The following is a 56944-nucleotide window of genomic DNA, read 5'->3' as shown; positions in this document are numbered from 1 at the left end:
CACGAACTCGACGCAGGAGGCTCGCGCGCGGAGGCCCCCTCACCCGTCTCGCCGCTATCGCCGCGAGCCACCCACAAGGGGAGAGGGTGCAGCATCAAGCGCTGCTCTAGAATCCTTCTCAACGCCGCGGCGCGTGGGCTCGGCACTCGACAGTTCGGCGAGGCGCGCGCGTGCGATCTGGCGGGCGCGATCGTCCTTGCCGGCCGGCAGCGTCAGCGCGGCCTTGAAATCGGCACGGGCATCGTCGACCTGTCCGCGCGCGAGATAGGCGAGACCACGGTCGAGCCGGACCTCCGGGTCGGATGGCGCAAGACGCATGGCGGTGGTGTAGCTCAGGATGGCGCGGTCGAGATCGCCATCGGCAGCGAGCGCGAGGCCGCGTTCGCGATAGGCTGCGGCATGTTTCGGGTCGAGCGCGATCGCTTCGTCGAAGTCGGCAATCGCGAGCCCCAGCGCACCGTCGTGCCGATGGGCAAGGCCGCGGTCGCGATAGAGCGAGGCGCGGTTGGGGTTGAGGCGGATGGCCTCGTCGAAATCGGCGATCGCCCGTCGCCAGTCAGCATGACGCAGCGAAATCCGCCCCCGCCCCTCATAGGCGAAGGCGATGAGCGACCCGCGGAACGGGCTGAAGCCGATCACGGCCGAGCAGATGTCCGGATCATCCTCGTCACCGCAATTGACGACCATGTGCGTGGACAGGCCGACAAGGATGCCCAGGACAATCAACACTGGCACCGCTGCTCTGGTCATCGTTGACCGCCACCGGCAACACGCCGGCCGCGCATCCCCTTTTGAAGAAACTCTCACGACGGGGGTGTTAGCACCCGCCGGAGAGATCCTATGTGCGCCAGCTCACAAAGCCGGATGCGATTTCCGGACGTACCGGCCGCGGATTTGCCTCAATCCCAAGCTCCTGCCCAAGCTCCTGCCGAAGTTCAGCCCCAAGGCCCGCGCGAGGACGAGCGGCCCCAGGGGCCGCGCGGCGGATAGTTTTCGTTGGCGCCGACGGACGGCGCCCCATGCGCGCCGAGCTCGGCGGCAAGCTGCTGGAGCGCCGCGATGCGGTTCTGCGTCGAAGGATGGGTGGTGAAGAGATTGTCCATACCGTGGCCCGACAGCGGGTTGATGATGAACATGTGCGCGGTCGCCGGGTTGCGCTCGGCCTCGACGTTCGGGACCTGATGCGCGGCGTTCTCGATCTTGACCAGTGCGGATGCGAGCCACATCGGCTGGCCGACGATACGCCCGCCGAGATTGTCGGCGGCGTATTCGCGGGTACGGCTGATCGCCATCTGCACCAACATGGCGCCGAGCGGCGCCAGGATCATCATCACGATCGAGCCGACGATGCCGGGACCGCTGTTGTTGTCGCGATGGCCGCCGAAGAACATGCCGAACTGCGCCAGCATCGAGATGGCGCCGGCGATGGTCGCGGTAATCGTCATCAACAGCGTGTCGTGATGCTTGATGTGCGCGAGCTCGTGCGCGATCACGCCGGCGAGCTCCTCGCGGCTGAGCTGGTGCATCAGACCGGTGGTGACGGCAACCGCGGCGTTCTCGGGATTGCGCCCCGTCGCAAACGCGTTGGGCTGCGGCTCGTCCATCACGAACACGCGCGGCATCGGCAGGCCGGCACGGCCCGCGAGCTCGGCAACCAGGCCGACGAGGTCGGGGGCGCTGGCGCGGTCGACCTCATGGGCACCATACATGCTGAGCACCATGCGGTCGGAGTTCCAGTAGGTGAAGAGATTGGTTGCCGCCGCGATGACGAGCGCGATCATGGCGCCGGAGGCGCCACCGATGAGATAGCCGACGCCCATGAACAGGGCGGTGAGGCCTGCGAGAAGAATTGCGGTGCGAAGATAGTTCATGGCCGTCTCCCGAGCCGGCCGCGGGGCGAGCCTTCCGGGAACACGCCGGGCCGGCCCTAGTCAGGTAGGGACGCGGTTGGGCCAACTGCAAGGTTTGGAGGTGCGTCCCGGAGCCGCGGCCGCATTTTTGCACAGTCATTCCAGGCCGATGCGCAGCTCGCCACCGCAATCCCGGAGATTGGGGCTCACCCTTCGGGGCGCCCGGAATGACGAAGGGATGGTTTGAGCACGATCATTCCATTACACTTCTTCAAGAATCCCCGCGTTTTCAAGAATCCCCGCGTTCCCTCCCCGCCGGAAACCTCATGCTCCAGACCCGATTTCTGATCGCGGCCGTCGCGCTCCTCGCATGCTCGACCGCGTCCGCCCAACTGCTTCCGCCGCCCGGCAGGACTGCGGCCCCAAGGGTAGCCGCACCCTCGCCGCGCGCGGCGTCGTGCCACAATGGGGCGAGCTTCGATCGCTTCCTCGCTGAGGTGAAGAGCCAAGCAGTGGCCGCCGGCGTGTCGCAGCGGACGATCGCCGAGGCCTCGCCCTACCTCGTCTACGACCAGGGCATCGTCAACCGGGACCGCGGCCAGCGCGTGTTCGGCCAGCTCTTCACCGAATTTGCCGGCCGCATGGCCGCGACCTATCGCATGCAGAACGGCCAGCAGCACATCAAGCAATACGCCGCGGCGTTCGCGCGCGCCGAGAAAGAGTATGGCGTGCCGCCGGCGGTGATCGCAGCGTTCTGGGGACTGGAGAGCGATTTCGGTGCCAACATGGGCAATCTGCCGACGCTGAGATCGCTGGTGTCGCTCGCCTATGACTGCCGGCGCTCGGAGATGTTCGTGAACGAGACCATCGCCGCGCTGAAGGTCATCGACCGCGGCGATCTTCATCCCGACGAGATGATCGGCTCCTGGGCGGGCGAGCTCGGCCAGACCCAGTTCCTGCCAACGCATTACGTCAACTATGCCGTCGATTTTGATGGCGACGGACGGCGCGATCTCCTGCGCAGCGGGCCCGACGTGATCGGCTCGACCGCGAACTACATCGCCAACGGCCTCAAATGGCGGCGTGGCGAGCCCTGGCTGGAAGAGATCAAGGTGCCGCAAAACCTGCCGTGGGAGCAGACCGATCTCAGCGTGCAGCAGCCGCGCTCGAAATGGGCGCAGCTCGGCGTCACCTATCCGGACGGCCGGCCGCTCCCGAACGATAACCTCGCGGCCTCGGTGCTGCTGCCGATGGGGCGCAACGGACCGGCCTTCATGGCTTATCCGAATTTCGCGGCCTACACCGAATGGAACAACTCGCTGATCTACTCGACCACCGCGGGCTATCTCGCCTCGCGTATTGCGGGCGCGGCCCCGATGCGCAGGCCGGCCCAACCGGTCACGCAACTGCCGTTCAGCGAGCTGAAGGAGCTGCAACAGCTCCTGGTGCGCGCCGGCTATAATGTCGGCAAGGTCGACGGCGTGCTGGGCCAGCAGAGCCGCTCGGCCGTGAAGGCGATGCAGATCAAATCCGGCCTGCCCGCCGATTCCTGGCCGACCGCGGAGCTGCTCGCGCGCATGCGCGGCGGCACCGCGCAGGCGCAGCCACAGGCGACTGTGCGGTAAGACTCTACTCAGTGTCATGCCCCGCGAAGGCGGGGCATCCAGTATTCCAGAGGCGTCGAGATTCATAACGACTGCCGCGGCGTACTGGATCGCCCGGTAAGCCGGGCGATGACGAGTGGAGAGAGCGACGCCAATGATATCGTTGCTAGTCGACGGACGCGGTAGAATTTTTGTCTCGCGCTGGCCACTCCGGCAATTGCATTTTCCCGTGATCCTCCCATGTCAGGGGCTCAGGTTTCGCCTGAGATCTCCCATCATTGAAGCGAGCATCACATGTCCTTCTACGACGCCGTCGTCCCCGCATACTTGCAAATGCTGAACAGCCTCACCGGCCTGCTCACCAAGGCGGAAGCGCATTGCGCGGCCAAAAAGATCGAGCCCAGCGTGCTGTTGGGATCGCGGCTGTTTCCCGACATGCTGCCGCTGTCGAAGCAGATCCAGCTCGTCAGCGATTTCGCGACCAAGGGCTGCGCGCGGCTGACGCACAGCGAAGTGCCGTCGACGCCGGATACCGAGACGACATTTGCGGAATTGAAGCAGCGACTGGCGAAGACCATCGACTACGTGAAGTCGTTCAAGCCCGAGCAGTTCGAGGGCGCCGACGCCAAGGACGTCACCTTCCCGGCCGGCCCAGACAAATCCATCACCATGAAGGGTCAGCAGTTCCTCAGCTCGTTCTCGCTGCCGAATTTCTATTTCCACGCCACGACCGCGCACGGCATCCTGCGCCACAACGGCGTCGAGATCGGCAAGCGCGATTTCCTCGGCGTGAACTGAAATCCGGCCATATCACCGGGCCGCGGCGGAGAGATCGAAACGGCTGCCGCGGCCCAAATTGCGCATGATTTATGCTACGCGGGTTGTAACGCGCAGCTCGCCTGCACTTTCCGTATGGCTCCTCCCTTGTGCCAATCGCCGCGATGCACAAGTGTTCCTGACCTTTCACCGCCTGGAAACATTCCCCGATGAGCCGTCCGACCAAATTGTTTGAGACCTACAAGCTCGGCCCGATCACGCTGCCCAACCGGCTGGTGATGGCGCCGCTGACGCGCAATCGCGCTGCGCCCGGCAGCTTCGTCCCGAGCCCGCTTGCCGCCGACTACTATGGCCAGCGCGCCTCCGCAGGCCTCCTGGTCACCGAAGCAAGCCAGATCTCGCAGCAGGGCCAGGGCTACCAGGACACCCCCGGCATCTATTCGAAAGACCAGGTCGCCGGCTGGCGCAAGGTCACTGACCGCGTACACGAGCACGGCGGACGCATCTTCATCCAGATTTGGCATGTCGGCCGCATCTCCCACACCGCGCTCCAGGCGAATGGCGCAGCTCCGGTCGCGCCGAGCGCGCTCCGTGCCAAGGGCAAGACCTTCGTCAACGGCACCTTCGCCGACGTCTCCGAGCCACGCGCTCTCGAGCTCTCCGAAATCCCAGGGATCATCGACGACTTCAAGCGCGCGACACGCAATGCGCTGGAAGCCGGCTTCGACGGCGTCGAAATCCACGGCGCCAACGGCTATCTGCTCGACCAGTTCGCCAAGGACGGCACCAACAAGCGCACCGACGCCTATGGCGGCTCCATCGAGAACCGCGCACGGCTGATGCTGGAGGTCTCGAAGGCGGTCGCCACGGAGGCCGGCGCCGAGCGCACCGGCATCCGCATCTCGCCGGTTACGCCGGCCAACGACATCTCCGACTCCAATCCGCAAGCCCTGTTCGACCACATCGTTGACGGCCTCAGCGCGCTCAAGCTGGTCTACCTCCACGTCGTCGAAGGGGCCACCGGCGGCCCGCGCGATTTCGCGCCGTTCGACTATGCGAGCCTGCGCAAGCGCTTTTCCGGCGCCTATATCGCCAACAACGGCTACGATTTCGATCTCGCGACCAAGGTGCTGGATGCCGGCAATGCCGACCTGATCGCCTTCGGCAAGCCGTTCATCTCCAACCCCGACCTGGTCGAGCGGTTGAAGAAGGGTGCTGCGCTCAATGAATGGGACAAGAACACGTTCTACGGCGGCAGCGCCAAGGGATACACGGACTATCCGACGCTGGAAGCGGCCGAGGCAGCGCAGTAGCTACTTCTCTCTCTCCCCGCTTGCGGGGAGAGGGTTGGGGTGAGGGGGAGTCTCAACGAGGTCGGAAGCAGTTGGACTCGAGGAGAGTCCCCCTCACCCGGATCGCGATGCGATCTTCGTCTCCCCGCAAGCGGGAGAGGCGAAGAGAAAAAGGGCGGGATCGCTCCCGGCCTTTCGCTTACGCCGACGCCCGCGCCTCTGCTTCGCTCGCCACCATACGCTCCACGATGCGGCGCATGCGCTGCGGTGCTGCGTCGATGGCGAGGCGGATGGTTTTGGCGTTGGGACGAACCTGAGCGACCTCCTCGATGCGCTCCAGAATCTCCTTGTCCTCATTGAAGGCGACGCGAAAATCGGCGTGCAGGCGCTGATCGACATCGGCATCGCCAAGCGCGAAATTGCGGACATGGAGCCAGTGGTCGATGCAGACATTGTGGTCAACCGGCGTGATGAAGTGGCAGGCGAAGATGCGCAGCCCACTGCCGCGGTCTGCCGGGTCGACGATCGCACCGGCATCGGCGCTGCCGAAGTCGATCACCGCGATGCAGGGGGCGACGTAGTCGTAATAGTGCCAGCGGTCGACATGGCCGCCGAAATTGCCGTACTTCGCAAACAGCGGAATTGGCGGCGCATTCCGGATCCAGCGCCATACCAACACGCCACGATCACCAAAGGTGTGCTCCACCGGAATCTCTTCGCTCGCGGAATTGCCCAGCGTCGACAGGTGCACGAAGCTGACATGCGCGGGATCGCAGAGGTTATCGGCGAGGTTGAGGTAGTTGGTCTCGATCCGCAGCGCATCGCCCTCGGCGGCATGCCAGCCGGCCTCACCGAACTGCGGCAGGTCGTGGATCAGCGATGGATCGGCCAGGGCCGGATCGCCCGGCCAGATCCAGATCAGGCCCATTTTTTCCCGGAGCGGATACGACGGCACCCGAGCGCTCGGCGGAATCACCGCTTGACCCGGAATCCGGACGCAACGCCCATCGGGGCCAAACGTCATGCCATGATAGCCGCATTCGATTGCATCACCCCTGAGCTTGCCCATCGACAGCGGCGCGAGCCGGTGCGGGCAGGCATCGTCGAGTGCGATCACCTCGCCTCCCTCGCAGCGGTAAACGACGAGGTCCATGCCGAGAATGCGGTGGCGCGAGAGCGCGCGCGTGACGTTGCGTGACCAGGTGAGCGGATACCAGGTATTGCGCGGAGCAAGCAGGTTCATGAGGCACCTCTAGTTCTTCAGTTTGGCCAACACCTCGGCGTCGGCGGGCTGGTAGTCCGCCCCATCGACATAACGCCAGTCGGTCATCACCCCCTGGCCGTCCCGCACTGCGAGCTTGCCGATATAGACGCCCATGGTTGACTGGTGATCGATCGCACGGAAGGCGATCGGGCCTACCGGCGCGTCGACCCTCAGATTCTCCATCGACTTGATCAGGTCGTCGGTCCTGGTCGAGCCAGCCGCCTCGATCGCTCTCGCCAGCACCAGCGTGTTGGTGTAGCCGATCAGTGCGCCGATATTCGGCGGCTCCTTGTATCGCGCGACATAGGCTTTCAGGAATGCGTCATGGGCCGACGTCTTGATCTCGCTCCAGGGATACCCGGTAACCAGCCAGCCGGGCGGTGCCTCGTCCTTGAGCGGCGCGAGGTATTCTGGCTCGCCGGAGAGAATGCTGACAACGGCGCGGTTCGTAAACGCATTCCGCGTTGAACCCTCGCGCACGAGCTTGGCAAGGTCGGCCCCGAATGTCGCGTTGAAGATGGCATCCGGACTCTCCGCCATCATCGCCTGCACGATCGCACCCGCGTCGATCTTACCGAGCGGCGGCCACTGTTCGGAGACGAATTCGACGTCGGGTTTCAATCGCTTCAGCTCGCGCTTGAAGCTCGCCACCGCGGCCTGGCCGAACTCATAGTTGGGCGCGATCGTCGCCCAGCGCCGCGCGGGAAATTTCGCCGCCTCCTGTGCCAGGATGGCAGCCTGGGTGTACGTGCTCGGCCGCAGCCTGAAAGTATATCGATTGCCCTTCTCCCAGATGAGGGCATCAGTCAGCGGTTGGGACGCGAGGAAGAAGATCCGCTTCTGTCGGGCGAAGTCGGCGACGGCCAGGCCGATATGGGAGAGGATCGTGCCGGTCAGGAGATCAACCTGCTCGCCGTCGACAAGCTGACCAGCAGCGGTGATGGCCACGTCCGGCTTGCCGGCGTCGTCGCGGGCGATGATCTCGAGCTTGCGGCCGAGCACTCCGCCCTTCCCGTTGATCTCGTCACGCGCGAGTTCCCAGCCCTGGCGATAGCCGTGGGTGCCGACCGGGAGGGCCGAATAGCTGGAGATCTCGCCAATCCTGATCGGCGGCGGCTCGGCCGCTTGCGCCGCGCGGCAGGCCACAGCGAGGGTAATTCCAACGAACGTCAGCACGGCCGGAACGCGCATATGAGCCTCCCGTCATTGGGATTAGCTATTATATGTAGTACTTACTACATAGTACTTACTACATAGCGAATATCAGGTGGACCGGGTTGTCAATGACGAAAAACCGGCGGGCTTGCCAAAAAAGCGGCAAGCTCCATCCTGCGGGTTGTGATTCCAGGGATACGCGATGGCCAACGATACAGAGCTGCCGGTTCGCACACTCGCCGCCCCGCGAAGGGCCAAGCGGAAACGGGCCCCAACGGCCCGACGGATACGGGCGCCCGACCAGACCCGCGAGGCCATTCTGCGCGCAGCGGTCGTCGAGTTCGCTCGTGAAGGCTATGGCGGCGCGCGGGTCGATCGCATCAGCAAGGCCGCCAAGAGCAATGACCGGATGCTCTATTATTATTTCAAGAGCAAGGAGAAGCTCTTCCACCAGGTCATCGAGCACTGTTATGCCGATCTGGTTGCGTCGGAAGAGGCGCTCGATCTCGATTTTTCCAGGCCGCGCCAGGCGCTCGCCGCACTGGTTGCCTTCAACTGGAACTATTACTGGGCTCACCCGGAGCTATTGAGCATTCTCGCCTCGGAAAATCTGTTCAAGGGTCGTCACGTCAGGAACAACATCCGCCGCAGCTTCGCCAATACGCAACTGAGCATGCTGGAGCGCGTGCTCCAGAGCGGCATCGAGCGCCGCGAATTCAGGCCGGACTGCGATCGCTTCCACCTTTATCTGTCGATCCTCTCGCTCACCTATTTCTATCGCGCCAACCTCTACACGCTGTCGAGCTATACGCAGATCGACCTTGCGGATCAGGCGATGCGGAAGGCGTGGCTTACGCATGTGCAGGCGATGATCGAGGATTTGGTGAAGCGGAAGGAGTGAGGGCCACGCGGAGCGCATGCGCCAATCTCGTCATTGCGAGCGCAGCGAAGCAATCCAGGCGTCTTTCCGCGGTGACAGTCTGGATTGCTTCGCTGCGCTCGCAATGACGATCTGGTTGCAGGGTGCACTCGCGCAAAAAGGAAAAAGGCCGGGATCGCTCCCGGCCTTTCGCATTTGTCGACGCTTACTTCGCTTCCGCACGCTTGGGCGGGGTCGCCGGCCACGACTTGATCAACGTGTCGTAGTCGACCGTTTCGCCCTTCGGCTTCTCGTTGGCGAGCTTGCGCTGCGGCGCGATGGTGCCGTCCTTCTGGGCCTTGGCGAACCAGTACTCGGCCGACTCCTTCTTGTGCAGCTTCGGACCGCAGGCGCCCTGCACGCCCGACTTCTCCAGACGCTCCATCACGGAGTCCTGGGCGGCCGCGAGTGCATCCATCGCCTGCTGCGGTGTCTTCGTACCGGACGACGCATCGCCGATGTTCTGCCACCAGAGCTGCGCAAGCTTCGGATAGTCAGGCACGTTGTTGCCGGTCGGGGTCCACTGCACGCGCGCGGGCGAGCGGTAGAACTCGATCAGGCCGCCGAGCTTCGGCGCACGCTCGGTGAACGACTTGTCCCAGATGTCGGATTCACGGATGAAGGTGAGACCGACATGGCTCTTCTTCAGCGACACCGTCTTGGAGACGATGAACTGCAGATACAGCCAGGCCGCCTTGCGGCGATCAGCCGGGGTCGACTTCAACAGCGTGAGAGAGCCGGCGTCCTGGTAGCCGAGCTTCATGCCTTCCTTCCAGTACGAACCGTGCGGCGACGGGGCCATACGCCACTTCGGCGTACCGTCCGCGTTCATCACGGCAATGCCGGGCTTCACCATGTCGGCGGTGAAGGCGGTGTACCAGAAGATCTGCTGGGCGATGTTGCCCTGCGCCGGCACCGGACCGGACTCGGAGAAGGTCATGCCTTGCGCCTGCGGCGGGGCATACTTCTTCATCCACTCCAGATACTTCGTGATCGAGTAGACCGCGGCGGGACCGTTGGTGTCGCCACCACGCTCGACGCTCGAGCCGACCGGGCGGCAGCCTTCCATGCGGATGCCCCACTCGTCGACCGGCAGACCGTTCGGAATGCCCTTGTCGCCGTTGCCGGCCATCGAGAGCCAGGCGTCGGTGAAACGCCAACCGAGCGAGGGGTCCTTCTTGCCATAGTCCATATGGCCGTAGACCTTGACGCCGTTGATCTCCTTGATGTCGTTGGTGAAGAACTCGGCGATGTCCTCATAGGCCGACCAGTTCACGGGCACGCCGAGCTCGTAGCCATACTTGGCCTTGAACTTGGCCTTGTACTCGGGGTTGGTGAACCAGTCGTAGCGGAACCAATAGAGGTTCGCGAACTGCTGGTCGGGAAGCTGATAGAGCTTGCCGTCCGGTGCCGTGCCGAACGACTTGCCGATGAAGTCGTTGACGTCGAGCATCGGATCGGTGACGTCCTTGCCCTCGCCGGTCATGTAGTCGGACAGCGCAATGGTCTGGTTGTAGCGGAAGTGCGTGCCGATCAGATCGGAGTCGTTGATCCAGCCGTCATAGACGTTCTTGCCGGACTGCATCTGGGTTTGAAGCTTCTCGACGACGTCACCTTCCTGGATGATGTCGTGCTTGAGCTTGATGCCGGTGAGCTCGGAGAAAGCCTTGGCAAGCGTCTGCGACTCGTATTCGTGAGTCGTGATCGTCTCGGAGACGACGTTGATCTCCATGCCCTTGAACGGCTCGGCCGCCTTGGCGAACCATTCCAGCTCCTTCTTCTGGTCGTCCTTCGACAGCGTCGAGGGCTGGAATTCGGCGATCCACTTCTGGATCACGGCGTCGTCGGCGGCGCGAACCGGCGCCGAGACGGCGAACGACACCGCGATGAGGGCGGCGGCGCTGGACATGGTCAGAAAATTGTTCTTGGTCAATGGACCTTTCCTTCTCCTAAACTGTCGCATGTTGTTCCTCCGTTGCAGCGACAAACCTTATACAGGCCCGGGTTGATCCCCGGATCTGGCCGTCCCTTCGCGAGCTTCAGACCGTGCGGAAAATGAGCACGGCCGTGGCGAGCGAAATTCCACTTGCGAGCCACAGGCTCGACACTTCGAAACCGTCCTCCCCGATCGGCAGCGTCGCGATCGCGTCGGTGCCGACGAGGCCGATCCACAACAGGTGGATGACGGCGGCCGTGATCAGCGAGATGAACAGGCGGTCGCCGCGCGTGGTCGGGATGCGCAGCACGCCGACGCGCTCGGCTTCGGGATAGACGGCGGCGAGCCACGTCATGACCGCCAGCGTGCAGGCGAGCGCGGCGAAAAAGATCGCCGTCGGCAACGTCCAGGCCATCCATGCGATGGATTCCATCGTCGCCTCCTCTAGACTCTGCCGAGCGCAAAACCGCGCGCGATGTAGTTGCGGACGAACCAGATCACGAGCGCACCCGGAATGATGGTGAGCACGCCGGCGGCGGCCAACAAGCCCCAGTCCATGCCCGCCGCCGACACCGTGCGCGTCATGATCGCGGCGATCGGCTTGGCCTGCACGGAGGTCAGCGTGCGCGCGAGCAGCAGCTCGACCCAGGAGAACATGAAGCAGAAGAAGGCGGCGACGCCGATGCCGCTCGCGATCAGCGGCACCAGGATCTTGATGAAGAAGCGCGGGAAGGAATAGCCGTCGAGGAAGGCGGTCTCGTCGATCTCGCGCGGCACGCCGGAGACGAAGCCCTCCAGGATCCACACCGCAAGCGGCACGTTGAAGATGCAGTGCGCGAGCGCAACGGCCCAAGGAGTATCAAAGAGTCCGATCGCCGAATAGAGGTTGAAGAACGGCAGCGCATAGACCGCGGCCGGCGCCATGCGGTTCGACAGCAGCCAGAAGAACAGATGCTTGTCGCCGAGGAAGCGGTAACGCGAGAAAGCATAGGCCGCGGGCAGCGCCACCGAGATCGAGATGATGGTGTTGAGGACGACGTATTCGAGCGAGTTGATGTAGCCGGAATACCAGCTCTCGTCGGTGAAGATGCGCCTATAGTGCTGCAGCGTCGGCGTATGCGGCCACAGCGTCATCGTCGAGACGATCTCGCTGTTGGTCTTGAAGCTCATGTTGACGAGCCAATAGATCGGCAACAACAGGAAGATCAAAAACAGCGCTATGATGACGCGGCGTCCGGGAATCGAGTGCATCAGGCCACTCCTTCCTTCGGCTTCAGCGCGGTCGCGGGCTGGAGCGCGCCTGCGGGCTTGCGCTCCGCCGCCGGCTTCTCTTCCGCCTGCACCTTCCGCTCGACGCCTGCATTGGTCATGACGGTGTAGAACACCCAGCAGACGATCAGGATGATCAAATTGTAGACCAGCGACAGCGCGGCCGCCTTGCCGAGGTCGAACTGACCGAGCGCGATCTTGACCAGCTCGATCGAGATGAAGGTGGTGGAGTTGCCCGGCCCGCCGCCGGTGACGACGAACGGCTCGGTGTAGATCATGAAGCTGTCCATGAAACGCAGCAGCACCGCGATCAGCAGCACGCGGTTCATCTTCGGCAACTGGATCGCCTTGAACACCGCCCAGCGCGAGGCGCCGTCGATCTGCGCCGCCTGGTAATAGGCCTCGGGGATCGATTTCAGGCCGGCATAGCAGAGCAGCGCAACCAGGCTCGTCCAGTGCCAGACGTCCATCACGATGACGGTGACCCAGGCATCGATGTCGTTGGACACGTAGTTGTAGTCGAGGCCCATCGCATTGAGGGTATAGCCGAGCAGGCCGATGTCGGACCGGCCGAAGATCTGCCAGATCGTGCCGACCACGTTCCACGGAATCAGCAGCGGCAGCGCAAGGATCACGAGACAGGCCGCGACGGTCCAGCCCTGGCGCGGCATCGAGAGCGCGATGACGATGCCGAGCGGCACCTCGATCGCGAGGATGACGAGCGAGAAGAACAGGTTGCGACCGAGCGAGGCGAGGAAGCGGCCGCCGAGATCGGTCGAGGGATCGAGCAATTCCTTGAACCAGCCGACCCCGTTCCAGAAGAACTGGTTGTTGCCGAAGGTGTCCTGCATCGAATAGTTCACCACCGTCATCAGCGGCAGCACCGCCGAGAAGGCCACCACCAGGAACACCGGCAGCACCAGGAACCATGCTTTTTGATTGACGGTCTTGTCCATCAGGCAGCTCCCTCCACCAGACGGCTGTCGGCATAGACGTGGACATGCGACGGATCGAATTTCAGCCCGGAGCTGCCGTCGGAGCTGGCGAAACCAGCGGGCGCGCGCGCCGCTAGCTTGGCATCGCCGACGCGGACGCGGGCGAAGCGGATGCGGCCGAGATCGTCGATGCGCTCGATCTTGGCCGAGAGCAGGTCCGGCGCGGGCGCGACGACGTCGACGAATTCGGGGCGCACGCCAATCTCGATCTTCGCGCCCGCCGGCAGCTTGTCGTAGCTGCGGTTGAGCGCGATGACATGACCGTCGATCCGCGCCTCGCGGCCCTTTACCTCGGCCGGCAGGATATTCATGCCGGGCGAGCCGATGAAATAGCCGACGAACGTATGGGCCGGCTTGTCGAACAGCTCGGCCGGCGTGCCGCTCTGCACCACGCGGCCGTCATGCATGACGACCACGGTGTCGGCGAAGGTCAGCGCCTCGGTCTGGTCGTGGGTGACGTAGATCATGGTGAGGTCGAGCTCGCGATGCAGCGCCTTCAGCTTCGAGCGAAGCTGCCATTTCAACTCGGGATCGATGACGGTGAGCGGCTCGTCGAACAGCACGGCGGCGACGTCGGAGCGGACGAGACCGCGGCCGAGCGAGATCTTCTGCTTGGCATCGGCGGTGAGGCGCGTCGCCTTGCGGTTCAGATAGGGTTCGAGATCGAGCAGGCGGCCGATCTCGGCGACGCGCTTGTCGATCTCGGCCTTCGGCACACCGCGGTTCTTGAGCGGAAACGCCAGGTTCTGCCCCACCGTCATGGTGTCGTAGATCACCGGAAACTGGAACACCTGGGCGATGTTGCGCTTCTGGGTCGACAACGATGTGATGTCCTTGCCGTCGAACAGGATTTTCCCGCGCGAGGGCGTGATGATGCCGGAGATGACGTTGAGCAGCGTGGTCTTGCCGCAGCCGGACGGCCCGAGCAGCGCATAGGCGCCGCCCTGCCGCCAGGTCATGGTGACCGGCTTCAGCGCAAAGCTTTCCGGGGCTGCGTCGTTGCCGCCGTAGGAGTGGGCGAGATCGACGAGGTCAATGCGGGCCATCGAACGCCTCCCTCACGAGCCCGGCGCGGCGACCAGACGGTCGGCCGCATCGAAAACGAAAACGTCGTTGGGATCGAGCACGGCATCGATGGTCTGGCCGGCCTCGAACTCGTGCACGCCGTGCAGGACCGCAACCCAGTTCAAGCCGTCACGGGTCAGATGCACGAAACTCTCCGAACCGGTGATTTCCGTCACCGTCACCGTGGCATGGAAGGCGTGGCGGTCAGCCTCACCGCTGGCGAGCCCGAGCTGATGCGCGCGAAAGCCCACGCGATAGGCGCCGTCGGCAAGTCCGGTGTAGAGGCCCGAAGCCGGCGACGTGGTGCCGCCGGCATATGCGACCTGCCCGTTCTTCTTCTCGATGCCGACGAGGTTGAGCGGCGGATCGGAAAACACTTGCGCGACCCGCAAGCTCTGCGGCCGGCGGTAGACGGTCGAGGTCTCGCCCATCTGCAGTGCCCGGCCTTCCCACATGCAGACGGTGTTGCCGCCGAGAAGCAGCGCCTCGCTGGGCTCGGTGGTGGCGTAGACGAAGATCGCGCCCGAGGCCTCGAAGATGCGCGGCAGCTCGGCGCGCAGCTCCTCGCGCAGCTTGTAGTCGAGATTGGCGAGCGGCTCGTCGAGCAGCACGAGATCGGCGCCCTTCACCAGGGCGCGCGCGATCGCGGTGCGCTGCTGCTGGCCGCCGGAAAGCTGGAGCGGCGTGCGCTTGAGGAACGGCTCGAGCCTGAGCAGTTTCGCGGCCTCCGCCACGCGCTTCTCGATCTCTTCGCGCGGCTTGCCCTGCACGCGCAGCGGCGACGCAATGTTCTCATAGACCGTGAGCGAGGGGTAGTTGATGAATTGCTGGTAGACCATCGCCACCGAGCGCTGGCGCACGTCGGCGCCGGTGACGTCCTTGCCGTTGACCAGCACCTTGCCCGTGGTCGGCTTGTCGAGGCCGGCGAGCAGCCGCATGATCGAGGTCTTGCCCGACAGCGTCGGCCCGAGCAGCACGTTGAGCGTGCCGCTCGCGAGCGTCAGCGAAACGTCGCGGATGTGCGGAATTCCGTCGACGGTCCGGGTCACGTGATCGAGCGCCACGGTCATGAGCGTCCTCCTGCTTCCAGCAGGGGACTTTGCTGCACGGCGTGGGTCCTGATCCAGTCGTCAAGCGCCGCGATCTCGTCGGCACTTAGTCGCAGGCCGAGCTTGGAGCGCCGCCAGACGATGTCCTCGGCGGTAACAGCCCACTCATTGGCCATGAGGTAGCGGACCTCGCGCTCGGTCAGCGTCGCACCGAAGGACTGACCGAGATCGGCGGCCGATTTCGCTTCGCCCAGCAGCTTGATCGCGCGGGTGCCATAAGCGCGCGCCAGGCGCCGCGCATGTTCGTGAGTGAGGAAGGGATAGCCGCGCTGAAGTTCCGCGATCAGGCCGTCGACGGCCGACACATCCATCTCGCCGCCGGGTAGCGGCCATTTTCCGGTCCAGCCCTCGCGCGCTTTCGCACTGCGAAGATAGGGCGCAAGCCGTTCCAGCGCCTCCTCGGCGAGACGGCGGTAGGTCGTGATCTTGCCGCCATAGATCGACAGCAGCGGCACGCCGCCGGGCGTGTCGAGCTCGAATACGTAGTCGCGGGTCGCGGCTTTGGCTTCGCTGGCGCCATCGTCATAGAGCGGACGCACGCCGGAATAGGTCCAGACCACCTCCTCCGGCGTCACCGGCTTGGCCAGATATTCGCTCGCAGCCGTGCAGAGATACTGGATCTCCTCCGTCGTCGCCTTCACCTTGGAGGGATCGCCGTCATAGTCGCGATCGGTGGTGCCGATCAGCGTGAAATCGTCCTGGTAGGGAATGACGAAGATGATGCGGCCGTCCGCGTTCTGGAACATGTAGGCGCGGTCGTGATCGTAGAGTTTCTTCACCACGATGTGCGAGCCCTGCACCAGGCGCACCTTGGCGTTGGCATTGACGCCGGCGCCACGGCCGAGCACGTCCTCGACCCATGGGCCGCCGGCATTGATGAGCGCCCGGGCCTGGATCGATGAGCGTGCGCCGGTCAGCGTGTCGACCATGCTCACGGTCCAGACGCCGTCGGACTGGCGGATCTCGGTGGCGCGGGTGCGGGTGCGAATCTCGGCGCCCTTGTCGGCGGCGTCGCGCGCGTTGAGCACGACGAGACGGGCGTCATCGACGAAGCAGTCGGAATATTCGAACGCGCGGGTGTAGCGATTCGGGATCAGCGGGCGGCCGACCTCGTCGTGCCTGAGATCGACCGAACGGGTCGCCGGCAGGAGATGACGCCCGCCGATGTGGTCGTAGAGGAAGAGGCCGAGGCGCAGGAGCCAGGCCGGGCGCAGGCCCGCATGATGCGGCAGAACGAAACGCAGGGGGCGAATGATGTGGGGCGCGATGCCCCAGAGGATCTCGCGCTCGATCAGCGCCTCACGGACCAGCCGGAACTCGTAATATTCGAGATACCGCAGGCCGCCATGCACGAGCTTGGTCGACCAGGACGATGTCCCGCTCGCCAGATCGTTCATTTCGCACAGGAAAACCGTGTTGCCACGGCCCACCGCGTCGCGCGCGATGCCGCAGCCGTTAACACCGCCTCCGATAATGGCGAGGTCGAAAATACGCTCCAACAGACGCATCCCCCGGCGACCGCCCGTTCCATCGGACGGCTACTTTCGTTTTTGATTAGATCACACCCGAAAGCGAAAGCAAGATGAAAGAGAAGCGAGAAGAGGCGAAAGCGGAACTTTTTTGTAGGCAACGGGTGGGTTGTCGGAAGGCACGAGGGCCCGCTCGACCGTCCCGCGTGCTCCTGCCACCGGCACTCAGGCAAATTGTCAGGCATTCGGTACACAACGTCGCATGGTACGGCGCTCGCTCGCCGGGTTATCGTCTTCCGGCTCGGCAATGCAGGAGCCCAACCATGCATTCTGGAATCGGAGCCGCCTTCACTGGTCTCTTTCTCGGGCTGTGGGCGTCGGCGGCTGCTGCCGACGGAAGCGTCAAACAGATCAGCGCTGCCGGTACGACGTTCGGCTATGTCGAGCTCGGGCAAGGCGACCCCATCTTTTTCGTGCATGGGGGCTTTCAGGACTATCGTCTCTGGAACGAGCACCTGCCGGTGTTTTCAAAGAACCATCTCGTCATCGCCTATAGCCGGCAGAATCACTACCCCAATGCGGCAAGCAATGACGGCCTCCCTGATGGCGCGGCAGACGTGCATGGGGAGGACTTGGCTGCAATTTTGACCGGCCTCGGCGTCAAACGGGCGCATATTGTCGCGCACTCGTCTGGCGCGCACGCCGCTCTATTCTTCGCATCCAATCATCCCGAGATGGTGCGAACGCTCGTGGTCAACGAACCTCCGGCCCAAGGCCTGCTCGCCGGAAGCCCGACAGGCGCGGACGTCCTGAAACAATGGGGCGCTCGATTTACGTCTGCGCGCGAAGCATTCAAGAAAAATGATGTCGATGCAGGGCTGTGGCTCTTCGCCGACGGCGTGGGCGGACCTGGCACTTACGATCGGCGGTCGCAAGCCGAGCGCCAAATGATGCTGGACAATGCGCCTTCGGGGGTTGCGGACGTCACCTCACCTCGCCCGCGTCCGGTGTTCACCTGCGAGATGGCAAAGCGCATTTCGGCACCAACACTCGTGACGACTGGCGAGCGCAGTCCGGAGTATTTCCATCGCATCGTGGACGAACTGGAAAAATGTCTGCCGCAGGCCACGCGAGCAAAAATACCCGATGCGTCCCATACGGTCCCAAGCGAAAATCCCAAAGCTTATGACGAGGCGGTGCTTGCCTTCATCGCGCTTCACTAGGAACAGTGGACCTGCCGCCTTGCGGGGTAGGCAGGAAACGGAGTTCAGCTAGGCAGCCGACCGCGGCCTCAGCGCAATCGCACAACCGGGGATGCCTCCGGCGCAGTGTCCTGTGTGGCCTCGGCCTGCGCCTCGTCGATATCGGCAGACTTCGGCAGCGCCTCCACCACCTCGATGCCCTTGCTGTGGCAGATGGTGGCGAGGCGTTCGGGCAGTTCCTGATCGGTAACGAAGGTCTGGATCTGGGTGATATGGGCGATGCGCACCGGAGCACTGCGGCGAAGCTTCGTCGAATCGGCAACCAGCATGACGCTGCGGGCATTCGCGATGATGGCCTGCGCGACCTGGACCTCGCGATAATCGAAATCCAGCAGCGCGCCCTCCTCGTCGATCGCGGACGCACCGATGATGGCGTAATCGACCTTGAACTGGCCGATCAATTGCGTTGCGGTCGAGCCGACCACGGCGCCGTCGGCACGCCGCACCGTGCCGCCGGCAACCACCACCTCGATCCGGGGATGGCGGTAGAGCAGCATGGCTACGTTGAGATTGTTGGTGATGACGAGCAGATCCTCGTGCGAGGTGAGCGCGCTCGCGACCTCCTCCGTCGTGGTGCCGATATTGATGAACAGCGAGCAGCCGTTGGGAATGAGCGAAGCGGCCGCCATCCCGATCGCCTTCTTCTCATCGGCGGCGACGAAGCGCCGGGCCTCGTAGGCGAGGTTTTCGACGCCGGACGCGATGATGGCGCCGCCATGGATGCGGGTCAGCGAGCGGCGCTCGCAGAGATCGTTGAGATCTTTCCGGATGGTCTGCGCCGACACCTCAAAGCGGCGGGCGAGTTCTTCGACCATCACGCGGCCGGAGGCGCGCGCGATGTTGAGGATTTCGGCTTGGCGATGGGTCAATCCGGTCACGGTGATGGCCTCAAAATCACTGGGTGCATGGTGCGGCGGATCGCGCGATCGGTCAATGCAAGAGCTGATCACGGTTAACGGACAAAGGGTCCTCGCTCCTCACCACGCCATTGCGGTCGCGAGCCGGGCGAGCAGCTCGGGATCGTCGAAGGCACTCGCGGAGGCGATCGCGCCGGCGGCAACAAGGTCAGCATGGCTGAGGCTCGTCCGTATCCCGATGGTTGGAATCCCGGCGGCCGTGGCCGACTGCACGCCCGAGCGGGAGTCCTCGAACGCGATCGAGGCTTGGGCGCTGGCACCGACGAAGCGCAGCCCTTCCCGATAGGGCAACGGATGCGGCTTGCCGTGCAAAAGCTCATCGCCGATCACGATCGCCTCGAACCGCTCCGTGATGCCGAGGCCCGACAACAGCAGCTCCGCATTCAGCCGCGGCGCGTTGGTGACGGCGACCATGGGAATGCCGGCAGCATCCGCCCGGTCGAGCAGCGCCATCAAGCCGGGCAGCGGCTCGATCTGTCCGGCCACCAGCGTGCGAAAGATCTCCTCCTTCTCGCCGAGGATCGCGACGCGGCGCTCGAGCGCTTCCTCGGTGAGAAACCGCTCGCCGATCGATGCATTGGAGAAGCCCTGGAGCTCCTTCGAAAAGCGCACGTGATCGAAGACATGGCCGCGGGGGCCGAGCACCTGGTTGAAAGCCTTCAAGTGCAGCGGGTCGGTGTTGGCGAGCGTGCCGTCGATATCGAACAGCAACGCCCTGCCGATGGCCTCGATCATTTCCGTACTTTCCCTCGCGCGCCGCGCATCAATGCGCAAGACGTATCAATATGACCTCGCTCGCGCAATGCAGAGCATTGCATGACGACGAGGTGACACTCGACAAAGTCGCGCGCGGCTGCAACACTCGCGGCAAGATCAAAAAGGAGGAAACGATGATCATCAACCGGCGCGAGCTGGCTCTCTCGACCCTGGCTGTCTCCACCATTGCCATCACAGCTTCCGGCGCGATGCCGGCGCAGGCCGCCTCGGCGGACGAAGAAGCCGTGGCGAAGAAGGTCGAGGCCTTCCGCCTCGCCCAGATCGCGGCCGACCCGAAGGCACTCGGCGCGTTATGTTGGGATGATCTGAGCTACAGCCATTCCAGCGGCAAGGTCGAGGACAAGGCGACCTTCATCGCCAACGCCACCGACGGCAAATCGAAATTCCTGTCGATCGAATACAAGGACCCGACCATCAAGGTCGTCGGCCCCGCCGCGATCGTGCGCTTCCATTGGGTCGCAGAGCAGGAGATGGCGGCCGATGGGAAAAAAGTGCCGACCAACCTTCACATCCTGATGAACTGGCAGAAGCAGGGCGACGACTGGAAGCTGTTGTCGCGGGCGGCGACGAAGCTGTGATGCTTCTTTCACCCTCTCCCCTTGTGGGAGAGGGTGGCTCGCCGCGCTAGCGGCGAGACGGGTGAGGGGTCTCTCTCCGCGAGAGATTCTTTTACCTCTGAATGTGCGGAAGCAACCCCTCATCCGGCGCTTCGCGCCACCTTCTCCCACAAGGGGAGAAGGACAACATGCGCGGCAAAAGATTCCGATCCCACGCTTCGCGCGCGCCCGGAATGACAGGCGGGGAGATCACGCCGCCTCCTTCACCTCGCCGTTAACGAGCTTGCTTGCAGCGCGCTCGGCTTCGCGGGCGTTGCGGAAGATTTGGCCCTCCAGGCGGTTGAAGCGGTGGGATGAGGCGAAGAAACAATAGCCTCCTTGATTGCGAACGACGATACCTGCGGTCTCTGAATTGACTTCGATGATGTAGCTGTCCGTCATGGCCCGTTGAGTCCTCAGTGCGGGCAAATAACGACGGTTCTGCCCAAAGGTTCCTAGGGCAAATCAGCCGTTTTCGTCCCCGAATCGACACGCAACTGAGTACGCCGGGACCTCATCCCTTTTATGACTGGTTCTTGGCGAAGCCGCGACGCGGCGACTCACAGATGCCGCGATCAGTAACGGCAATGACAACGAGGATGAGGCATCGCGCCGCGCGCGATTACGTCGCGATCGATGCGTCCGGCTGGCGAACCGCTTGCGGCCGGCCGTGCTCGTCGATCGAAACGTAGGTGAAATTTCCGTCGGTGACGAGGAACGGATTCTCCTCGCCGCGACGGAGCGCCCAGGCCTCGAGATGCACGGTGAGCGAGGTACGCCCCACGCGAACGAGATTGGCGTAGACCGAGACAAGATCGCCGACATAGACCGCTTTGCGGAAATTCATCGCCTCGATCGCCACCGTGACGGTGCGCGACTTCGCCACCTTCGAAGCGAACACGCCGCCACCGACGTCCATCTGGCTCAGCAGCCAGCCGCCGAAGATATCGCCATTGGCGTTGGTGTCGGCGGGCATTGCCAGCGTGCGAATGCAGAGGTCGCCGCTCGGCTCGGTGTCGGCCTGTTCAGTCATGTGCCTCTCACTTGAAATTATCCCAGCCCGGATCGGGCGCGAAGCGGCCGCCGAATCGTTCGGCCAGCGCGCGCAAGGTGGATACGACATTTTCCGCGCCGCGCGTGCGCGCATAATTCAACGGACCGCCACGGAACGGCGCGTAGCCGGTGCCAAAGATCATGGCGCCGTCGACCGCATCGGCATCGTCGACGATGCCTTCGCGAAGCGCCGCGACGCAGACGTTGGAGATCGGCAGGATCAGCCGGTCGATCATCTGGTCGGTGACACGCGGGCCGGTCTCCGGCAACGGCACCTTCTCCGCCTTGCCGTCCTTCCAGACGTAGAAGCCCTTTCCGCTCTTGCGGCCGAGCTCGCCCTTGGCGACCTTATCGCGCAGCCAGGCCGGCGTCGGCGGCAGCAGATCTCCGAACTTCGTGCGCAGCATGTCGCCGACGTCCAGACAGATGTCGAGCCCGACCTGGTCGGCGAGTTCGATCGGTCCCATCGGCATGCCGAATTGTTCGGCCGCCGCATCGATCAGGCGCTGGTCGATCTTCTCGTCCAGCATCACCATCGCTTCCAGCATGTACGGTGTCAGCGCGCGGTTGACGAGGAATCCGGGCGAGCTTTTCACGGAGAGCGGCAGGCGGTCGATCGCGCCGACGAAGGCAAGCGCCTCCTTCAACACCTGCGGGTCGTTGCCGTCATGGCTGACGACCTCGACCAGTTGCAGCCGCGACACCGGATTGAAGAAATGCAGGCCGACGAGCCGCTCCGGCCGCGCCAGACCGCTCTGCAGATCCTGGAGCGGGATGCTCGAGGTGTTGGTGGCGAGAATCGCGCCCGGCTTCATCCGCGGCTCGAGCCCGGCATAGACCTTCTGCTTGAGCTCGAGCTTTTCCGGCACCGCCTCGATGATCAGATCAGCGTTACGGACGCCCTCGCCGTCCATGTCTGGAACGAGACGATCGAGCGCGTCGCGCACCTCGGTGGGCTTGCGGATGATCTTGCCGTAGAGCTCGGCGGCGCGCTTGACTGCACCGGCGATCGGCTCCGCCTTCATGTCGGCCAGCGAGACCCGCAGCCCCTGGCTCGCTACCCAAGCGGCAATGTCGCCGCCCATGGCACCGGCGCCGATGACATGGACGTGCTTGACCGTGCTGCCGGTACCCGCCGCCTTCTTCATCTGCTCGCGCAGAAAGAACACGCGGATCAGGTTCTGCGCCGTCGGCGTCACCATCAGCCTGGCGAAGGATGCCTGCTCAGCCTTCAGCATCGCGGCCTTGCTGCCGCCATGGGCCTCCCAGAGATCGATCAGCGCGTATGGCGCCGGATAATGCTCGCGGGGGGCGGCCTTCGCGGCCTCGCTCCGCATGCGCTTGGCAAGCAGCCCGCGCACGGGACCAAAACTGGCCGCGCGGGTGAGAAGACCCGGCCGGGCCCGCTTCAGCCGGCCGAACAGCGCGTCCCTCACCGCGTTGTGGACGTGCCGCTCCTGCGTCACGGTGTCGACGAGGCCGAGCGATTTGGCGCGGCGCGCGTCGATGGTGCGGCCGGTCAGCATCAAGGCCATCGACTGGGTCGGATTCACCAAGGCGGTGAATCGCGCGGTGCCGCCGAGGCCGGGATGCAGGCCGAGCATCACCTCCGGGAAGCCGAAGCGCGCGCCGTCGATGGCGATGCGCGACTGGCAGGCGAGCGCGACCTCGAGCCCGCCGCCGAGGCAGAAGCCGTGGATCACCGCAACCGTCGGCAACCGCAGCGCCTCCAGATGATCGACCACGGCATGCGCGCCGCGGATGCGCGTCTCCACCATGGCAGCATCGCTGGCGCCGCGGAATTCGTTGACGTCGGCGCCGGCAATGAAACCGGACGGCTTTGCCGAACGGATCACGAGGCCGGCGGGGCGCTCGGTCTCGATCGCCGCGAGCACGGCGTCGAATTCCTCCATCACGTCCGCGGACAGCGTGTTGGCGCTGGCGTCGGCGCGGTCGAACAGCAGCCAGGCGATCCCGTCGGCATCGCGCGTCAGCTTGAAGTGGCGATAGGGCCCGGCGGCCGCGGGCTGAGGCCCGAGCGCAAGCACGCGATCGCCGAGCGCGGTCATGATCTTCGAATCCATGGTTACACCGCCTCGATCAACATGGCGCCGCCGAGCCCGCCGCCGATGCACTCCGTGGCAACGCCGCGGCGCGTGCCGAGCCGCTTCATGGCGTTGACGAGGTGCAGCACGATGCGGTTGCCGGACGTGCCGACGGGATGGCCGAGCGAGATCGCACCGCCATCGACGTTGAGCTTGTCGCGATCGATCTCGCCGGCCGCGTCGTCGAGGCCGAGAATCTCGCGGCAGAATTTTTCGTCATTCCAGGCGGCAAGGCAGCCGAGCACCTGTGTGGCGAAGGCCTCGTTCAGCTCCCAGGTCTCGACGTCCTTGATGGTGAGGTTGTTGCGCGACAGCAGCGGCGTCGCCGACATCACCGGCCCGAGCCCCATGATGCTCGGATCGAGCGCGGCCCAATTGCTGTCGATGATGGCAGCCTTCGGCGACAATTTGTGCTTCACCACCGCCTCGTCGGAGGCAAGGATCACCCAGGAGGCGCCGTCGGTGATCTGCGAGGAATTGCCGGCGGTGACCTGGCCCCAGGGACGCTCGAACACCGGCTTCAGCTTCGCCAGCGTCTCGGGCGTGGAGTCCGGGCGCACGCCGTCGTCATGGTCGAAGAATTTTCCGTCGCGGGAGAAGGCGGTCTCGACCTCGCCCTTGAGGAAGCCTTGCGCCTGCGCGTGCGCGAGCCGGCGATGGCTCTCGGCGGCATAGGCATCGGACTGCGCGCGGGTGATGCCGAAGAGATGGCCGACCACCTCGGCGGTCTGGCCCATGTTCAATTCGGTGATCGGATCGGTCAGCCCGCGCTCGAGGCCAATGATCGGCTTCAGGAAGCGTGGCCGCACTTTCAGCGCTGCGGCGATTTTTGCGGCCATGCCCTTCGCAGTGGCAAGCCCCGCGAACCAGCGCACGCCGGCATTGGGCCAGACCAGCGGCGCGTGGCTCAGCGCCTCGGTGCCGCCGGCGAGGATCATGTCGGCATGACCTTCGCGGATGTAGCGGTAGGCGCTGTCGATCGACTGCATGCCGGAGCCGCAATTGATCTGCACGGTGAAGGCGACCATGTCCTCGCCCATGCCGAGCCTGAGTGCCGCGACGCGGGCAGGATTCATTTCGTCCGCGATCACGTTGACGCAGCCGAGGATGACCTGGTCGAAGGCGGTGGGCGCGAACGGCTGGCGCGCCAGCAGCGGCCGGCCGCATTGCACGGCGAGATCGACCGGCGTGAACGGGCCCGGCCCCGAGCGCGCCTTGAGAAACGGCGTCCTGCTGCCGTCGACGATGAAAACCGGTCGTGCCATCAGCTCGCCGCCCTCTGTTCCCCGAGTTCCTGGAAGAACTGATGCACGTCGCCGGTTTTCTTGTAAATCGGCGACAGCGCTTCGGGCGCGAAATCATCGACCTCGATCACTTTTGCGACAGCTTCACCCGCCGCCGCAAGCTGCTCGCCTTCGGCCTGCGTGATCACGCCCTTGGCCGCCGCCTCCTTCCAGTCGTGGATATGCGCGGCCCGCATGCGCTTTGCGATCGCATCGGTGCTCGCGACCAGCTTGAACGCATGCTCCAGCCGGGCAAAGCCGCAGTCATCATCGACATGGGCAAGGTCCGGCGTGAGGCGGTCGCGCGCGGCCGACGGCTCCAGCACGAGGCTGGCGCATTGGTGCACGACGCGGTCGCTTGGGCCGAGCACGCGGGCGCCGAAGGGCTGGACCACGAGCTTGAGGATCCCTGCGACGAAGCGGTTCGGCAGATTGGCGAGAATCTCGGCGAACCTGTTCTCGATGGTCTTGAAGCCGGAGGCCATGCACCATTCGAGCGCGGCGAAATCCTCCTTCTGCCGGCCTTCATCATGCCAGCGCTTCAGCGCGGCCGAGAGCAGATAGAGCTCGGAGAGGATGTCGCCGAACCGCGCCGACAGCATCTCCTTGCGCTTCAGCGCACCGCCGAGCGTGAGCAGCGCCACGTCGGCGCAGAGCGCGAAGGCCGCCGAATAGCGCGAGAGCTGGCGATAGAACCGTGTCGCCTCGCCTGCGTCCGGCGCGGGCGCGAACGCGCCAAAGGTCCAGCACCGACTGAGGGCGCGGAACAGCGTCTGGAAGCTGTGGCCGACATGCTTCCAGAACGCCTTGTCGAAGTCGGTCAGCCCGCGCTCGCGGTCGGTGTCGGCGAGCGCATTCATCTCGTCGAGCAGAAAGGGATGGGCGCGGATCGCGCCCTGCCCGAACACGATGAGATTGCGGGTCAGGATGTTGGCGCCTTCCACCGTGATGCCGACCGGCACGGCCCGGTGCAGATTGCCAAGATAGTTTTGCGGTCCGTCGATCACCGCCTTGCCGCCATGGATGTCCATGGCGTCGTCGACCGCGGTTCGCATCCGCTCGGTCGCGTGCAGCTTCATGATGCCGGAGATGACGGCGGGATGAACGCCGGCATTCAGCGCCGCGCAGGTGAGCCGTCGCGCCGCATCAAGCTGGTAGGCGGTCGCGACGATGCGCGCGAGCGGCTCCTCGACGCCTTCGAATTTGGCGATGGAGATGCCGAACTGCTCGCGGATGCGCGCATAGGCGCCGGTGGTGCGTGCCGCCAAGGCCGCACCCGCGGCCGAGAGCGACGGCAAGGAGATTCCGCGTCCGGCGGCGAGCGCGGTCATCAGCATCTTCCAGCCCTGCCCGAGCCGCTCCTTGCCTCCGATGACGTAATCGAGCGGAATGAAGACGTCGCGGCCCCGGTTCGGGCCATTCTGGAACACCTGCATCGCCGGCAGATGGCGGTGGCCGATCTCGACGCCGGGCAAGCCGGTCGGGATCAGCGCCACGGTGATGCCGAGCTCCTCCTGATTGCCCACCAGATGATCCGGATCATAGGCCTTGAAGGCGAGACCCAGGAGCGTTGCGACGGGGCCGAGCGTGATGTAGCGCTTGTGCCAGTTGAGCCTGAGGCCGATGATCTCGCGGTCTTCGAAAACTCCCTTGCAGATGATGCCGCTGTCGACCATCGAGGCCGCATCGGAGCCGGCTTCGGGGCTGGTCAGGCCGAAGCAGGGAATGTCGCGACCGTCGGCAAGGCGGGGCAGCCAGCGTTGCTGCTGCTCCTTCGTGCCGAAGCGCATCAAGAGCTCGCCCGGCCCGAGCGAGTTCGGAACCATCACCGTGACGGCCGCCGCGATCGAGCGGGTCGAGATCTTGCGCACCACTTCCGAATGCGCATAGGGCGAGAAGCCGAGGCCGCCGAACTCCTTCGGAATGATCATGCCGAAGAATTTTTCGCGCTTGATGAAATGCCAGACCTCGTGAGGCAGGTCGCGCCATTCCCAAAAAATCTTCCATTCGTCGAGCATGGCGCAGAGCGCGTTGACCGGGCCGTTGAGGAAGGCCTGCTCCTCCTCCGTCAACGTAGCCGGGGCGACGCTCAGCAGTTTCGACCAGTCGGGATTGCCGGTGAAGAGATCGGCGTCCCACCAGACGTCGCCGGCTTCCAGCGCCTCACGCTCGGTGTCGGACATCGCCGGCAAGGCGCCGCGCGCGAGAGCGAAGATCGGCTTGGTGAGGGTGTCGCGGCGGAAGCTCATGGCAAAAACCTCATGATCGGCGCGGATGAGGAGCATTTTAGCGGAAAGTGGCCGACAGAAGTGAACACTTCGCCCGCAAAAAGAAGCGAATTGACGCGGCCGGGCGGCCCGCAGCGATAACGGCCGGGGCGCGGTGGCAGTTCCGGGAGGGGGATGGTGAGATGCCTCCACGCCGTCATTCCGGGGCGCGCCGTCAGGCGCGAGCCCGGAATCCATACTCTCGATTGTGGTTATGGATTCCGGGCTCGACGCTAACGCGTCGCCCCGGAATGACGGCGTGGCCGGCCTAATCCGGCCGGACCATCTCGAACATGTTTTCCGGCCTGATCTCGAAATAATCGCCACGGCGTCCGGCGCGGACGATCGGGCGGGCGGCGGCGGTCTGGTAGATGCCGTCCTTGATCATGGCCTTGTCGATGTGGACGGCGACGACCTCGCCGAGCGTCAGCCAGGCATCGGCCTCCCTGCCGTCGGCACCCTTGAGGCGGACGATGTCGGACAGGCGGCACTCGAAGGCGACCGGGCTTTCGGCAACGCGCGGCACGTTGACGAGCTTGCCCGGAACGGCGGTAAGGCCCGCGATCTTGAACTCGTCGACATCGGGCGCAACATGCGCCGCAGTCGCGTTCATGTGCTTGGCCAGATCCATGGTGGCGAGATTCCAGACGAATTCCTTGGCCTGCTGGATGTTCTCGACGGTGTCCTTCCAGTTGGTGGAGGAGAAGCCGATGATCGGCGGGGTGTAGCAGAACGCGTTGAAGAAGCTGTACGGCGCGAGGTTGACGTGGCCCTTGGCGTCGCGGGAAGAGATCCAGCCGATCGGCCGCGGTGCGATGATGGCATTGAAGGGATCATGCTTGAGGCCGTGGCCCTTGGAGGGCTCGTAGAAATGCAGGTCTTTGTCGGTCACGCTGATTTTTCCCTGATCGTCATTGCGAGCGCAGCGAAGCGATCCAGACTGTCTCCGCGGTGGGATTCTGGATTGCTTCGCTGCGCTCGCAATGACGGAGTCCGTTGATCCGTCTCGCTCGCAAAACCTTCCGTCATCCCGAAGCGGAATGACGGAAGGCCTGCTTATAGGGAGAAATTCCTCGGCCCGTCAGTGGCGTGGCGACAGACCCGCGATGACGAAATCGATCATCTGGTCGATGGTCGGGCCCGGCTTGGTGGCGCACTGGGCGATCATCTGCGGGTGGAAGAAGCGCATCATCGCGGTGCAGGCACAGAGCGAAGCGAGCTGCAGGTCCGGCGCCTCGAACTCGCCGGAGGCGACGCCCTGCGCGATCATCTGGCCGATAACCCCGGCAATACACTCCATGTGGGCGACGCAGACATCCCAATCTTCCTGCATGGCGATCTCGACCATCTCATGCAGCTTGGAATCGCCGACATAGCGCTCGGTGTTCATGCGGTTGATGGTGGTGAGCAGCTCACGGAAGCGGGGGATCACTGGACCCGGCCTCGCCACGATCCGCTGCGCCTCGAGCTCGACCTCGCCCATCAAGCCCCGCGCCACCGCCTGGTGGATCGCCTTCTTCGATTCGAAGAAGCGATACACGTTGGCGGGGCTCATCCTGAGCTCCTTGGCGATATCCCCGACTGTGGTCTTCTGATACCCGATCAGGCGGAACAGCCTCTCGGCCACCTCGAGGATGCGCTCCCGGGTGTCGCCTTCGATATGTTCCGCAGTCAGTGTCATCTGTCAGGACTCATCACTCGATACTCTTCATCTATTCAGCCGCCTCAGCAAGCGGAATTGCCGGCTCGGCATCGCTCCCATGCTGCGCCGCAGTGGCCAGCGTGGGAGACCCCGCCTCGTCCAGGCTCTTGCGGAACCAGAGGGCGTAGAGGCCCGGCAGGTACAGGAGCGTTAGGAAGGTTGCAACGAACAAGCCGCCCATGATGGTGATCGCCATCGGGCCCCAGAATGCCGAGCGCGACAGCGGGATCATGGCCAGGATGGCCGCGAGGGCCGTCAGCACCACGGGGCGGGCACGGCGGACGGTCGCCTCCACGATCGCCTCGCGCCGGGTCAGGCCGTGCGAGACGTCGGTCTCGATCTGGTCGACCAGGATGACCGTGTTGCGCATGATCATGCCGGCGAGCGCGATCAGGCCGAGCAGTGCCACGAAGCCGAACGGCGCGTTGGCGACGTTGAGGCCGAGGGAGGCGCCCACGATGCCGAGCGGCGCGGTCAGGAACACCAGGAACAGGCGCGAGAAGCTCTGGAGCTGGATCATGAGCAGCGTCAGCATCACCATGACCATCACCGGGAAGAGGATGAAGATCGAGGCATTGCCCTTGGCGGATTCCTCGAAGGCGCCACCCGGCTCGATGCGATAGGCCGGCTCGAGGTGGTCCTTGATCGCCTTCAGCTTCGGCGTGATCTGGTTGGTGACGTCAGGCGCCTGCACGCCGTCGACGACGTCGGAGCGCACGGTGATCGCCATGTCGCGGTTGCGGCGCCACAGGATCGGCTCCTCATGCGAGTACTCGATCTTGGCGATCTGCTGCAGCGGCACGGCAACGCCGTTGCGCGACGTTATGGTCAGATCGCCGACGCCGCCGAGGTCGAGGCGTTCGGACGGGATCGCACGCGCGACCACGCCAACCTTCTCAATGCCGTCGCGTACGGTCGTGACCTGCGCGCCCGAGATCAGCATCGAAAGCGCCTGCGACACGTCCTGCGGCGTCAGGCCCATGGCGCGGGCACGGTCCTGATCGACGACGAGCTTGAGGTAGGGCGACTGCTCGTTCCAGTCGAGCTGGACGTCCTTGACGTTCTTGTTCTCGCGCATGACGTCGCGAACCTGGTAAGCGATCTCGCGCACCTTGTTGGCGTCAGGGCCGATCACGCGGAACTGCACGGGGAAACCGACCGGCGGACCGAAATTGAAGCGGTCCACGCGGACGCGCGCCTCGGTCAACATGCCGTCGGCGACCGCGTTCTCGATCTTGGCCTTGACGCGCTCGCGTGCCTCGACGCCCTTGGCGACGATCACGATCTCGGCGAAGGCCTCGTTCGGAAGCTGCGGATTGAGGCCGAGCCAGAAGCGCGGCGAGCCTTGGCCGACATAGGCCGTGTAGGTCGCGATGTCCTTGTCGTCCTTGAGCAGTGTCTCGGCCTCCTTCACGGCCTTTTCGGTGACGTTGAAGGCAGTGCCTTCCGGCAGACGGAGCTGGAGGAACAGTTCGGGCCGCTCCGACAGCGGGAAGAACTGCTGCTGGACGTGGCCGAAGCCGACGATCGAGGCGATGAAGATGCCGACGGTCGCGACCACCACCGTGATGCGGTGATTGACGCACCACTGCACGATGGCGCGCAGGCCGCGGTACATGCGAGTCTCGTAGACTGCATGCGGATCGTGGCTATGGTGCAGCTTCATGTCGGGCAGGAGCTTGACGCCGATGTAAGGCGTGAAGATCACCGCCACGAACCAGGAGGCGATCAGCGCGATCGCCACGATCCAGAAGATGCTGCCGGCATATTCGCCGACCGCGGAATTGGCAAAGCCGATGGGGAGGAAGCCAGCGGCCGTGACCAGCGTTCCCGTGAGCATCGGAAACGCAGTGGATTCCCAGGCAAAGGACGCGGCGCGGATGCGGTCCCAGCCCTGCTCCATCTTCACCACCATCATCTCGACCGCGATGATGGCGTCGTCGACGAGCAGGCCGAGCGCGATGATCAGCGCGCCGAGGGTGATGCGGTGCAGGTCGAGCGACATCGTGTTCATGACGATGAAGACGATGCCGAGCACCAGCGGAACGGACATTGCGACGACGATGCCGGTGCGCCAGCCGAGCGCGAGGAACGACACGAACAGCACGATCACGAGCGCCTCCATGAAGGAGTGCACGAACTCGCCCACCGCGTGCTCGACCACCTTGGGCTGGTCGGCGATCAGCTCGACGTCGACGCCCTGCGGCACCGCCTTCATGAACTCGGCGGTCGCCTTCTCGACCTCCTTGCCGAGCTCGAGGATGTTGGCGCCCTTGGCGGTGACGACGCCGATGCCGATCGCCGGCTTGCCTTCCTGGCGGACGACGAAGCTCGGCGGATCGGCATAGCCGTGGGTGACGGTCGCGATGTCGCCGAGGCGGAAGACGCGGCCGTTGCTCTCGACCGGGGTCTCGGCCACGGCCTTGGCACCGTCGAGCGCGCCGGTGACGCGCAGCGGCACGCGCTGCGACGAGGTCTCGACCGTGCCGGCCGGGGTCACGTTGTTCTGCTTGGCGAGCGAATCGAACAGCGCCTGCGGCGTGATACCCAGCGTCGCAAGCTTGGCATGCGAGAACTCGACATAGATGCGCTCGTCCTGGGTGCCGTAGACGTCGACCTTGGTCACGCCGGGCACCTTCAGGAGACGCTGGCGGAAACCTTCGGAGACCTTCTTGAGCTGGGCATAATCGGCGCCGTCGCCGGTCATCATGTAGAGGATGGAATCGACGTCGGAGAACTCGTCATTGACCACGGGCCCGAGAATGCCCGAGGGCAACTGGCCCTGCACGTCGACGAGCTTCTTGCGCAGAAGATAGAAGAGATAGGGCACGTCCTTCGGCGGGGTGTTGTCGCGGAAGGTCACTTGGAGCGCGGTGAAGGCGGGCTTGGAGTAGGTCTGCACCTTCTCGAAGTAAGGCAGCTCCTGGAGCTTCTTCTCGATGGGATCGGCGACCTGGGTCTGCATCTCCTGCGCGGTCGCGCCCGGCCACATCACGGAGACGTTGACCACCTTCACCGTGAAGAACGGATCCTCGGCGCGGCCCAGCTTCTCGTAGGAGAAGAAGCCGGCGGCACCGAGCACGATCATCAGGAACAGGACCAGCGTCGGATGGCTGACGGCCCAGGCCGAAAGGTTGAAGCGCTTCATCGCACTCTCCGTAAGACGATCCACTTGTCAAAAACGACAGCCACTCTGTTCAACCCGTCATCGCGAGGCAGCGAAGCAATCCAGGGGGCTGGGCAGGTGCTGGATCGCTTCGCCGCTTCAGCCTTGCGGCCGAAACTCACCTCGCAACGACGGAACTCGAAAGAACCCGCGTTAGAAAGACAGCGAGGACACAATCCGGACCTTCTGGCTCGGATCGAGCTTCTGCACGCCGAGGGCGACGATCTTGGCGCCCTCCGCCACGCCGCCGGTGACGACGACGTCGTTGCTCTCATAGGACTTCACCGTGACCGGCTGCAGCGTGACCGCGCCGTTGTCGTCGACGACATAGAACGAGGGCTTGCCGCCTTCGTTGAACAGCGCGGACAGCGGCAGTCGCGCGACGCGCTCGGTGGCGGCGTCCGACAGCGTCAGCGTCGCGGTCATGCCGAGCGCGACCTTGTCGTCGGCTTCGGGCAGCGAGAACTTTGCGAGATAGGTGCGCGTGGCCGGGTCGGCGGCGGGCGCGATCTCGCGCAGCTTCGCTGCGTACTTCTTGTTGGGCTCCGACCAAAGAGTGACGCTGGCGACGCCCGACTTGGCGCGTTCGACCAGCGTCTCAGGGATCGCGACGACCGCTTCCTTCTCGGCAAAGCGGGCGACGCGGATCGAGGCCTGACCCGCGGCGACCACCTGGCCGGGCTCGATCAGCGTTGCGGTGACGACGCCACGGGCGTCGGCGTTGAGCGTCGCGTAGGAAAGGGAATTCTTGGTCAGCTCGACCGAGCGCTCGGCCCGGTTCAGGCGCGCACGCGCCTCGTCGGCGGCGGCGCGGCTCGAATCCATCTGCGCGTCGGTGGTCCAGCCCTTGGCCTTCAGATCCTTGGCACGCTGCTCGGCGGCAGCAGCCTGGGCCAGCACGCCGGTTGCGGCAGTCTGCTCGGCGACGGCCTGCTCGGCCTGCAGCTTGAGGTCGACCTCGTCGAGGGTTGCGAGCGGCTCGCCGACCTCGACGGTCTGGCCAACCTCGACTAGGCGTTTTGCCACTTTGCCGGCGACACGGAAGCCGAGGTCGCTCTCGATCCGGGGCTTGATCGTGCCGACGAAGCTCCGCTCCGGCGTTTCGGCCTCGTAATGCGCGGTGGCGACCAGAACCGGCCGCGGCGGCTCGGCCTTCTCGGCGACGGTCTCATTGCACCCAGCCAGCGCAGCAGCCGTGGCGGCCAGCGCGATGCCTGCCAAGAGCTTGGAATAGCTCGACAATACTGACCGGACGAACATCGGAGACGCTCCTGCTTCTGTGTTCCGGAGAAATGTCGACTAATCACTGATAAAAGTCAATAATCGTCAGTCATCAGGAATCCGTGATCGACGGGATGACCCTCCCGTCGCCCGGCGAAAACCAAGGCCCATTACCCCTGAAGTCAATTGTTGAAAGAAAACGTCTCCCCGCGTGCCCCAAGAGGGGCCGCGGAGTATGGGCCAGGCCTTCGCCAGGGCGACGTCTGGAGGCTACCGCCCCTGTTCGGCGAACTCGTGCTTGCTGTCGTGGCCGCCGATGAAGACCAGGATGCCGGCAATCAGGGGCAAGATGGCGAGCACCAGGAGGCCGGTCGAGGTCTGGCCCGTTGCTTCCTTGACCCAGCCGATCAGGTAGGGCCCGCCGAAGCCGGCGAGATTGCCGATCGAGTTGATCAAAGCGATGGCGCCGGCGGCGGCCGTGCCGGAGAGCCAGGCGGTCGGCAGGGTCCAGAACACGCCGAAACAGCAGAACACGCCGATCGCCGCCACCGTCAGCACCACCATCGTCAGGGTGGGATCGGTGAGATAGGAGGAGACGCCGAGCGCGACGGCGGTGAGCAGCAGCGGCGCGCCCACGTGCATCACGCGTTCGCGCGTGGCATCGGAATGCCGCGCCCACAGGATCATCGCGATGGTGCCGAACAGATACGGGATCGCGGTGACGAAGCCGGTCTGCGCGTTGGTGAGGCCGAACGCCTTGACGATCTGCGGCAGCCAGAACTGCATGCCGTAGAGCGCGCCGACGAAGCCGAAATAGATCAAGCTCAACGCGATCACTTTGGGCGAAGACAGCGCTTCGCCGAGCGACAGATGCTTCACGGCCTGCTTGGCCGCAATCTCGGAATCAAGCCTCCCCTTGAGCCAAGCCTTCTGCTCGGCCGAGAGCCAGTCCGCCTTCTCCGGCTTGTCGGTGAGATAGAACCAGGTGACGATGCCGAGCAGCACCGAGGGGATGCCCTCGATGATGAACAGCCACTGCCAGCCCTTCAGGCCCATCACGCCGTCGAGCCCGAGCAGCAGGCCGGAGATCGGGGCACCAATCACGGTCGAGACCGGCACGGCGATGGCGAAGGCGGCGAGGAAGCGCGCGCGGTATTCGGCGGGGTACCAATAGGTTAGATAAAGAATGATGCCGGGAAAGAAGCCGGCTTCGGCGACGCCGAGCAGGAAGCGCAGGACATAGAAGCTCGTCACGCCATTCACCAGCGCCATCAGCGCCGAGATGATGCCCCAGGTCACCATGATGCGGGCGATCCAGCGGCTGGCGCCGAACTTCTCCAACGCCAGATTGCTCGGCACCTCGAAGATGAAATAGCCGATGAAGAAGATGCCGGCGCCCCAGGAGAAGATCAGCGGCGTGAACTTCAGCTCCGCATTCATGGTCAGGGCGGCGAAGCCAAGATTGACGCGGTCGAGATAGGAGAAGAAGTAGGCCAGCACCAGGAAGGGAATCAGCCGCCAGGAGATGGCGCGGATGGTCGAGGTCTCGATTGCGCTCTTGTTGGCATTCTTGGCGCCGCCGGCGGAACCGGCAAAGGTCGTGGTCTGGCTCATGGCTTCCCCCCGGGATCGTTGCTTTTTTAGGACAGAAGCGCGGTTTTGAGCATCGCGGGCAAAGAGTCAATGGAGCGAGCAATGCACGGGGCGCAGCCGGTCAAGCCCGTTGCGCCGGTGCAGACGGCACTACGCCGCACGCGCCGTCGCCGTGATTGTCTGCGGTCTGTTCCTGCGCTGGTGCGGGCTCTAACCCACCCTGAGATTTCGCCTCCGAGTTCGGCTCTCTCCTCCGTCATTGCGAGCGCAGCGAAGCAATCCAGACTGTCACCGCGGAAAGATTCTGGATTGCTTCGCTGCGCTCGCAATGACGAGATTGATGAAGCCGTTCACCACAACCTCGCTGCCAGCACTCACTCCGCCAATTGAAACCGCTCGAAACGATCGAGCTCTTCCTCGATTTTCTGTTTCAGCTCCTTGCGTCCCGCCGTCTTCTTCCCTTCCCCGACCCAGGTCCATTTCTGCATCAAGAGCTTTTTGTTCTGGCGGTCGGTCTTGAGGTCGAGCGCGGCGACGATTTCGTCGCCGACCAGCACCGGAAGCGCAAAATAGCCGAACTTGCGCTTGGGTTTCGGCACGTAGGCTTCGAACAGATGATTGTAGCCGAAAAAGAGATTGGTGCGCTTGCGCTGGATGATCAGGGGATCGAACGGCGACAGGATGTGGACGAGATCCGGCGAAATCCCCTCGCCATTCTCCTCGAACGAGGCCGGCGCTGCCCAATGCTCCTGCTTGCCGGCGCCATGAAGTGCGACGGAGACGAGCTCACCGCGGCGAACGCGCGCGGCGATCAGGCGCGCGACCTCTTTCTTGCGCGGCGCGTCGAGATGGCAGACCGAATCGAGACTCACGATGCCTTGCGACCGCAGGGCCCGGTCGAGCAGATAGGCGGTGATGTCCTTTGTCGAGGCCGGCTTCGGCAGCTTGTCCCAGCCGAAATGGCGCGTCATCAGCTCATAGGTCTTGAGCATGCCCTGGCGCTCGCTGATGGTCACGACGCCGGTATAGAAGGCGAGCTGCAACGCGCGCTTGGAGGGCTTGCGGCTCTGCCAAAGGTGCTCCTTCTCGGTGAGCGCGTCGTCCTCGATGTCGCGGATCGTCAGGGGACCGGCGCGCACCAGCCGCATCACCTTGCGCATGTCGGCCGGCGTGACCGAGGCGTACCATTTGTGCCCGTCGCGGCGATGCTCGCGCATCGCCGGCAGGAAGAAGCGGAAATCGTTCGTCGGCACGTAGGACAGCGCATGCGTCCAGTATTCGAACACGCTCTTCTCGACGCTCTGGGCAAGGCGCAGGTCGGCGCGGCGGTAGGACGGGATGCGGCTATAGAGGATATGATGGTGGCAGCGCTCGATCACATTGATCGTGTCGATCTGCACGTAGCCGAGATGAGCCGTCGCGTCGGCGACGGCCCGCGCGCCTTCCCCGAACGGCGCACGCACGTCGAGCCGCTGGGCATGCAGCCAGATCTGCCGGGCCTGTGTGGTTGAGAGCGGAAGCGGTTTGGGCGCGCGGGACATTGCGAAGGCAATGTAGCGGGATTCGCGCCGGGCGAAAGATGCAGACAGGCGTTAGTGACCGCCCTTCGGCGCCTTGGACCGATCGCCGATGCTGCCCGTGGCGATGTCCGGCTCGCAGGAGGCCCTGCCCCGCTCCGCCGCCTGGCAGCGATAGACGCTGCCGGTGAGGCGGTCGACCAGCCACATATTCTCGTCGGTCGGACCTTCGATGCCGACATAGCGGCTGGTGAGACCCGTGATCAGCGTCGACAGCAGGATCGCCACCGCGATCATCGCTGCGCCGATATAGATGGACATGGAGCTTAGGAAGGCTGTCCGATCCGGCGAGCCGCCACGATAGAACTGGTAGTCACTCGGCCTGGGCACTGTATGGAACTCGGCTCGCTTCCTTGGCGATTGTCAGATTTGGCGGTTGTTAGATCAAGTGTGCTGCTAGGCGCGCATCTGGCCGAATTCTTGTTCGCAGGCTGGCCATCACGCGACGGCTTTGCGACGAAGGATGAGCGCAGGTTTCCGATGTGGAAGGCAGCCCGGTCCGGACTGCCTTCACTTCGCGCTTTGCCTCTCAGCGGCGGCCGAATAGCCCGCCCATCATACCGCCCAACAGACCGCCGGGGCCGCCCATCGGACTGCCGCCGCCACCACCGCCGCTATAATGGCGCCGGCCGCCGCCAGCGGAGGAACGGCGACGCACCGGCTCATCGTCTGCCTGCTCGGAGGAGGCTGCGCGGGTCGAAACGATCTCCGAGAGCAAGGCATTGTGCTGGAGCTTGTTGAGGTAACCCGTGGCGGGATAGCCACGAGCCGCCTGCCATCGCTTGATGACGGAACGGGTCTCGTCGTCGAACTTGCCCGTCGCCTTGACGTCAAAGCCGAGCCCGGTGAGGCGGCGCTGCACGTCACGGCGCTGGCTCTTGTCCAGACCGACCTGATCTTCGGACACCTGGTTGGCTTCCTCGGTGAACGTCGCGGGGTCGATCCCGGACGACAGATTGCGGGTGGTGTTGGACGGTCCATCCTGCAAGGCCGCGATGCGGGCGAGTGCGATCGATTTGAACGTGCCGTTCGGATAGTTGGTGAGATAGGCGTTGAGCTCCTCCACCTTGTTGGAGTCCTTGATCGACCGCCAGAACTCGAGCTCGACATCGGAGCCTTGCTTGGCCGCGGTCGATACCGCCGCGTTCGACGTATCCGCCGTGGCCGCAGCCGGCGCACCGACCGGATTGAGATAGACGTTGCCGGTGAGGTTGGTGTGCCCCCAGGGTAATTGTCCCTTGCTGGTCTCGTCACTGACCTGGGCGCGAACCTTGGTCATGGCCTGCTGGATCTCGACGCCGGGCTGGGCAATGTTGGCGACGAGTGCGCGGGTGAACGGGCTGTTCGTGCCGGCCTCGCCATCGAGGGCGGTCTGGCCGGGGCCGGTGGCAAAGGCAATCAGCGTGCCCTCGCCCGACTTCATCTCGGCAAGCCCAGTCTGCACGTTGACGGAGCGGGTGGCCTTGGCCGAACGGATTTTTGCGGCGAACGGGTTATCGCGGCATGCGTCCAGGAATACGAGTTTCACTTTCGCGTCCGCCATGGTCTGATCGAGCGTGACGTCGACATTGATCGCCGCGCCGAGCTTGACGTCCATCTCGGATTTCAGGTCTGCGTCGATCGGCAGCAGATAGTTGACACCGTTCACGGCAATGCCGTGGCCGGCATAGAAGAACACGGCAACATCGGCGCCCTCGCTCTTCTTGCCGAACTCCAGAAGCTTTGCGGTCATGGCGTCGCGGGTGAGGTTGGCGCCCTCGACGACATCGAAGCCGACATTGCGCAGCACCCTGGCCATTGCCTTGGAATCGATCGCGGGGTTGGGGAGCTGCGGGACATTCCTGTAGGCGGCGTTGCCCACCACGAAGGCGACGCGCTTGTCCGCGAAAGCCGCGTTGCCGCTGACGAAAAATGCTGCGATTGAAATTGCTGCGATCAAGAAGCGCATGATCATTCTCCCCTGATCCAAACTTCTTCGCTGCCATCGCATCGGCCTGAGCCGATCCGATCAGAGCAATCTGATCCAAATCACAACAACGCACTGTGATCTGGATCACCCGGGGATTTCTGCTGCTCGAACCGATCGGAAGGACGCTGCGACGGTTACGTTTCTGGGGCTGCTGACGCAGCGGGCAATAACGATTGGTGACGAGCAATGGCAGGGAGATTGTACCCGCTGCGGTTCGAAGTCCAGCTTAGTCGCGGACACGACTTCGAATGGGCGAGCTGCACCTGCACTCTGCTTTCGATGCGCTGGTTGAAACAGCCTTGCTTCCTGACAAAAGGTCTTGTGCTGCACCGGTGGTAAGCCACTGCCACTGGCCGGACTTGCAATGGATGCCGACCGGCTCCGGGGTTAAGATGCGCTTGGAATTCCGGACATTGGCAAATGTGACTCACGTCACATCAGGGCACTTGAAATCTGCCCTAGGCTCGCAACATCAAACCGCCATCAGGCGCAGCAGCGAGGATAAGGCAATGACCCGTTTTGATAAGTTTTTTGGACTGAAGGTGATTACCCTTATGGCCGCGCTGTCGATGACGGCGGGCCAGGCGCTCGCCGGCGACAACAACGTCTCCGCCGACCAGATCTTGAACGCGCTGAAGCCGAAGCCGGTGACCCGCGGCCTCTCCGTCGCTCCGCAGGCGGACACCGCCCAACGGGCCAAGGAATCGACCTTCCTCAACACCTTGCGCAACCGCGCGACCCGGTCGCTCTCGATGGGCGAGCGCGAGCAGATCGCCGAGCTCGCAGCGACCAAGCCGAAGATCGATCTGGAGATCCAGTTCGACTACAATTCCGCCGACATCGCCAAGACCTCGATGGCCTCGGTGCAGGCGCTCGGCAAGGCGCTCTCCGATCCGGCGCTGAAGGGATCGACCTTCGTGGTCGCCGGCCACACCGATGCGATCGGTGGCGAGGAGTTCAACCAGGGCCTCTCCGAGCGGCGCGCCGACACCATCAAGAAGTACCTGGTGCAGAACTACGGCCTCAACGCCAGCGATCTCGTCACCGTCGGCTACGGCAAGACCAAGCTAAAGGATGCCGCCAACGGCGCCGACCCGATCAACCGCCGCGTCCAGGTGGTGAACATGGAAGCCAAGACGGCATCGACGGCATCGAAGTGATCGCCAAAACCGTCCGCCGCACAAGCGGCGGGCGGCTTTCTGTTGTCAGATCCAGCTCTGAAACAGCATCAGGCGATTGAACGTCTGCATCGACGTACCGACGAATGCCGCCGAGATCGGCAGCATCACCGCAAAGCCAATGCTCGCGACGCCGACATAGGCCCACAGCAGCCAGCGCGGTAGGCCCTCCTTGCGCAGGACATGGACGAGCGCAAGTGAGGCGGCGGTTGCGGCCGGCAGATAGTAATAGATGAAACCGAGCGTGCGCGGCAGCAGTGCCCAGGCGAGCCACGGGCCGAAATAGAACGACGCAATCAGGAACGCGTCCCAACGGCGCTTGACGATGAAGTCGCGCAGCACGAGGGCGAGCGCGAGCAGCGCCGGCCACAGCACAAGCGGATTGCCGAGCAAGACGATCGCGGAGATACGGTCGTCAGCGATCTTGTCAAACAGAAACCAGACCGGACGTGCGAGCAACGGCCAGGACGGCCATGCGCTCATATAGGTATGGCCGGCGATCGCGGTGGTGGTGTTGTCGACGAAGATGCGGCGCTGTGCCTCGATCAAATCCGACAACGACAGCCCGTAGAGCGGTACGAAGGTTGCGAGATAGGCCACCGCAGGAAGCGCCGCGAAGCAGAGCGCGACATGGTGCAGCCTGAAGTCGGGCCAGAGGTCGGGACGATACCAGTCGTCCGGTTTTGCGTCGGCGAACAACGTGCGCCAGCCCTGCATCAGGCGGATCACCGCCACGATGACGATGCAGACGCCGAGCGGAAACAGCCCGCTCCATTTGCAGGCCGCGGCGAGACCGAACAGGCTGCCGGCGAGCGCGAACAGCGCGTGCGGGCGCTCTTTTCGAAAGCCGTGCAGGAAGGCGGCCGTGGCGAGCAGACCGAAGGCGAGCGCAAAGATGTCGAGCATCGCGATGCGCGCCTGCACGTACAGCATCTGGTTGGAGGCCGCGATCAGCGCGGCGGCGATGGCGGGTCCTTGCGCGGCGAACAGCGCAAGACCGCAGAGATAGACCGCGACGATCGCGAGTGCGCCGAACAGTGTCCCCGGATAGCGCCAGCCCAACGCATTGTCGCCGAACGTCACGATCGACAGCGCAATCAACTCCTTTGCCAGCGGCGGATGCATCGGGTTGAGCACGGGCTGCGACATCACGGGCGCAATCATCTGCCGCGCCGCCGGCACGTAATGCACCTCATCGAACACGAACTGGTCCGGCGTGGTGAGGCCGATCAGCAGCGCGAGATGCGCGGCCAGGAAAATCGCAACAGCGATCACTGCGCTCCGCGACATCGGCGGAACTGCAGGCACGTCCAGCGGCCGTTGTGGAGATGCTTTGCGTGACAAACCCGCGATACCCCGGGGCGAAGAATGAAATGGCTCGCATGTTTGAACGCATTCTGCCGCAACTGTCACTAAGCATCACGCGCGTCCCGCACCGCTTGTGATAATTCCGCCACATCACAAGCATGTGCCGTCATGCCCCGCGGCCCGGCTACACCAAGGCTTCGCCGGGCTTGGGGTCTCGGGCCGCCGAAGCTTTAGCGAAGGCGGCAGGCGGGGCATCCAGCACGCCGCGGCTTCTACGCATTACGTCACGGCCTCTGGAATACTGGATCGCCCGCCCCAGTGCGCAATTGCGCACAAGGCGGGCGATGACAGCGATCGTGTGGCGGGCGGAACTAGCCGCCTCACGCCTCCGACTTACCCTCGAACGCCCGGCGCACGCCTTCGATGTCGAGCTTGACCATCTTCATCATAGCCTGCATCGCACGCCTTGCCGCGGCGGTATCGGAGCTGGAGAAGAACTCGAACATCGCTTTCGGCACCACCTGCCACGACACGCCGTAGCGATCCTTCAGCCAGCCGCATTGCTCGGCCTTGCCGCCATGAGCGAGGAAGGCATCCCAGACGCTGTCGACCTGCGCCTGGTCCTCGCAATTGATCATCAGCGACAGCGCGTGGGTGTACTCCATCTTCATGCCGCCGTTCAGCGCGACGAAGCGCTGTCCGCCCAGCGTGAACCCGACGACGAGCACCGAGCCCTCCTTGCCGGACGGATTGTCGGCGACGTTGCGCTGAACGTGCAGGATCTCCGAGTCAGGCATCAGCGAGACGTAGAAGTTCGCGGCCTCCTCGGCATTGCCGTTGAACCACAAGCAGGGTGTGACCTTGGACATCGTGGATGCTCTTCTCTAGTTGTTTTGCTCAGGTTTCGATCAGACGTTCACCATGGCGGGCTGTGTCGGCGCCGCCGCGAGGTCCATCCAGTTCACGCCCCACATATGACCATCCGGATCCTCGAAGCTGCGGCCGTACATGAAGCTGTATTGTTCTTTCGGGCTGGGATCGGCCACTCCACCCGCAGCCTCGGCCTTGGCGACGATCTCGTCCACGTCGTTGCGGCTGTCCGCGGACAGGCAGAGCAGCACCTGGTTCGAGGTCTTCGCATCTGCAATAGGCTTCGGCGTGAACTGGCGGAATTTGTCGTGGGTCGTTAGCATCGCGTAGATGGTCTCGGAAAAGACCATGCAGGACGCCGTCTCATCGCTGAACTGCGGGTTCTTGACCGCGCCGATCGCTTCATAAAAGGCGGTCGCGCGCTTGAGGTCGGTTACCGGCAGGTTGATGAAGATCATCTTGGGCATCGAAAGCTCCTTGGCGATAGGTCACGCCCAAGGACGGATGGCCAGGCGGCCATCCGACACGGCTTCCGAATATTTTTTGACGCAGGCCTGCGCAGGGCAATCGCATTTGAATAAGCCTCTGGTGAGCGGCTTCCCTGCGGCCCATCCTTCGAGACGCCCGCTTTTGGCGGGCTCCTCAGGATGAGGTCTTCATTTGCGGCGAGGTCTTGGACCCTCATGGTGAGGAGCGCCGCCTTACGGCGCGTCTCGAACCATGAGGCCGAGCACGTTCACAGCCTCCAAAGCGCCATATGCGATCGTCCTGCAAGCTTGCGGGGTTCTGTCGCAGAGCCCCGTGAGCCTTTTTGGGCAGCCCTACTTCGTCTCGTTCGGATCCCGGTGCACGGGATCGATCCACAGCACCGTCTCGGGCTTCTCGACCGGCTCGATGTCGAGATTGATTGCGACCGCCTCGCCGTCGCTGCGCACCAGCACGCATTCCAGCACCTCGTCGGGGCTGGCATTGATCTCCTGATGCGGCACGTAGGGCGGCACATAGATGAAGTCACCGGGGCCCGCTTCCGCGGTGAACTGGAGATGCTCGCCCCAGCGCATCCGCGCCTTGCCCTTCACCACATAGATGATGCTTTCAAGATGACCGTGGTGATGCGCGCCGGTCTTGGCGTCCGGCTTGATGCTGACCGTGCCGGCCCACAATTTCTGCGCGCCGACGCGCGCGAAATTGATCGCGGCCTTGCGGTCCATGCCGGGCGTCGAGGGCACGTTCGGATCGAGCTGGTTGCCGGGAATGACGCGCACGCCATCATTTTTCCAGCGATCGTCGTGATCGTGATGGTGGGAATGGGTGTGTTCGTGGCCGGTCATTGGTCTTGCTTTCTGCTGGTTCCGTGCCCGGCAAGCTAACCAAAGCCGCGGCCTCAAGCCATACCCAAATCGGAACGCTCATAGCCGCCCTGCAGAAGCTGAAAAGCGAAAAGACCGGCCGAAGGGCCGGCCTTTTTGTTTGTCTGTCATTCCAGGGCGATGCGTCAGCATCGAACCCGGAAATCTCGAGATTCCGGGTTCGGCTCTCCGAGCCGCCCGGAACGACGGAGGAGGCTTATTTCACCGCGAGCAATTCAACGTCGAACATCAACGTCGCATTCGGCGGGATCACACCGCCGGCGCCGCGCGCGCCGTAGCCGAGCTGCGGCGGGATCACCAGCGTGCGCTTGCCGCCGACCTTCATCGAAGCAACGCCCTCGTCCCATCCCGCGATGACGCGGCCCTTGCCGATCGGAAACTCGAACGGCTCGTTGCGGTCGACCGACGAATCGAATTTCTTGCCCTTCTGGCCGTTTTCATAGAGCCAGCCGGTGTAGTGCATCACGCAGATCTGGCCGGGTTTTGGCGAAGCGCCGGTGCCGACGACGCTGTCGATGATCTGCAAGCCTGAAGCTGTGGTCATGGTCTTTCCTGCGGTCTGGGCCGAGGCCGTGGTGGAAACGAAATGCGACACGCCGCCGATCACGGTGATCGCGAGTGCCGACATGAGGGCGAGGAGCGCGCGCTGAAGACGCTGCATAAGACACCTTCCGTTTGAGGCGGAGAGGTGTCTAGCGCAACGCTACCAGGGTTTCCACCCCTCACACCTCGATATTTTCCAGCCGTACCGGCAGCTTGCGGATGCGCTGGCCCGTGGCGTGATAGATGGCATTGCAGACCGCGGCATTGGTACCGACATTGGCGAGCTCGCCGAGGCCCTTTGCGCCCGCGGGATTGATGTGATCATCCCGCTCAGAGAGCAGAATCACCTCGACGCCGGGCACGTCGGCATTCACGGGCACGAGATAGTCGGCAAAGTTGTCGTTGACGTAGCGTGCATAGCGTTCGTCGATCTCGGTGGATTCGAGCAGCGCCGAGGACATGCCCCAGATCAGGCCGCCCATGAGCTGGCTGTGCGCGGTGCGTGGGTTCATGATGCGCCCAGCGGCGAAGGCACCGACAATACGCGGCGCGCGGATCTCGTGCGTGAAGCGGTTGACCCTGATCTCGATGAACTCCGCGCCGAAGGCATAGGCGATCTTGTCATTCAGGTTGCTGCCGCCGACGAGCCGCACGTGTCCGCTGTGCATGGCCTGGAGGGAATCCAGGGGCGCGCCTTCCGGCTTCCACTCGCCATATTCCTCGACCACGCTGATGCCGAGAGCGTCGAACGCCTTCTCGAGATCGAGCGGATGGTCGCCCTTCGCCGCCTGCGTTGCAGGCGTCTGGCCCATGCCGACGGTTTCCTTGGCTTTGTCGGTCAGGCTCTCGTTCGGCATCATCGCCTTGAACAGACGCTGCCGTATCTGGTCGCACACCATCATCACCGCCGAACAGGTGCTCGCTGTCGAGTTCGAGCCGCCCGCGACCGGCGCGGGCGGCAGGTCGCTGTCGCCGATGAAGACGGCGACCTTCTCCAGCGGCACGCCAAGCCGCTCGGCCGCGGTCTGGGCAATGATGGTGTAGGCGCCGGTGCCGATCTCGTGCCCGGCAATCTCGACGCGGGTGCGGCCGTCGCGTTGCAGCCGCACGCGCGCCGCGGAGGGCCCCATCTGTGTGGGATAGCAGGTGGCCGCACAGCCGTAGCCGACCAGCCAATCGCCGTCCGACATCGACTTCGGCTCCGGCGAGCGCTGCGACCATCCGAACGCTCTCGCCGCTTCATCGAAGCACGCCATCAGCGAGCGCGACGTATAGGGCTTGCCGCCGATCGGCTCGTTGGTGGTGTCGTTGATGCGGCGAAGCTCGATCGGGTCCATGTTCAGCTTGACTGCGAGCTCGTCCATCGCGCTTTCCAGTGCGAACAGATACGGCACCTCCGGCGGCGAACGCATGAAGCCCGGCGTGTTGCGGTCGGCGCGCACGATCGACACGAGGCTGTCGACGTTCGGACAGGCGTAGAGCCGCGTCGTGGTCTTGGTGCCGCCGACGCAGTAGGGATCAGGACGCGAGGAGACCTCCGCACCCTCGTGCCTGAGCGCGACCAGCCTGCCGTCGCGGCTCGCGCCGAGCTTGATCTCGTGCCGTGTCTCGGCGCGATAGGTCGCAATCGTAAAGCCCTGGTCGCGGGTCGGAACGAGCTTGACGGGGCGATTGAGACGCTTCGCGATGCCGGCGATGATCGCGGTCCGCGGCGTCATCGAGCCGCGCGAGCCAAAGCCGCCGCCGACGTAGGGATTGACCACGCGCACCCTGTCGGCATCGATGCCGAGCTGCTCGGCCACGCCGTTCTTCAGGCCATAGACGTACTGGCTCGGCTCGTAGATGACGAGATTGTCGCCCATCCAGACGCAGCTCGTCGCAAACAGCTCCATCGGATTGTGGTGCTGCGTCGGCGTCGCGTAGGACGCGGTGAGCTTGACCTCGGCCTCATCGAACGCCTTGGCGAAATCGCCGACCTTCGGGTCTTCCCTGAACTGCGGGTTCTGTCCTTTCGCACCAGCCGTCGTTGTTCCCGGCGAGTCGAAGGTCGCGCTGGGCATCGTGGCGGTGTAGTTGACCTTGACCCGGTTGGCGGCCTCGCGCGCCGCCTCGTAGCTCTCGGCGACGACGACCGCGATGATCTGGCCATCATGCGCGACGTCGGCAGATTTCAGCGGCTGAATGGTGGTTCCGGCATAGCCACCACTGCTGAAGAGCTTTGAGTCCTTCAGCTTCGGCCCGTTCTCATGCGTCACGATATCGATTAGGCCGCGGACACCCCTCGCATCGTCGAGATCGCAGCTGTCGATACGGCCCTTTGCGATCGCGCTCGTGACCAGGAATGCGTAGGCTGGGTTCGCCAGCGGCATGTCGGACGCGTAGGTCGCGCGTCCCGTCACCTTCGAAACCGCGTCATAGCGCGGCACGGGCTTGCCCATATTCGCCTTCGGCTCGGGAGCGGCAGCGGTCATGGTCAGATCTCCATCATTACGGCCTGCTGGAGCGCGTGCGTCACCACGCGCTTGCCGAGCGCGATCTTGAAGCTGTTGTGCCGGCGGCCCCTCGCCTCCGCGAAAGCGGCATCCGCCACACGCTGCGCCAGTCCCTCGTCGAATCTCTGTCCCTTCAGCAGCGCCTCCGCCTCGCGCGCCCGCCAGGGCACGGTGGCGACACCACCGAGTGCGACACGCGCATCCCTGATCACACCGTCCTGCACGTCGAGCGCCACCGCGGCCGAGGACAAGGCGAACTCATAGGACTGCCGGTCGCGCGTCTTGAGATAGACCGAACGCGGCCAACGCCCCGGGACCGCAAAGGCCGAGATCAACTCGCCGGGCTGAAGCATCGTTTCAATCTCGGGCGAGTTACCGGGCATCTTGTGCAGCTCTGCGAACGGCATGCTGCGAGTGCCGGACTTGCCGGTGATCTCGACCGTGGCATCCAGCGCGATCAGCGCCTGGGCAAAATCGCCGGGATAGGTCGCGATGCATTGGTCGGAGGTACCGAGCACCGCATGCATGCGATTGAATCCATCCATCGCGGCACAGCCGGAGCCCGGGTTGCGCTTGTTGCAATTCTCGTAGGAGATGTCGCGGAAATAGCTGCAGCGCGTCCGCTGCATCACATTGCCGCCCAGCGTCGCCATGTTGCGCAGTTGCGCGCTGGCGGCGAGCTTCAGGGAGTCCGCGATCACGGGGTAACTGCGCGGGATCTCGGGATGCGCGGCGACGTCGGACATTTTCGCGAGCGCGCCGAGCCCCATGCCGTCTCTGCCCGGCTCGATCGCCGACCAGCCTCGCGCAAGCGGGTTGATGTCGACGATCGCGGCAGGCCGCATCACATCGAGCTTCATCAGATCGATCAGCGTCGTGCCGCCGGCGAGCGGCTGCGCCGCGGCCTGGGTCAGCGGATTGTTGGCAGTTGCGGCTGCGCTGAGCGCCTGCACGGCCGTGTGAGGGTCGGTCGCCCTCTGATATTGGAAGGATCGCATGTGCCTAGCCTTTCATGATCTCGGGCGCAGCCTGCTTCACGGCGGCGACGATGTTGGGATAGGCGGCACAGCGGCAGATGTTGCCGCTCATGTATTCGCGGATGTCGGCATCGCTGCCAGCATGGCCCTCCTTCACGCAAGCGACGGCGGACATGATCTGTCCGGGCGTGCAATAGCCGCACTGGAAGGCGTCGTTGTCGACGAAAGCCTGCTGCATCGGATGCAGGTGGTCATCGGTGGCGATCCCCTCGATCGTGGTGATCTCGTGGCCTTCAGCCGCGAGCGCGAGGGTCAGGCACGACACCACGCGCCGATCGCCGATCAGCACCGTGCAAGCACCGCACTGACCATGATCGCATCCCTTCTTGCTGCCGGTGAGCCCGAGATGTTCGCGCAGCGCATCGAGCACGGTGGTGCGCGCGTCGATGAGTAGATGCTTGTCATTGCCGTTCACCCGCAACGTCACGTCGACGGGGAGCGCGGGATCCTGCGCGGGCGGTGAACTCGCATCCGCCGCAGCGGCGCGCGCGGTCATCGGAACAAGCGCGCTGCCGGCCGCGCCGGCGATGAACGCGCGGCGATCGAATCCGGATGATTTGGAACTTGAATTTTCGGACATGGACGGCCTCCGCCGCTTGAGCAAAGCAGCGCACGCCTGCACCGCTCATCGCCCCTTAACTTGGGCCAATGAGCTCTGTTCCGAACGAGATCAGGCGACGCAGCAGATGCTGCGTCGCCCGCCGTCAACTTTTCCTGATCGCGCGAGGAACTTCGCCTCGCGCAACGCTGAGATTAATAGCCGAGCGCGCAGCCGTCCTTGCGCGGATCGGAACCGCCAGTGAGTGTGCCCTTGTCCCAATCGATCCAGATCGCCTGGGCACCGCCGAGCGGGCCGACCACGCTCGTGGTCTTGTGCCCAAGCTTCTTCAGTCCCTCGACGATCGCCGCCGGCACGCTGTCCTCGAGCTGGTACTGGCCCTCGTAGTGCAGGCCGCGCGGCATGTCGATCGCCTCCTGCAGGTCGCAGCCAAAGTCGAGGATGTTGGTCAGCACATGCGTCTGGCCGGTCGGCTGATACTGGCCGCCCATCACGGCGAACGGCATCACCGAACGGCCGCCCTTGGTGAGGAGACTCGGCATGATCGTGTGGAGCGGGCGCTTACCGCCCGCGATGCAATTGGGATGACCGGGCTGGATGCGGAAACCGCCGGCGCGGTTCTGGAACAAGACGCCGGTCTTGTTGGAGACGATCGCCGAGCCGAAGGAATGCGCGATGGAATTGATGAACGAGCAGACGTTGCGGTCCTTGTCCACCACGGTGATGTAGATGGTCGAGGGATTCATCGGCGGCGCGACGTTCGGCAATTCGAGCAGGCCGTCCATGCGGATCTTGCTGATGTACTCGTCGGCAAAGCCCGTCGCGAGCATCTCGGCGACGTTGATCTTCATGTGATCGGGTGAGGCGACATGCATCTCGCGATTCATGTAGGCGATCCGCGCGGCCTCGGCCTCGAGATGGAAGCGTTCGACGCTAAGCGGCGCGAACTTGGTCAGGTCGAACCGCGACAGGATGTTCAGCATCAACAGCATGGTGACGCCGGGTCCGTTCGGCGGGCACTGCCAGACGTCGTAGCCCTTGTACGTGGTCCCGATCGGCGTCGTCACCTCGGTGGTGTGCGCAGCAAAATCGTCGAGCGTGTGCAGGCCGCCGATGCCGCGCAGGGTCTCGACCATGTCTTCCGCGATTTGTCCCTTGTAGAAGGCGTCGCGGCCGTCCTTGGCGATCGCCCGCAGCGTCTTGCCGAGCTCGGGCTGGCGAATGACGTCGCCGGCCACTGGTGGCTTGCCGTGCGGCAACAGATAACGCTCGGTGTTGGTGCCGTTCTTCAGCTTCTCGAACTGGTTCTTCCAGTCAAAGGCGATGCGGGGCGCGACGACATAGCCCTCTTCCGCCGCCTTGATCGCGGGCTGGAACAGGCGGTCGAAGCCGAACTTGCCGTGGTCGCGCAGCACGGTGGCGAAGGCGTCGACCACGCCGGGGATCGAGACCGCATGGGCCGAGGTCAGCGGCACCGAGTGGATTTTGCGCTCGAGATACCAGTCGGCGTTCGCCGCCTTCGGCGCCCGGCCGGAGCCGTTATAGGCGATGATCTTGCCCTCGCCGCGCGGCTGGATGAGCGCGAAGCAGTCGCCGCCGATGCCGGTCGATTGCGGCTCGATCACACCGAGGACCGCCGAGCCCGCGACCGCCGCGTCCACCGCAGTACCGCCCTCCCGCAGCACCTCGATCGCGGCGAGCGAGGCCTGCGGATGCGACGTCGCCACCATCGCGTTGGTGGCGTGGACCGTGGACCTGCCGGGGAAATGGAAGTTTCTCATGCCAATTCTTGCTCTCTTGCCGCTGGCGCGCGCCTCGCGCGCCATCCCGAAAAAACCGCGTCTACATGACACATTCAGGCCGGACGCGGCAATGGCTGGCATACCAGCGAAAGGCTGCCATCCGCTGCGGGAATAGACGGCCCGCTTGCGGGTTTTCCGGGTGCCGGCCGCCTGCTAAATGGGCGCCATGACGTGTCAGAACATGGCTTACAAGGTCGCCGCCTTCTACCAGTTTGCCGCCCTGCCCGATTACCGCGAGCTGCGCGAGCCGCTGCGCGCGTTCTGCGCCGGGCTGTCCCTGAAAGGCAGCGTGCTGCTGGCCCAAGAGGGTATCAACGGCACCATCGCGGGTGCGCCCGACGCGATCGACGCGTTTGCCCATGAGCTGGCACACGGCGACATGTTCGGCGGCAGGCTCGACCATCTCGAATTGAAGTTCTCCACCGCCGCAGCGATGCCGTTCGGCCGGCTCAAGGTGCGGCTGAAGAAGGAGATCGTCACGCTCGGCGATGAGGCCGCCGACCCGACGCGCCAAGTCGGCATCTATGTCGACGCCGCCGAATGGAATGCGCTGATCGCGGCGCCCGACACGCTCGTGCTCGACACCCGTAACGCCTTCGAGGTCGCAATGGGCACGTTCGAGGGCGCAGTCGATCCCGGCATCAAGAGCTTTGGCCAGTTCAAGGACTTTGCTGCAAGGCAGCTCGATCCCGCAAGACACCGCAGGATCGCGATGTTCTGCACCGGTGGCATCCGCTGCGAGAAGGCAAGCGCGCATCTGCTCGCGCGCGGCTTTGCCGAAGTCTATCACCTCAAGGGCGGCATCCTGAAATACCTGGAAGAGGTGCCCGAGGCGCAGAGCCGCTGGCGCGGCGAATGCTTCGTGTTCGACGAGCGCGTGGCGCTCGGACACGGCCTGCGCGAACGAGACAAGGGGCGCGCACGTGACGAATGAGATCAAGGCGTTGAGCGAACGTATCGACACGCTGGAGACGCGCCTCGCCTATCAAGACGACACCATCGAAACGCTGAACCAGACCATCACGGCGCAATGGAAGCAGATCGACGCGCTGACGCGGCAGATCGCGCAGCTCGCCGAACGGCTCCAGGAGGCCGAAGCCAATGCGCCGGGACCCGCCAATGAGCGGCCGCCGCACTACTGAAAAACCATAGGCCTTTAGAAGCCGGAAGCCTTGGGCAACAGGTTCGTCACCTCGCCCGCCATCATCAGGCGGTCGCGGCCGGATGCCTTGGCGGTGTAGAGCGCACGATCGGCGGCTTCCACCAGCAATGCTCCCCCTGCGGTACGCTCGAGTGCCGGCCGGCACGCCGCGCCGCCAAGCGAGGCGGTGACACAGCTAGAGGCCTGATTGGACGTATGGACGAGATCCGCCGCGCGGATCGCCCGGCGAATCCGTTCGCCGATCCGCGCGCAACCGGCCGCATCGGTGTTCGGCAGCAGCATGGCGAACTCCTCGCCGCCATAGCGCGCCGCGAGATCGCCGGCGCGCTGCATCTCGGCCGACAGAATCTTCGCAACCACACGCAGGCAGGCATCGCCCGCGGGATGGCCATATTCGTCGTTGTAGGCCTTGAAGTGATCGACGTCGATCATCAAGAGGGCAAGGCTCGAGCGGTCGCGATAAGCGCGCGCCCATTCCTCGTTGAGGCGTTCGTCGAAGCGGCGGCGGTTGGCGAGCCCGGTGAGGCTGTCCTCGATCGCAAGGGTCTCGAGCCTGGTTTCCAGCTTCTTCTGCTCAGTGATGTCGCGCGAGATCGCGACCACGCCGTCGACGGCGCCATTGTCCTCGCGCGTCACCCGCATGGTCGATTCGAGCCATACCTCGGAGTTCAGCCGGTGCGCGTTGCGGTAGGTGACCCGCGCCTCATCCTTCTCGCCACGTTTCATGGCATCGACGATGGCCTGAACCTGCGGCTGGTCGTCCGGATGGATGCCGGCGAGCGCCTGCGTTCCGATAAGCTGATTGGCGCGCCAGCCGACGACGCGAACCGAGGAGGGCGAGACATAGCGCAGCCGCTCGTCGAGCCCGATGCGGGTCACCATGTCGCTCGAGCCTTCCGCGAGCAGGCGGAAATGAGCCTCCTTCTCGCTAAGGGCTGCCGCCATGCGCTGGCCGCGCTGCAACTGCCGCACCAGCACCGCGCCGATGATGGCGATCAGCATCACCAGCGCAAGCACGTAGAGCATGCGGGAGATCGCCGCCGCACGCCACGGCGCGAGCAATTCCTCCTTGTCGACTGTGGCTAGCAGGACGAGCGGATAGCGGCCGCTGCGCTTGAAGAAGCTGACGCGCTCGAGGCCGTCCAGCAGCGACCTGAAATGATAGGCGCCACCAGGCCGCTGCAGAGTAGGATCCCGAAACAGCGGCGTATCGGCGACGCTGCGGCCCACGAACTTGTCGTTGCTCGGGCTGCGCGCGATGATCAGGCCGTCGCCGTGCACAAGCGTCACCGAGCTGTTGCGGCCGATCTCGAACTGCTCGTAAAAATGCGAGAGATAGTTGGCGCTGATGGTCGCCAGCACGACGCCGCCGAAGCTGCCGTCCAGCTTGTTGAAGCGGCGGGACAGGGTGACGACCCATTCGCCGTCCATAAGGCTCTTCACAGGGCGGCCGACATAGGCCTCCCGCCTCGGCGAAAACTCGTGATGACGGAAGAACTCGTCGTCGCTGAGCGTCGAAGTGACCGCGCCCGAGCTGGTCAGCCAGTTGCCCTTGTCGTCGATGATGGCAAGGCTGTGAATGCGCGCGACCGCCTTCTTGCGCGCCTCCAGGAGATTCCGCAGCTTTCCGATGGTGGCTGGATCGGTACCGTCCATCTCCAGCCGGCTGACGACACCGACCACCCCGGAATCCAGCAGATCGAGACTGTCCTCGGCGTGCTGCGTCAGCGAGCGGGCGACGTTGGCCATCTCCGTCTCGGCGCCTTTGAGCACCGCCTCGCGCGCACTCCATTCGCGCCAGCCACTGACGCCGAGGATCGCCGTGCAAGTCAGCACGACGAACGCCGCCGCCCGTAGCGGCAGGCGACTCCATCCGGCTCTCTGTGAGACGACGTCCATGCGGCAGGATTCTCCGATCATTCGGAAACTCCGCCGCTTCTGTTATCGAACCCTGAAATTGCCGCCGAGATTCACCGCGATATGCGGGCTTTCCGTACTCCTACGGACGCAATCGTCCGCAGATCGCTAACAAGGTATTATCAAGCCTATCGGAAACCGGCGGTCCCCTAACCCGGAGCTGAAGTCGGCCTTAACCTTCTCCCAGAGCGAAGCGTTGTCGGCTCAGTGTCGGCCTTCGAGGGCGTCGGCTGGGCGGCACTGACGGGATCCGACGCAGGGAAGGTGTCGACCAGTCCGGCGTCAAGCTTGGCCTGGGTCTCGCGATCCGCGGCGAGCGCCTTGCGCGGATCCTCTGCATGCTTGTCATGCGGCGCGGGATTGAATCGTGCAGCCATGATCGCCTCCGTCGGCTGACCAACGCGCCCCATTTGCACCGGTTCCCCTGTTTCGCTCACGCCTTTGGCGGTGTATCAGGAACCGCAACCATCAGGACAGTTCGTGCCCCAATCAGCGACGAAACCCTTCATCGACGTGCTCTCCGGCCAGCGCCAAGCCGTTCCGCCGGTCTGGATGATGCGGCAGGCCGGCCGATATCTGCCCGAATACCGCGAGGTCCGTGCGAAGGCCGGCGGCTTCCTCGATCTCTGCTTTTCTCCGGAACTTGCCGCCGAAGTCACGCTGCAGCCGATCCGAAGGTTCGGCTTCGATGCGGCGATTATCTTCTCCGACATTCTGGTGATCCCCTACGCACTCGGCCGCTCCGTGCGCTTCGAGGTCGGGGAAGGTCCGCGCCTGGAGCCGCTGGATGATCCCGGCAAGGCCGCCACGCTGGCGCCACGCGCCGATTTCACCAAGCTCGCGCCGGTGTTCGAGGCCTTGCGCATCGTGCGCGGCACGCTCGATCCGAAGGTTGCGCTGATCGGATTCTGCGGCGCGCCGTGGACGGTCGCAACCTATATGGTCGCGGGCCACGGCACGCCGGACCAGGCGCCGGCGCGGACAATGGCTTATCGGCATCCTGAGGCATTTTCGACGATCATCGATGTCCTCGTCGAGAACTCGATCGAGTATCTGCTGGCGCAACTCGCCGCCGGCGCCGACGCCTTGCAGATTTTCGATACCTGGGCCGGCGTCTTGCCGCCGGCCGAGTTCGCGCGCTGGTCAATCGAGCCGACGCGGCGCATCGTCGCGGGCGTGCGCGCCAAGGTGCCGGACGCAAAAATCATCGGCTTTCCCCGCGGCGCCGGCGCACTGCTGCCACCCTATGTCGAGGCAACCGGCGTCAACGCCGTCAGCATCGATTGGACCGCAGAGCCAGCCTTCATCCGCGAGCGCGTGCAGACGCGCGTTGCCGTGCAGGGCAATCTCGATCCCCTGGTGCTGATCACCGGCGGCGATGCGCTCGACCGTGCCGTCGACAACGTGCTGGCAAATTTTGCCGAAGGAAGGTTGATCTTCAATCTCGGCCACGGCATCCAGCCGGAAACGCCGATCGCCCATGTCGAGCAGATGCTGAAGCGCGTGCGGGGATGAAGCGTCCACGCTCTTTCCGTTCCCTCCCCCCTTGCGGGTCAGGGAGGGGGTAGCCACAAGCACCCAGCGTTCATTGTGGCTACCCCCTCTCCAGCTCTCCCCCGCAAGGGGGGAGAGGGCGCAGTGTGCCGCGTGGCGACCAACCGTTTCGATGTGACCGCAGCCGGGAGTCGCACGCTCCAACAAAAAACTCGAAAACAACCCCATGCAAAGTAGAAATCATTGAAGGATTTCGTCCGGCATGGCCTAGAGTCCCGCAGCGAAGGCATTTGACACGTCGGGCAAAACAGGAGCACGATTCCATGATCGCGCCGACGTCGTTTTGCGGCGGGCTTACCGCGGCCGGCTGCGCTCGATGATCTCGGCTGCGCCCTTGGCGAGCAGCTCGAGCCCGACCGCGCGGCCGAGCTCGCGCGGGCGGTTGGCGGGCCCTGATTGCGCGGCTTCGATGATGGTATTGCCGGACAGATCGAGCACGGATGCGGTGAGCGACATCCGATCGCCGTCGATGGTCGAGTAACCCGCCACCGGCGAGTTGCAGTGGCCGTTGAGCACCCACAGCACCTCGCGCTCGGCATCGGCGCAGGCATGCGCGGCCGGATCGTCGATCGATGCGAGGATGCGCCGCGTCTCCCAGTCCTGCGCCGCGCATTCGACGGCGACGATGCCCTGGCCCGCGGCGGGCAGCATCTCCGCAGGTGTGAACTCGTAGGCAATGCGGCTCGCAAGACCAACGCGATCGAGTCCCGAGCGCGCCATGATCAGCGCGTCCGCCGGTCCCACCGCGCCGCCATCCGGCAGACGCTGCTTCTCGCCATTGTCGAGCTTGCGCACGCGCGTGTCGGCGGCGCCGCGGAAGTGGATCACCTCCACTTGCGGAAACAGCCGGCGGGCATAGGCCGCGCGCCGCACCGCATTGGTGCCGATCTTGAAGCCCTTGCCGCGCGACTGACGCAGCGCCTCCAGTGTCACGCCGTGGCGCAGCACAAGCGCATCGCCGGGCGGATCGCGGGAGAGCGTGGCGCCGATCACGAGGCCGGGCGTGTCCTCGTTGCCGGGCATGTCCTTCAGCGAGTGCATCGCCGCCTGCAACTCGCCCGACAGCACGGCGGCGCGGATCTGCGCCACGAAGGCACCGCCCTTGCCGCCATGCGGTAACAGCTTGTTGGTCTGATCGAGATCGCCCGTGGTGTCGAACTTGACGATCTCGATTTCGAGATCGGGCATGGCGGCGGTCAGGCGGCGCGCGATCTCTTCCGTCTGTGCCAGCGCCATCGCGCTCTTGCGCGTGCCGATCTTAAGTCGCGTAGCCAACTCTTTATCCTTTCGAAGCGCGTGGTTACCGCGCATCCTCCAATATCATGTCGGAGGCCTTTTCCGCGATCATGATGATCGGCGCATTGGTGTTCCCGGACACGAGGTCCGGCATGATCGAGCCATCGACGATGCGAAGGCCGACGAGGCCCTTCACCTTCAGCCGCTGATCGACCACCGCCAGCGCATCATTGCCCATACGGCAGGTCGAGGTCGGATGATAGATGGTGCTGCCGCGCTCGCGGCAGAAATCCAGCAGTTCCGCATCCGTGGATACCTTCGCGCCCGGATCGACCTCGTCGACCACGAACGGCTTCAGCGCCTGCGCGCCCAGGATCTTGCGCAGGATCTTCAGGGCTTCGACGTTGGTCGTGCGGTCGGTTTCGGTCGACATGTAGTTGATGCGGATTTCCGGCGGCACGGTCGGATCGGCGCTTCTGATCCGCAGGCTGCCGCGGCTCTCGGGCCGGAGCTGGCACACCGAGGCAGTGAAGCCGGAAAAATCGTGCAGCTTCTCGCCCATCTTGTCGGTCGAGAACGGCAGGAAGTGGACCTGGATGTCGGGCGAGGCGAGCCGCGGGCTGGTCTTGAAGAACGCCCCTGCGGTACCCGCTGCGATCGTCAGCCAACCCTTGCGGAACAGCGCATAACGCGCGCCTTCGAGCGTGCGGCGGATCGGATGATTGACGGTGTCGTTCAGCGTGATCTTCTGCGAGCAGCGCATCACGATGCGGACCTGCATGTGGTCCTGAAGATCGTGGCCGACGCCCTCCGCGTCCAGCACCACGTCGATGCCGTGCTTGCGCAGGAGATCGGCGGGACCGACGCCGGAGAGCTGCAGGAGCTGCGGCGAGTTGTAGGCGCCGCTCGACAGCACGACCTCCTTGCGCGCCCGGGCGCGGCGAAGCTGAGCGCCTTGCCGGTACTCGACGCCGACCGCGCGCCGGCCTTCGAACAGGATGCGCTGGCCGAGGGCGCCGGTCTCTATCTTGAGATTGCCGCGGGTCTTGGCCGGGCCGAGATAGGCTACCGCCGTGGAGGCGCGGCGGCCGTTGCGCGTCGTGGTCTGGAACAGGCCGACGCCCTCCTGCGAGGCGCCGTTGAAATCCGGGTTGTAGGGCAGACCAGTCTGGACGGCGGCATCGATGAAAGCCTTTGACAGCGGATCGGTCATGATCATGTCCGATACCGGCAGCGGGCCGTCGCTGCCGTGGAATTCGCTGGCCCCGCGTGCCTGGTTCTCCGCCTTCTTGAAATAGGGCAGCACGTCGTCATAGCCCCAGCCGGTGTTGCCGAGCTGGCGCCAGCGGTCGTAGTCCTCATGCTGGCCGCGGACGTAGAGCAGGCCGTTGATCGAGCTCGATCCGCCCAGCGTCTTGCCGCGCGGCTGGAACACCTGACGTCCCTTGAGCTCGGGTTCCGGCTCGGTCTGGTACATCCAGTTGACGGTCTTCTCCTTGAACAGCTTGCCATAGCCGAGCGGCACGTGGATCCAGATGTTGGCGTCCTTCGGCCCCGCTTCCAGCAGCAGAACGGTGTGCTTGCCGTTCGCAGAGAGCCGGTTGGCGAGCACGCAGCCGGCAGAGCCGGCGCCGACGATGATGTAGTCGAATTGCGGATCGGACGGCGCGGGGTGAGAATTTGCGTTCATGTCGTGCTGTTCTTGTTGTTGGTTGGTAGGCGTT

At 64.3% G+C, this 56944-nt stretch carries 48 protein-coding genes and 1 pseudogene; 10 read left to right on the top strand and 39 right to left on the bottom strand.

Annotation, left to right across the window (positions count from 1 at the left end; translation table 11 throughout):
- Positions 1-54: 54 nt before the first annotated feature.
- Entirely contained in the window at positions 55-750 is a 696-nt protein-coding gene (locus MTR72_RS19445; protein ID WP_280965522.1) for a tetratricopeptide repeat protein, read from the bottom strand.
- Between the two features lie 185 nt (positions 751-935).
- Positions 936-1871: a zinc metalloprotease HtpX gene (htpX, locus tag MTR72_RS19440; RefSeq protein ID WP_280965523.1), complete on the bottom strand. Its 936-nt coding sequence runs from the start codon at positions 1869-1871 to the stop codon at positions 936-938.
- A gap of 305 nt (positions 1872-2176) precedes the next feature.
- Here htpX and MTR72_RS19435 point away from each other — a divergent pair, with 305 nt between their 5' ends.
- The 3 genes from MTR72_RS19435 (at position 2177) to MTR72_RS19425 (ending at position 5544) form a co-directional block, all read left to right on the top strand.
- A complete protein-coding gene (locus tag MTR72_RS19435) occupies positions 2177-3475 on the top strand; it encodes a lytic murein transglycosylase (RefSeq protein ID WP_341510841.1) in 1299 nt (432 codons plus the stop codon).
- Between the two features lie 273 nt (positions 3476-3748).
- On the top strand, positions 3749-4252 hold the full coding sequence (locus MTR72_RS19430; RefSeq protein ID WP_280969489.1) for a DUF1993 domain-containing protein: 504 nt from the start codon (positions 3749-3751) through the stop codon (positions 4250-4252).
- Between the two features lie 188 nt (positions 4253-4440).
- Positions 4441-5544, top strand: a complete 1104-nt coding sequence (locus tag MTR72_RS19425; protein ID WP_280969488.1) for an alkene reductase — start codon at positions 4441-4443, stop codon at positions 5542-5544.
- Positions 5545-5722: 178 nt separating this feature from the next.
- Here MTR72_RS19425 and MTR72_RS19420 read toward each other — a convergent pair whose 3' ends face one another.
- Both MTR72_RS19420 and MTR72_RS19415 read right to left on the bottom strand, forming a co-directional pair.
- On the bottom strand, positions 5723-6766 hold the full coding sequence (locus tag MTR72_RS19420) for an aromatic ring-hydroxylating dioxygenase subunit alpha (RefSeq protein WP_280969487.1): 1044 nt from the start codon (positions 6764-6766) through the stop codon (positions 5723-5725).
- 9 nt (positions 6767-6775) lie between these two features.
- Positions 6776-7978, bottom strand: coding sequence for an ABC transporter substrate-binding protein (locus MTR72_RS19415; RefSeq protein ID WP_280969486.1), 1203 nt, complete (start codon positions 7976-7978; stop codon positions 6776-6778).
- A 166-nt stretch (positions 7979-8144) separates the two neighbouring features.
- Here MTR72_RS19415 and MTR72_RS19410 point away from each other — a divergent pair, with 166 nt between their 5' ends.
- Positions 8145-8843: a TetR/AcrR family transcriptional regulator gene (locus tag MTR72_RS19410; RefSeq protein ID WP_280969485.1), complete on the top strand. Its 699-nt coding sequence runs from the start codon at positions 8145-8147 to the stop codon at positions 8841-8843.
- 184 nt (positions 8844-9027) lie between these two features.
- Here MTR72_RS19410 and MTR72_RS19405 read toward each other — a convergent pair whose 3' ends face one another.
- The 7 genes from MTR72_RS19405 to glpD form a co-directional block, all read right to left on the bottom strand.
- A complete protein-coding gene (locus MTR72_RS19405) occupies positions 9028-10770 on the bottom strand; it encodes an ABC transporter substrate-binding protein (protein WP_280970914.1) in 1743 nt (580 codons plus the stop codon).
- 130 nt (positions 10771-10900) lie between these two features.
- Positions 10901-11230: a DUF2160 domain-containing protein gene (locus MTR72_RS19400; protein ID WP_280969484.1), complete on the bottom strand. Its 330-nt coding sequence runs from the start codon at positions 11228-11230 to the stop codon at positions 10901-10903.
- 11 nt (positions 11231-11241) lie between these two features.
- The gene (locus MTR72_RS19395; RefSeq protein WP_341510840.1) at positions 11242-12048 is read right to left on the bottom strand and encodes a carbohydrate ABC transporter permease; all 807 of its coding nucleotides are present in this window, start codon (positions 12046-12048) and stop codon (positions 11242-11244) included.
- Positions 12048-13022 carry a carbohydrate ABC transporter permease gene (locus MTR72_RS19390; RefSeq protein WP_280969483.1) on the bottom strand — a complete coding sequence of 325 codons (975 nt, stop codon included), beginning with the start codon at positions 13020-13022 and terminating at the stop codon, positions 12048-12050. The genes MTR72_RS19395 and MTR72_RS19390 overlap by 1 nt, the downstream gene beginning before the upstream one ends.
- Complete coding sequence (locus MTR72_RS19385; RefSeq protein WP_341510839.1) at positions 13022-14107, bottom strand: ABC transporter ATP-binding protein; 1086 nt, start codon at positions 14105-14107, stop codon at positions 13022-13024. The genes MTR72_RS19390 and MTR72_RS19385 overlap by 1 nt, the downstream gene beginning before the upstream one ends.
- Before the next feature lie 12 nt (positions 14108-14119).
- Positions 14120-15196: an ABC transporter ATP-binding protein gene (locus MTR72_RS19380; protein ID WP_280969481.1), complete on the bottom strand. Its 1077-nt coding sequence runs from the start codon at positions 15194-15196 to the stop codon at positions 14120-14122.
- Positions 15193-16743: a glycerol-3-phosphate dehydrogenase gene (glpD, locus tag MTR72_RS19375; RefSeq protein ID WP_280969480.1), complete on the bottom strand. Its 1551-nt coding sequence runs from the start codon at positions 16741-16743 to the stop codon at positions 15193-15195. Before glpD ends, MTR72_RS19380 begins: the two co-directional genes overlap by 4 nt.
- A 284-nt stretch (positions 16744-17027) precedes the next feature.
- On the opposite strand from glpD, the gene MTR72_RS19370 reads away from it, so the two are divergent.
- Positions 17028-17927, top strand: coding sequence for an alpha/beta fold hydrolase (locus tag MTR72_RS19370; RefSeq protein WP_280969479.1), 900 nt, complete (start codon positions 17028-17030; stop codon positions 17925-17927).
- A gap of 68 nt (positions 17928-17995) precedes the next feature.
- Here the strand turns inward: MTR72_RS19370 and MTR72_RS19365 are convergent, their stop codons facing one another.
- Positions 17996-18844: a DeoR/GlpR family DNA-binding transcription regulator gene (locus tag MTR72_RS19365; RefSeq protein WP_280969478.1), complete on the bottom strand. Its 849-nt coding sequence runs from the start codon at positions 18842-18844 to the stop codon at positions 17996-17998.
- Between the two features lie 99 nt (positions 18845-18943).
- A complete protein-coding gene (locus tag MTR72_RS19360) occupies positions 18944-19618 on the bottom strand; it encodes an HAD family hydrolase (protein ID WP_280969477.1) in 675 nt (224 codons plus the stop codon).
- Positions 19619-19773: 155 nt separating this feature from the next.
- On the opposite strand from MTR72_RS19360, the gene MTR72_RS19355 reads away from it, so the two are divergent.
- The gene (locus MTR72_RS19355; protein ID WP_341510855.1) at positions 19774-20238 is read left to right on the top strand and encodes a nuclear transport factor 2 family protein; all 465 of its coding nucleotides are present in this window, start codon (positions 19774-19776) and stop codon (positions 20236-20238) included.
- Between the two features lie 228 nt (positions 20239-20466).
- Here MTR72_RS19355 and MTR72_RS19350 read toward each other — a convergent pair whose 3' ends face one another.
- From MTR72_RS19350 to MTR72_RS19290, 13 genes are all read right to left on the bottom strand, one after another.
- Complete coding sequence (locus tag MTR72_RS19350; RefSeq protein WP_280969475.1) at positions 20467-20658, bottom strand: hypothetical protein; 192 nt, start codon at positions 20656-20658, stop codon at positions 20467-20469.
- A gap of 220 nt (positions 20659-20878) precedes the next feature.
- Positions 20879-21289 (bottom strand): acyl-CoA thioesterase, encoded by a 411-nt coding sequence (locus MTR72_RS19345; RefSeq protein WP_280969474.1) that lies wholly within the window; start codon positions 21287-21289, stop codon positions 20879-20881.
- A 7-nt stretch (positions 21290-21296) separates the two neighbouring features.
- Positions 21297-23393, bottom strand: coding sequence for a 3-hydroxyacyl-CoA dehydrogenase NAD-binding domain-containing protein (locus tag MTR72_RS19340; RefSeq protein WP_280969473.1), 2097 nt, complete (start codon positions 23391-23393; stop codon positions 21297-21299).
- Between the two features lie 2 nt (positions 23394-23395).
- Positions 23396-24679, bottom strand: coding sequence for an acetyl-CoA C-acetyltransferase (locus tag MTR72_RS19335; RefSeq protein WP_280969472.1), 1284 nt, complete (start codon positions 24677-24679; stop codon positions 23396-23398).
- Positions 24679-26946 carry an acyl-CoA dehydrogenase gene (locus MTR72_RS19330; RefSeq protein WP_280969471.1) on the bottom strand — a complete coding sequence of 756 codons (2268 nt, stop codon included), beginning with the start codon at positions 26944-26946 and terminating at the stop codon, positions 24679-24681. The genes MTR72_RS19335 and MTR72_RS19330 overlap by 1 nt, the downstream gene beginning before the upstream one ends.
- A 286-nt stretch (positions 26947-27232) precedes the next feature.
- Positions 27233-27856: a flavin reductase family protein gene (locus MTR72_RS19325; RefSeq protein WP_280969470.1), complete on the bottom strand. Its 624-nt coding sequence runs from the start codon at positions 27854-27856 to the stop codon at positions 27233-27235.
- A 189-nt stretch (positions 27857-28045) separates the two neighbouring features.
- Positions 28046-28645 carry a TetR/AcrR family transcriptional regulator gene (locus MTR72_RS19320; RefSeq protein WP_280969469.1) on the bottom strand — a complete coding sequence of 200 codons (600 nt, stop codon included), beginning with the start codon at positions 28643-28645 and terminating at the stop codon, positions 28046-28048.
- A gap of 31 nt (positions 28646-28676) precedes the next feature.
- Entirely contained in the window at positions 28677-31814 is a 3138-nt protein-coding gene (locus tag MTR72_RS19315; protein WP_341510838.1) for an efflux RND transporter permease subunit, read from the bottom strand.
- A gap of 171 nt (positions 31815-31985) precedes the next feature.
- Complete coding sequence (locus MTR72_RS19310; protein ID WP_280969467.1) at positions 31986-33092, bottom strand: efflux RND transporter periplasmic adaptor subunit; 1107 nt, start codon at positions 33090-33092, stop codon at positions 31986-31988.
- A gap of 231 nt (positions 33093-33323) precedes the next feature.
- Complete coding sequence (locus MTR72_RS19305) at positions 33324-34667, bottom strand: MFS transporter (RefSeq protein WP_280969466.1); 1344 nt, start codon at positions 34665-34667, stop codon at positions 33324-33326.
- A 353-nt stretch (positions 34668-35020) separates the two neighbouring features.
- Positions 35021-36187, bottom strand: coding sequence for a winged helix-turn-helix domain-containing protein (locus MTR72_RS19300; protein WP_341510837.1), 1167 nt, complete (start codon positions 36185-36187; stop codon positions 35021-35023).
- A 51-nt stretch (positions 36188-36238) separates the two neighbouring features.
- Positions 36239-36484 (bottom strand): hypothetical protein, encoded by a 246-nt coding sequence (locus MTR72_RS19295; protein WP_280969464.1) that lies wholly within the window; start codon positions 36482-36484, stop codon positions 36239-36241.
- Positions 36485-36752: 268 nt separating this feature from the next.
- The gene (locus MTR72_RS19290) at positions 36753-38171 is read right to left on the bottom strand and encodes a caspase family protein (RefSeq protein WP_280969463.1); all 1419 of its coding nucleotides are present in this window, start codon (positions 38169-38171) and stop codon (positions 36753-36755) included.
- Between the two features lie 530 nt (positions 38172-38701).
- Here MTR72_RS19290 and MTR72_RS19285 point away from each other — a divergent pair.
- Positions 38702-39352, top strand: a complete 651-nt coding sequence (locus MTR72_RS19285; protein ID WP_280969462.1) for an OmpA family protein — start codon at positions 38702-38704, stop codon at positions 39350-39352.
- A 45-nt stretch (positions 39353-39397) separates the two neighbouring features.
- Here MTR72_RS19285 and MTR72_RS19280 read toward each other — a convergent pair whose 3' ends face one another.
- The 9 genes from MTR72_RS19280 to ggt all read right to left on the bottom strand — a co-directional run bounded on the left by MTR72_RS19280 (position 39398) and on the right by ggt (position 49330).
- On the bottom strand, positions 39398-40660 hold the full coding sequence (locus MTR72_RS19280) for a phospholipid carrier-dependent glycosyltransferase (RefSeq protein ID WP_280969461.1): 1263 nt from the start codon (positions 40658-40660) through the stop codon (positions 39398-39400).
- A gap of 398 nt (positions 40661-41058) precedes the next feature.
- Positions 41059-41547 (bottom strand): VOC family protein, encoded by a 489-nt coding sequence (locus tag MTR72_RS19275; protein ID WP_280969460.1) that lies wholly within the window; start codon positions 41545-41547, stop codon positions 41059-41061.
- 39 nt (positions 41548-41586) lie between these two features.
- Complete coding sequence (locus MTR72_RS19270) at positions 41587-42015, bottom strand: VOC family protein (protein ID WP_341510836.1); 429 nt, start codon at positions 42013-42015, stop codon at positions 41587-41589.
- Positions 42016-42369: 354 nt separating this feature from the next.
- On the bottom strand, positions 42370-42879 hold the full coding sequence (locus MTR72_RS19265; RefSeq protein ID WP_280969458.1) for a cupin domain-containing protein: 510 nt from the start codon (positions 42877-42879) through the stop codon (positions 42370-42372).
- A 235-nt stretch (positions 42880-43114) separates the two neighbouring features.
- Positions 43115-43579, bottom strand: coding sequence for an FKBP-type peptidyl-prolyl cis-trans isomerase (locus MTR72_RS19260; RefSeq protein ID WP_280969457.1), 465 nt, complete (start codon positions 43577-43579; stop codon positions 43115-43117).
- 61 nt (positions 43580-43640) lie between these two features.
- On the bottom strand, positions 43641-45932 hold the full coding sequence (locus MTR72_RS19255; RefSeq protein ID WP_280969456.1) for a xanthine dehydrogenase family protein molybdopterin-binding subunit: 2292 nt from the start codon (positions 45930-45932) through the stop codon (positions 43641-43643).
- 2 nt (positions 45933-45934) lie between these two features.
- Positions 45935-46951, bottom strand: a complete 1017-nt coding sequence (locus MTR72_RS19250; protein WP_341510835.1) for an FAD binding domain-containing protein — start codon at positions 46949-46951, stop codon at positions 45935-45937.
- A gap of 4 nt (positions 46952-46955) precedes the next feature.
- Entirely contained in the window at positions 46956-47570 is a 615-nt protein-coding gene (locus MTR72_RS19245; protein WP_341510834.1) for a (2Fe-2S)-binding protein, read from the bottom strand.
- Positions 47571-47743: 173 nt separating this feature from the next.
- The gene (gene ggt, locus MTR72_RS19240; RefSeq protein ID WP_341510833.1) at positions 47744-49330 is read right to left on the bottom strand and encodes a gamma-glutamyltransferase; all 1587 of its coding nucleotides are present in this window, start codon (positions 49328-49330) and stop codon (positions 47744-47746) included.
- A gap of 202 nt (positions 49331-49532) precedes the next feature.
- On the opposite strand from ggt, the gene trhO reads away from it, so the two are divergent.
- Together trhO and MTR72_RS19230 are read left to right on the top strand one after the other, a co-directional pair.
- Positions 49533-50285: an oxygen-dependent tRNA uridine(34) hydroxylase TrhO gene (gene trhO, locus MTR72_RS19235; protein ID WP_280969452.1), complete on the top strand. Its 753-nt coding sequence runs from the start codon at positions 49533-49535 to the stop codon at positions 50283-50285.
- Complete coding sequence (locus MTR72_RS19230; RefSeq protein WP_280969451.1) at positions 50275-50493, top strand: SlyX family protein; 219 nt, start codon at positions 50275-50277, stop codon at positions 50491-50493. The genes trhO and MTR72_RS19230 overlap by 11 nt, the downstream gene beginning before the upstream one ends.
- Positions 50494-50507: 14 nt before the next feature.
- On the opposite strand, the gene MTR72_RS19225 is transcribed toward MTR72_RS19230, so the two are convergent.
- Both MTR72_RS19225 and MTR72_RS19220 read right to left on the bottom strand, forming a co-directional pair.
- A complete protein-coding gene (locus MTR72_RS19225) occupies positions 50508-52412 on the bottom strand; it encodes a diguanylate cyclase (RefSeq protein ID WP_341510854.1) in 1905 nt (634 codons plus the stop codon).
- Between the two features lie 126 nt (positions 52413-52538).
- Positions 52539-52807, bottom strand: a pseudogene (locus tag MTR72_RS19220) (hypothetical protein).
- Between the two features lie 103 nt (positions 52808-52910).
- On the opposite strand from MTR72_RS19220, the gene hemE reads away from it, so the two are divergent.
- Complete coding sequence (gene hemE / locus MTR72_RS19215; protein ID WP_280969450.1) at positions 52911-53945, top strand: uroporphyrinogen decarboxylase; 1035 nt, start codon at positions 52911-52913, stop codon at positions 53943-53945.
- A 333-nt stretch (positions 53946-54278) separates the two neighbouring features.
- On the opposite strand, the gene hemC is transcribed toward hemE, so the two are convergent.
- Positions 54279-55259: a hydroxymethylbilane synthase gene (gene hemC, locus MTR72_RS19210; protein WP_341510832.1), complete on the bottom strand. Its 981-nt coding sequence runs from the start codon at positions 55257-55259 to the stop codon at positions 54279-54281.
- A gap of 25 nt (positions 55260-55284) precedes the next feature.
- Positions 55285-56910 carry a GMC family oxidoreductase gene (locus MTR72_RS19205; RefSeq protein ID WP_280969448.1) on the bottom strand — a complete coding sequence of 542 codons (1626 nt, stop codon included), beginning with the start codon at positions 56908-56910 and terminating at the stop codon, positions 55285-55287.
- Positions 56911-56944 lie beyond the last annotated feature (34 nt).

Origin of the sequence: Bradyrhizobium sp. ISRA442, from assembly GCF_038085055.1 — a bacterium.
GTDB lineage: Bacteria > Pseudomonadota > Alphaproteobacteria > Rhizobiales > Xanthobacteraceae > Bradyrhizobium.
The sequence above is the reverse complement of the archived record's forward strand: the minus strand, read 5'-3'. Positions and strand labels throughout refer to the sequence as shown.

What these genes read in the sequence shown, in the direction of transcription:
- MTR72_RS19445 (WP_280965522.1), bottom strand. Translation starts at nt 750, where the DNA reads ATGACCAGAGCAGCGGTGCCAGTGTTGATTGTCCTGGGCATCCTTGTC.
- htpX (WP_280965523.1), bottom strand. Translation starts at nt 1,871, where the DNA reads ATGAACTATCTTCGCACCGCAATTCTTCTCGCAGGCCTCACCGCCCTG.
- MTR72_RS19435 (WP_341510841.1), top strand. Translation starts at nt 2,177, where the DNA reads ATGCTCCAGACCCGATTTCTGATCGCGGCCGTCGCGCTCCTCGCATGC.
- MTR72_RS19430 (WP_280969489.1), top strand. Translation starts at nt 3,749, where the DNA reads ATGTCCTTCTACGACGCCGTCGTCCCCGCATACTTGCAAATGCTGAAC.
- MTR72_RS19425 (WP_280969488.1), top strand. Translation starts at nt 4,441, where the DNA reads ATGAGCCGTCCGACCAAATTGTTTGAGACCTACAAGCTCGGCCCGATC.
- MTR72_RS19420 (WP_280969487.1), bottom strand. Translation starts at nt 6,766, where the DNA reads ATGAACCTGCTTGCTCCGCGCAATACCTGGTATCCGCTCACCTGGTCA.
- MTR72_RS19415 (WP_280969486.1), bottom strand. Translation starts at nt 7,978, where the DNA reads ATGCGCGTTCCGGCCGTGCTGACGTTCGTTGGAATTACCCTCGCTGTG.
- MTR72_RS19410 (WP_280969485.1), top strand. Translation starts at nt 8,145, where the DNA reads ATGGCCAACGATACAGAGCTGCCGGTTCGCACACTCGCCGCCCCGCGA.
- MTR72_RS19405 (WP_280970914.1), bottom strand. Translation starts at nt 10,770, where the DNA reads ATGTCCAGCGCCGCCGCCCTCATCGCGGTGTCGTTCGCCGTCTCGGCG.
- MTR72_RS19400 (WP_280969484.1), bottom strand. Translation starts at nt 11,230, where the DNA reads ATGGAATCCATCGCATGGATGGCCTGGACGTTGCCGACGGCGATCTTT.
- MTR72_RS19395 (WP_341510840.1), bottom strand. Translation starts at nt 12,048, where the DNA reads ATGCACTCGATTCCCGGACGCCGCGTCATCATAGCGCTGTTTTTGATC.
- MTR72_RS19390 (WP_280969483.1), bottom strand. Translation starts at nt 13,022, where the DNA reads ATGGACAAGACCGTCAATCAAAAAGCATGGTTCCTGGTGCTGCCGGTG.
- MTR72_RS19385 (WP_341510839.1), bottom strand. Translation starts at nt 14,107, where the DNA reads ATGGCCCGCATTGACCTCGTCGATCTCGCCCACTCCTACGGCGGCAAC.
- MTR72_RS19380 (WP_280969481.1), bottom strand. Translation starts at nt 15,196, where the DNA reads ATGACCGTGGCGCTCGATCACGTGACCCGGACCGTCGACGGAATTCCG.
- glpD (WP_280969480.1), bottom strand. Translation starts at nt 16,743, where the DNA reads ATGCGTCTGTTGGAGCGTATTTTCGACCTCGCCATTATCGGAGGCGGT.
- MTR72_RS19370 (WP_280969479.1), top strand. Translation starts at nt 17,028, where the DNA reads ATGCATTCTGGAATCGGAGCCGCCTTCACTGGTCTCTTTCTCGGGCTG.
- MTR72_RS19360 (WP_280969477.1), bottom strand. Translation starts at nt 19,618, where the DNA reads ATGATCGAGGCCATCGGCAGGGCGTTGCTGTTCGATATCGACGGCACG.
- MTR72_RS19355 (WP_341510855.1), top strand. Translation starts at nt 19,774, where the DNA reads ATGATCATCAACCGGCGCGAGCTGGCTCTCTCGACCCTGGCTGTCTCC.
- MTR72_RS19350 (WP_280969475.1), bottom strand. Translation starts at nt 20,658, where the DNA reads ATGACGGACAGCTACATCATCGAAGTCAATTCAGAGACCGCAGGTATC.
- MTR72_RS19345 (WP_280969474.1), bottom strand. Translation starts at nt 21,289, where the DNA reads ATGACTGAACAGGCCGACACCGAGCCGAGCGGCGACCTCTGCATTCGC.
- MTR72_RS19340 (WP_280969473.1), bottom strand. Translation starts at nt 23,393, where the DNA reads ATGGATTCGAAGATCATGACCGCGCTCGGCGATCGCGTGCTTGCGCTC.
- MTR72_RS19335 (WP_280969472.1), bottom strand. Translation starts at nt 24,679, where the DNA reads ATGGCACGACCGGTTTTCATCGTCGACGGCAGCAGGACGCCGTTTCTC.
- MTR72_RS19330 (WP_280969471.1), bottom strand. Translation starts at nt 26,946, where the DNA reads ATGAGCTTCCGCCGCGACACCCTCACCAAGCCGATCTTCGCTCTCGCG.
- MTR72_RS19320 (WP_280969469.1), bottom strand. Translation starts at nt 28,645, where the DNA reads ATGACACTGACTGCGGAACATATCGAAGGCGACACCCGGGAGCGCATC.
- MTR72_RS19315 (WP_341510838.1), bottom strand. Translation starts at nt 31,814, where the DNA reads ATGAAGCGCTTCAACCTTTCGGCCTGGGCCGTCAGCCATCCGACGCTG.
- MTR72_RS19310 (WP_280969467.1), bottom strand. Translation starts at nt 33,092, where the DNA reads ATGTTCGTCCGGTCAGTATTGTCGAGCTATTCCAAGCTCTTGGCAGGC.
- MTR72_RS19305 (WP_280969466.1), bottom strand. Translation starts at nt 34,667, where the DNA reads ATGAGCCAGACCACGACCTTTGCCGGTTCCGCCGGCGGCGCCAAGAAT.
- MTR72_RS19300 (WP_341510837.1), bottom strand. Translation starts at nt 36,187, where the DNA reads ATGTCCCGCGCGCCCAAACCGCTTCCGCTCTCAACCACACAGGCCCGG.
- MTR72_RS19295 (WP_280969464.1), bottom strand. Translation starts at nt 36,484, where the DNA reads ATGTCCATCTATATCGGCGCAGCGATGATCGCGGTGGCGATCCTGCTG.
- MTR72_RS19290 (WP_280969463.1), bottom strand. Translation starts at nt 38,171, where the DNA reads ATGCGCTTCTTGATCGCAGCAATTTCAATCGCAGCATTTTTCGTCAGC.
- MTR72_RS19285 (WP_280969462.1), top strand. Translation starts at nt 38,702, where the DNA reads ATGACCCGTTTTGATAAGTTTTTTGGACTGAAGGTGATTACCCTTATG.
- MTR72_RS19280 (WP_280969461.1), bottom strand. Translation starts at nt 40,660, where the DNA reads ATGTCGCGGAGCGCAGTGATCGCTGTTGCGATTTTCCTGGCCGCGCAT.
- MTR72_RS19275 (WP_280969460.1), bottom strand. Translation starts at nt 41,547, where the DNA reads ATGTCCAAGGTCACACCCTGCTTGTGGTTCAACGGCAATGCCGAGGAG.
- MTR72_RS19270 (WP_341510836.1), bottom strand. Translation starts at nt 42,015, where the DNA reads ATGCCCAAGATGATCTTCATCAACCTGCCGGTAACCGACCTCAAGCGC.
- MTR72_RS19265 (WP_280969458.1), bottom strand. Translation starts at nt 42,879, where the DNA reads ATGACCGGCCACGAACACACCCATTCCCACCATCACGATCACGACGAT.
- MTR72_RS19260 (WP_280969457.1), bottom strand. Translation starts at nt 43,579, where the DNA reads ATGCAGCGTCTTCAGCGCGCGCTCCTCGCCCTCATGTCGGCACTCGCG.
- MTR72_RS19255 (WP_280969456.1), bottom strand. Translation starts at nt 45,932, where the DNA reads ATGACCGCTGCCGCTCCCGAGCCGAAGGCGAATATGGGCAAGCCCGTG.
- MTR72_RS19250 (WP_341510835.1), bottom strand. Translation starts at nt 46,951, where the DNA reads ATGCGATCCTTCCAATATCAGAGGGCGACCGACCCTCACACGGCCGTG.
- MTR72_RS19245 (WP_341510834.1), bottom strand. Translation starts at nt 47,570, where the DNA reads ATGTCCGAAAATTCAAGTTCCAAATCATCCGGATTCGATCGCCGCGCG.
- ggt (WP_341510833.1), bottom strand. Translation starts at nt 49,330, where the DNA reads ATGAGAAACTTCCATTTCCCCGGCAGGTCCACGGTCCACGCCACCAAC.
- trhO (WP_280969452.1), top strand. Translation starts at nt 49,533, where the DNA reads ATGGCTTACAAGGTCGCCGCCTTCTACCAGTTTGCCGCCCTGCCCGAT.
- MTR72_RS19225 (WP_341510854.1), bottom strand. Translation starts at nt 52,412, where the DNA reads ATGGACGTCGTCTCACAGAGAGCCGGATGGAGTCGCCTGCCGCTACGG.
- MTR72_RS19205 (WP_280969448.1), bottom strand. Translation starts at nt 56,910, where the DNA reads ATGAACGCAAATTCTCACCCCGCGCCGTCCGATCCGCAATTCGACTAC.